Origin of the sequence: Crocosphaera watsonii WH 8501, from assembly GCF_000167195.1 — a bacterium.
Lineage (GTDB): Bacteria > Cyanobacteriota > Cyanobacteriia > Cyanobacteriales > Microcystaceae > Crocosphaera > Crocosphaera watsonii.
The window spans coordinates 1-42,325 of record NZ_AADV02000013.1 but is presented as its reverse complement, the minus strand read 5'-3'; the positions used below and the strand labels follow the sequence as shown (position 1 = coordinate 42,325).

37 protein-coding genes and 4 pseudogenes are annotated in these 42,325 nt (G+C 37.7%); 20 read left to right on the top strand and 21 right to left on the bottom strand.

Annotated elements, in window-relative coordinates:
* Positions 1–593 (top strand): annotated as a pseudogene (locus CWATDRAFT_RS13215) (transposase); the annotation flags it as partial.
* 370 nt (positions 594–963) lie between these two features.
* On the opposite strand, the gene CWATDRAFT_RS33605 reads toward CWATDRAFT_RS13215, so the two are convergent.
* From CWATDRAFT_RS33605 to CWATDRAFT_RS13190, 5 genes are all read right to left on the bottom strand, one after another.
* Positions 964–1,989: an IS701 family transposase gene (locus tag CWATDRAFT_RS33605; RefSeq protein ID WP_071905585.1), complete on the bottom strand. Its 1,026-nt coding sequence runs from the start codon at positions 1,987–1,989 to the stop codon at positions 964–966.
* Positions 1,990–2,107: 118 nt separating this feature from the next.
* On the bottom strand, positions 2,108–2,344 hold the full coding sequence (locus tag CWATDRAFT_RS13205) for a type II toxin-antitoxin system PemK/MazF family toxin (RefSeq protein ID WP_007305472.1): 237 nt from the start codon (positions 2,342–2,344) through the stop codon (positions 2,108–2,110).
* A complete protein-coding gene (locus tag CWATDRAFT_RS13200) occupies positions 2,338–2,580 on the bottom strand; it encodes an AbrB/MazE/SpoVT family DNA-binding domain-containing protein (RefSeq protein ID WP_021831309.1) in 243 nt (80 codons plus the stop codon). The genes CWATDRAFT_RS13205 and CWATDRAFT_RS13200 overlap by 7 nt, the downstream gene beginning before the upstream one ends.
* 195 nt (positions 2,581–2,775) lie before the next feature.
* Positions 2,776–2,967, bottom strand: a complete 192-nt coding sequence (locus CWATDRAFT_RS13195; protein ID WP_412093219.1) for a type II toxin-antitoxin system HicB family antitoxin — start codon at positions 2,965–2,967, stop codon at positions 2,776–2,778.
* Between the two features lie 20 nt (positions 2,968–2,987).
* Positions 2,988–3,242 carry a type II toxin-antitoxin system HicA family toxin gene (locus CWATDRAFT_RS13190; protein WP_007305470.1) on the bottom strand — a complete coding sequence of 85 codons (255 nt, stop codon included), beginning with the start codon at positions 3,240–3,242 and terminating at the stop codon, positions 2,988–2,990.
* A 95-nt stretch (positions 3,243–3,337) separates the two neighbouring features.
* Here CWATDRAFT_RS13190 and CWATDRAFT_RS13185 point away from each other — a divergent pair, with 95 nt between their 5' ends.
* The 3 genes from CWATDRAFT_RS13185 (at position 3,338) to CWATDRAFT_RS13175 (ending at position 4,186) form a co-directional block, all read left to right on the top strand.
* Positions 3,338–3,562, top strand: coding sequence for a hypothetical protein (locus CWATDRAFT_RS13185; RefSeq protein WP_007310723.1), 225 nt, complete (start codon positions 3,338–3,340; stop codon positions 3,560–3,562).
* 86 nt (positions 3,563–3,648) lie between these two features.
* Positions 3,649–3,876: a hypothetical protein gene (locus CWATDRAFT_RS13180; RefSeq protein WP_007310722.1), complete on the top strand. Its 228-nt coding sequence runs from the start codon at positions 3,649–3,651 to the stop codon at positions 3,874–3,876.
* On the top strand, positions 3,854–4,186 hold the full coding sequence (locus CWATDRAFT_RS13175; RefSeq protein WP_007305474.1) for a type II toxin-antitoxin system PemK/MazF family toxin: 333 nt from the start codon (positions 3,854–3,856) through the stop codon (positions 4,184–4,186). The genes CWATDRAFT_RS13180 and CWATDRAFT_RS13175 overlap by 23 nt, the downstream gene beginning before the upstream one ends.
* 175 nt (positions 4,187–4,361) lie before the next feature.
* Here the strand turns inward: CWATDRAFT_RS13175 and CWATDRAFT_RS13170 are convergent, their stop codons facing one another.
* Entirely contained in the window at positions 4,362–5,516 is a 1,155-nt protein-coding gene (locus CWATDRAFT_RS13170) for a glycoside hydrolase family 10 protein (RefSeq protein WP_007305469.1), read from the bottom strand.
* Positions 5,517–5,839: 323 nt separating this feature from the next.
* Between CWATDRAFT_RS13170 and rpsT the strand changes: the two genes are divergently transcribed.
* The 4 genes from rpsT (at position 5,840) to CWATDRAFT_RS13150 (ending at position 14,496) form a co-directional block, all read left to right on the top strand.
* On the top strand, positions 5,840–6,142 hold the full coding sequence (gene rpsT / locus CWATDRAFT_RS13165; protein ID WP_007305475.1) for a 30S ribosomal protein S20: 303 nt from the start codon (positions 5,840–5,842) through the stop codon (positions 6,140–6,142).
* Between the two features lie 172 nt (positions 6,143–6,314).
* The gene (locus CWATDRAFT_RS13160) at positions 6,315–7,100 is read left to right on the top strand and encodes a TatD family hydrolase (protein WP_007305476.1); all 786 of its coding nucleotides are present in this window, start codon (positions 6,315–6,317) and stop codon (positions 7,098–7,100) included.
* 37 nt (positions 7,101–7,137) lie between these two features.
* Complete coding sequence (gene rpoB, locus CWATDRAFT_RS13155) at positions 7,138–10,452, top strand: DNA-directed RNA polymerase subunit beta (protein WP_007305477.1); 3,315 nt, start codon at positions 7,138–7,140, stop codon at positions 10,450–10,452.
* A 123-nt stretch (positions 10,453–10,575) separates the two neighbouring features.
* Entirely contained in the window at positions 10,576–14,496 is a 3,921-nt protein-coding gene (locus CWATDRAFT_RS13150) for a DNA-directed RNA polymerase subunit beta' (protein WP_007305478.1), read from the top strand.
* Between the two features lie 193 nt (positions 14,497–14,689).
* Here the strand turns inward: CWATDRAFT_RS13150 and CWATDRAFT_RS13145 are convergent, their stop codons facing one another.
* On the bottom strand, positions 14,690–15,190 hold the full coding sequence (locus tag CWATDRAFT_RS13145) for a GNAT family N-acetyltransferase (protein WP_007305468.1): 501 nt from the start codon (positions 15,188–15,190) through the stop codon (positions 14,690–14,692).
* A gap of 290 nt (positions 15,191–15,480) precedes the next feature.
* Here CWATDRAFT_RS13145 and CWATDRAFT_RS35840 point away from each other — a divergent pair.
* Positions 15,481–17,009, top strand: a pseudogene (locus CWATDRAFT_RS35840) (IS5-like element ISCwa2 family transposase).
* Positions 17,010–17,145: 136 nt separating this feature from the next.
* Here CWATDRAFT_RS35840 and CWATDRAFT_RS13125 read toward each other — a convergent pair.
* Complete coding sequence (locus CWATDRAFT_RS13125) at positions 17,146–18,630, bottom strand: IS1380-like element ISCwa5 family transposase (RefSeq protein ID WP_007305467.1); 1,485 nt, start codon at positions 18,628–18,630, stop codon at positions 17,146–17,148.
* A 364-nt stretch (positions 18,631–18,994) separates the two neighbouring features.
* Between CWATDRAFT_RS13125 and CWATDRAFT_RS13120 the strand changes: the two genes are divergently transcribed.
* The 5 genes from CWATDRAFT_RS13120 to CWATDRAFT_RS13105 all read left to right on the top strand — a co-directional run bounded on the left by CWATDRAFT_RS13120 (position 18,995) and on the right by CWATDRAFT_RS13105 (position 23,736).
* Positions 18,995–20,191, top strand: coding sequence for an ABC transporter ATP-binding protein (locus tag CWATDRAFT_RS13120; RefSeq protein WP_007305481.1), 1,197 nt, complete (start codon positions 18,995–18,997; stop codon positions 20,189–20,191).
* A 179-nt stretch (positions 20,192–20,370) separates the two neighbouring features.
* Positions 20,371–21,075, top strand: a complete 705-nt coding sequence (locus tag CWATDRAFT_RS13115) for a sulfotransferase domain-containing protein (protein ID WP_007305482.1) — start codon at positions 20,371–20,373, stop codon at positions 21,073–21,075.
* A 99-nt stretch (positions 21,076–21,174) separates the two neighbouring features.
* Positions 21,175–22,086, top strand: a complete 912-nt coding sequence (locus CWATDRAFT_RS13110) for a hypothetical protein (RefSeq protein WP_007305483.1) — start codon at positions 21,175–21,177, stop codon at positions 22,084–22,086.
* A gap of 13 nt (positions 22,087–22,099) precedes the next feature.
* Positions 22,100–22,921, top strand: a complete 822-nt coding sequence (locus CWATDRAFT_RS31740) for a sulfotransferase family protein (protein ID WP_007305484.1) — start codon at positions 22,100–22,102, stop codon at positions 22,919–22,921.
* Positions 22,900–23,736 (top strand): glycosyltransferase family 4 protein, encoded by an 837-nt coding sequence (locus CWATDRAFT_RS13105; RefSeq protein WP_007305485.1) that lies wholly within the window; start codon positions 22,900–22,902, stop codon positions 23,734–23,736. Before CWATDRAFT_RS31740 ends, CWATDRAFT_RS13105 begins: the two co-directional genes overlap by 22 nt.
* A 161-nt stretch (positions 23,737–23,897) precedes the next feature.
* Here CWATDRAFT_RS13105 and CWATDRAFT_RS13100 read toward each other — a convergent pair whose 3' ends face one another.
* On the bottom strand, positions 23,898–24,293 hold the full coding sequence (locus tag CWATDRAFT_RS13100) for a hypothetical protein (RefSeq protein ID WP_007303072.1): 396 nt from the start codon (positions 24,291–24,293) through the stop codon (positions 23,898–23,900).
* Between the two features lie 79 nt (positions 24,294–24,372).
* On the opposite strand from CWATDRAFT_RS13100, the pseudogene CWATDRAFT_RS13095 reads away from it, so the two are divergent.
* Positions 24,373–24,690, top strand: a pseudogene (locus CWATDRAFT_RS13095) (transposase); the annotation flags it as partial.
* A 131-nt stretch (positions 24,691–24,821) separates the two neighbouring features.
* Positions 24,822–26,348 carry an IS5-like element ISCwa2 family transposase gene (locus tag CWATDRAFT_RS13090; RefSeq protein WP_007305487.1) on the top strand — a complete coding sequence of 509 codons (1,527 nt, stop codon included), beginning with the start codon at positions 24,822–24,824 and terminating at the stop codon, positions 26,346–26,348.
* A gap of 122 nt (positions 26,349–26,470) precedes the next feature.
* Here CWATDRAFT_RS13090 and CWATDRAFT_RS13085 read toward each other — a convergent pair whose 3' ends face one another.
* The 5 genes from CWATDRAFT_RS13085 to CWATDRAFT_RS13065 form a co-directional block, all read right to left on the bottom strand.
* Positions 26,471–27,934, bottom strand: coding sequence for a carotenoid oxygenase family protein (locus CWATDRAFT_RS13085; RefSeq protein WP_007305466.1), 1,464 nt, complete (start codon positions 27,932–27,934; stop codon positions 26,471–26,473).
* An 11-nt stretch (positions 27,935–27,945) separates the two neighbouring features.
* Positions 27,946–28,446 carry an alpha/beta hydrolase gene (locus CWATDRAFT_RS13080; RefSeq protein ID WP_007305465.1) on the bottom strand — a complete coding sequence of 167 codons (501 nt, stop codon included), beginning with the start codon at positions 28,444–28,446 and terminating at the stop codon, positions 27,946–27,948.
* Positions 28,447–28,610: 164 nt separating this feature from the next.
* Positions 28,611–29,015, bottom strand: coding sequence for a DUF2141 domain-containing protein (locus CWATDRAFT_RS13075; protein ID WP_007309436.1), 405 nt, complete (start codon positions 29,013–29,015; stop codon positions 28,611–28,613).
* A gap of 248 nt (positions 29,016–29,263) precedes the next feature.
* On the bottom strand, positions 29,264–29,476 hold the full coding sequence (locus tag CWATDRAFT_RS13070; protein WP_007305463.1) for a hypothetical protein: 213 nt from the start codon (positions 29,474–29,476) through the stop codon (positions 29,264–29,266).
* A gap of 15 nt (positions 29,477–29,491) precedes the next feature.
* Positions 29,492–30,862, bottom strand: a complete 1,371-nt coding sequence (locus tag CWATDRAFT_RS13065; protein WP_007305462.1) for an IctB family putative bicarbonate transporter — start codon at positions 30,860–30,862, stop codon at positions 29,492–29,494.
* Between the two features lie 187 nt (positions 30,863–31,049).
* Here CWATDRAFT_RS13065 and lpxA point away from each other — a divergent pair, with 187 nt between their 5' ends.
* Both lpxA and lpxB read left to right on the top strand, forming a co-directional pair.
* Positions 31,050–31,877 (top strand): acyl-ACP--UDP-N-acetylglucosamine O-acyltransferase, encoded by an 828-nt coding sequence (gene lpxA / locus CWATDRAFT_RS13060; RefSeq protein ID WP_007305488.1) that lies wholly within the window; start codon positions 31,050–31,052, stop codon positions 31,875–31,877.
* A gap of 95 nt (positions 31,878–31,972) precedes the next feature.
* Positions 31,973–33,133, top strand: coding sequence for a lipid-A-disaccharide synthase (lpxB, locus tag CWATDRAFT_RS13055; protein WP_007305489.1), 1,161 nt, complete (start codon positions 31,973–31,975; stop codon positions 33,131–33,133).
* A gap of 28 nt (positions 33,134–33,161) precedes the next feature.
* Here the strand turns inward: lpxB and CWATDRAFT_RS13050 are convergent, their stop codons facing one another.
* The 7 genes from CWATDRAFT_RS13050 to pheT all read right to left on the bottom strand — a co-directional run bounded on the left by CWATDRAFT_RS13050 (position 33,162) and on the right by pheT (position 41,252).
* Positions 33,162–34,367, bottom strand: a complete 1,206-nt coding sequence (locus tag CWATDRAFT_RS13050) for a class I SAM-dependent methyltransferase (RefSeq protein WP_007305461.1) — start codon at positions 34,365–34,367, stop codon at positions 33,162–33,164.
* A 425-nt stretch (positions 34,368–34,792) separates the two neighbouring features.
* Positions 34,793–35,437: a Uma2 family endonuclease gene (locus tag CWATDRAFT_RS13045; protein ID WP_007305460.1), complete on the bottom strand. Its 645-nt coding sequence runs from the start codon at positions 35,435–35,437 to the stop codon at positions 34,793–34,795.
* 100 nt (positions 35,438–35,537) lie between these two features.
* Positions 35,538–36,464, bottom strand: a complete 927-nt coding sequence (locus tag CWATDRAFT_RS35835; RefSeq protein WP_268742293.1) for a CHAT domain-containing protein — start codon at positions 36,462–36,464, stop codon at positions 35,538–35,540.
* A 137-nt stretch (positions 36,465–36,601) separates the two neighbouring features.
* A complete protein-coding gene (locus CWATDRAFT_RS13035; RefSeq protein ID WP_042711494.1) occupies positions 36,602–37,192 on the bottom strand; it encodes a hypothetical protein in 591 nt (196 codons plus the stop codon).
* A complete protein-coding gene (locus CWATDRAFT_RS13030; RefSeq protein ID WP_007303151.1) occupies positions 37,189–37,830 on the bottom strand; it encodes a transposase in 642 nt (213 codons plus the stop codon). Before CWATDRAFT_RS13030 ends, CWATDRAFT_RS13035 begins: the two co-directional genes overlap by 4 nt.
* A gap of 64 nt (positions 37,831–37,894) precedes the next feature.
* On the bottom strand, positions 37,895–38,476 hold the full coding sequence (locus CWATDRAFT_RS13025) for a helix-turn-helix domain-containing protein (RefSeq protein WP_007303150.1): 582 nt from the start codon (positions 38,474–38,476) through the stop codon (positions 37,895–37,897).
* 334 nt (positions 38,477–38,810) lie between these two features.
* On the bottom strand, positions 38,811–41,252 hold the full coding sequence (pheT, locus tag CWATDRAFT_RS13020) for a phenylalanine--tRNA ligase subunit beta (protein ID WP_007305457.1): 2,442 nt from the start codon (positions 41,250–41,252) through the stop codon (positions 38,811–38,813).
* 154 nt (positions 41,253–41,406) lie between these two features.
* Here pheT and CWATDRAFT_RS13015 point away from each other — a divergent pair, with 154 nt between their 5' ends.
* Both CWATDRAFT_RS13015 and CWATDRAFT_RS13010 read left to right on the top strand, forming a co-directional pair.
* A complete protein-coding gene (locus tag CWATDRAFT_RS13015; RefSeq protein ID WP_042711493.1) occupies positions 41,407–41,604 on the top strand; it encodes a hypothetical protein in 198 nt (65 codons plus the stop codon).
* A 27-nt stretch (positions 41,605–41,631) separates the two neighbouring features.
* Positions 41,632–42,325, top strand: a pseudogene (locus CWATDRAFT_RS13010) (IS66-like element ISCwa4 family transposase); the annotation flags it as partial.

Here is a 42,325-nt window from a genome sequence, read left to right as displayed (position 1 = left end):
ATTCAGCTCTTGAGAGATTATTTCCGAACAAAAGAATCAAGCCTAAACAAGTAGAAAAAATCGAATTTGAATATGAAAGACACGGAACTTTAAGCTTGATTGCGAACTGGGATGTGGCAAGAGGAAAAGTTGTTAGTCCCTCTATTGGACCGACAAGAACAGAACAAGATTTTTCTGAACATATCCAGAGAACGATTAAGATTGATGAAAAAGCAGAATGGATTTTTATTGTAGATCAACTCAACACTCATAAATCGGAAAGCTTAGTCAAATTAGTAGCAGAAAGCTGTGGAATTACTATTGATTTGGGGAGAAAAGGAAAGGAGGGGATTTTGCAATCTATGGACAGCAGAGCAGATTTTTTATCAGATGAATCTCATCGAATTCGCTTTGTTTATATTCCCAAACATACATCGTGGCTTAATCAAATTGAGTGTTGGTTTTAGATCTTAGTCAGGCGTTTACTCAAAAGAATTACTGTCCGTTCAACTGAAGAACTATCCCAAAAAATTCTCAATTTTATTGATTACTTTAATCAACATTTTGCTAAGCCGTTCGTTTGGAAATTTAAGGGCTTTAAAGATCATAAGTGACTGGTGGATTATTTTTGCTAAGCTGCACTAGGTATAGCATCATCATTGCTGATGAAGGCGGCTGCCCGCAAAGCTAACCTCAAAAAGATTAGCGCAGTGGTTAATTTGGAGTCTCCTTTTTCTGTTTGCAGAAGGTTGAATCTACTTTTTTGTAACAAGTTTACGGATGGCAGAGCCTCCTTGGTTTTTAGTAACTGCTCACCGCAACAAAAAAGTCTTATTGAAAAGCACTACAAACAACATCAGTTGAGTCTAGGAGTTACGCATTGACAAATTAACTTAAATATGAGTAGCTTTAAAGAGAGACAACGATCGCTAATTATTAGAGTCATTAAAATTGACGTAATAATAACAATAACTAATCTATAAATTAGGCTGATAATTTCAAATTTATTTGCTCTAAAATAAAATTCCGATTAACTTCAATAGACAATTCTCTTTGGAGTTGATACCAATTATCAATTAACTCATTAGCTCTCATTAATTCAAGTTTAATAAAAGCCCGTAAAGAACTAAAGAAATGGGTCAATATAGCTTCTGATTTTCTGACTATAAATTTATTGATACCACATAATTGTTTGAGCGCACGATGGTAACATTCAATAATCCAATGAGTTGTTTTCAACAAAGTAAATAGAGTTTTATCTGTTTCTCTTAAGTCTTTATTTTCTTTGTCAAATAAAATATAAAAACGAAGCATCCCGTTTTTGAAATGTTTCTTAAATACTTTAACTTCGCCAAACTCTTTTAAGTAAACAATTGTCCCATTTTCCTCTATTTCTAAGCTTTCAACGGATTGATATTGTCCTTTAACGATTGATACTTGTCGATTTTTAGCTATTCCTATCATGAAACCTAATTCTTGTTTTTTCAAAATTTTAAGGTTCTCTTTAGATGAATACCAACTATCACCAGTTACATAAATTGGCCTCAGTCCCCAAGCTAAAACTTCCGATAGCATCATCCGAAAATAATCATTTTTAGACAGATTATCTTCTTTATCATAAAGTCGATAATTTAGAGGGACTGAAATTCCATTAGGGTCAGTATATAATAAAGTAACTAAATTAATTCCTTTGATAGTTTTATGTTTATTTCCTGACCAGAAATAACCAATAAATTTACTTAATTTAGGATTACTATAAAGTTTTTCAATGACTGTATCATCAATACTTAAGGTTCCCCCACTCAGTTCAATGTGCTGTTTAAATTCATTGAATAAATCAACAGGTTTATAGCTTTCTCTTAATAAAAAACGGTTAACACTATCATGAGATAAATCCTCAAATATCTCGGATAAACGATTACAACCCGAATATTTGGATTCAGCAATTAAATAGTAAGTATAGAGTTCTAAATGACATTTAGCCGTTGATTTCTTCGTTATAGTTCGGATATCTACCTCCAGTTCTTATAATCCTCTCTATTTTATCAGTTTTTTGCTTTTTGTTAACAGCGATCGCTTTCTCTGTTTGGACTATTCACATTGTAAACCATCTGTCAATGCGTAACTCCTACACTAAAATAATCCCATAGGTTTGCAAAGATTCTGGTAAAGCCACTTCAAATGGCCAACCTTTCTGACGGCTAGTAATGGGACAAATCAAAATAAGTTTAGATATGCGATTGTAAGCTAACGGTGAAATAACTAAAGCGGGACGATAACCAGCTTGTTCGCTTCCGGTACGAGGATTTAATTCTAATCGGATAATATCACCTCTTTCCGGTACTCTATCATCAATTTTTACCAACTCTCTTCTCCTATCGCTTCTCCCCAATTAGTTTCTTCATGTTGTTGTTGGGGGGTTGCTTCTTTCAATAAATCCTCAAGACAATATTTGGGTTTAGTTGCAGAAACAATAATAGAATTGTCTTCCATTGATAGGGTAACTTTGATTCCCTCTTGCCATCCTAACTGCTTAATAATCTCTTGAGGAAGTCTAATTCCCAAAGAATTCCCCCATTTTGTGATTTTTTGAATTATCATTCTTTTCTGAGTTTATGTTTATACAATGAATATATCATAAGATAACTGCTGATAACTGTTGCGCTATAGTAACCACTACATAAGTTAACCTTGTAGGGGTCAACGGTCGTTGACCCCTACTTTAGGCAACTGGTATAACCACCTCAAAACTAAGCGCACTAGGGTTATAGTTTCAATAATTTGAGCTTAAATAAATTAGATTTTAATCAATCTTTGATACTGAGGTTGAGGAATTGGATCACCAAATTCTTGTGCAGTTTCAATCCATAATTGAATCGCCTCTTGACTGTTATTTAAAGCAGACATCTGGGTGTTTCCATGAGCAATACAACCTGGTAATTCAGGAACTTCAACAATAAATACCTGATCTTCTTCACTCCAATACATAAACAATTGATATTTATACATTACATTTTATCTCCTAAATTATATTCAATAATAATGTCTCTAATTTGACGAACTTGATAAGCTTTTGCTTTATTCCCATCTTTTTGTAGATTGGGTTTTTCTTTAATACCCTCTCGTCTAAAAATATGATGTCCTCCGCGAACTCTCTCTTCAAACCCTAAACGTTTTAACAACTGACATAATTCCTCAAAAGGAATGTTAGCATCAGCAGTTCCTTGAACAATTTTTTGTAATAACTTTTCATATTTACCCAAAGTTCTTTATCATCCTAATTCTGTAACTATTATATAATAATTTTAGGGAATATGTCATAATAGATTATAAATAATGGCATAAACCTGAAATAAAAATGACCAGTGTTAATTTGTCTATTCCTTTTGAAGCATTAGTTAAAGCTATTAAATCCCTTGATTTAGAACAACAGCAACAACTATTAGAAGTTTTAGAAGAGCAAATTTTTGAAGCAGAAGAAGAATGGGAAAATAGTCCAGAAATTATTGCTGAGGTTGAAGAAGCTAAAAAAGCTTATCAATCAGGAGATTATTTAACCCTTGAAGACTTTATAGCAGGTTAATCTTAGATAAGTTAATGTCTTATACTATAATATAACTACTTATAACTGTGTGATATCATATCATTAAAGTATCATGTACTTGGATTATGAGTAATTTAGAGGTTCATCAAAAAGTCCAATCTTATATTGAGCAATTATCACCAGAAAAACTGTTAGTTGCTGCTGATTTTTTGGCTTATTTGGTAGAAAGAGAAGACACAGAGGCAACTTCTGAGGATGAGCATCAATTTTGGGAAAATAGTAGTCAAATTTCCTTAAATGCTGTTTGGGATAATCTGGAGGATGATATCTATGGCGAATTACTGGAAAAATGACGTGATTCTAGTTCGTTATCCCTTTTCTGATTTATCTAACAGCAAAATTAGACCAGCAATAATTGTTAGTTCTCCTCACACTTCCCAGGATGTTTTGATTACTCCTTTAACCAGTAAAACCCAATTGCTTCTTGAGGGAGAATTTATTTTATCTGATTGGAAAAAAGCAGGTTTAAATGTTGAAACAGCAGTAAAACGGGGAATTTATACAATTTATCAAGGCTTAATCCTTAAAAAAGTGGGAAAATTAGTGGATGCAGATACAACCAAGTTAGAACAGTCTTTGCGTCAGTGGTTAGGGTTGTCATAGTAGCAAGCGATCGCTGTTTATATAACTGCTTATAACTGTTGCGCTACAGTAATAGTAGAAAAACTCTGTTAGGTGATTTCCACACTTGAATATACCTGCTTTTCCAATTATTCCCCCCTTTTTAAGGGGGGTTAGGGGGGATCGTAAGGGATCTCCTTTATCAGAAATCACCTTACTACTTAGAAAATAGTTCATCAAAAATACGACGACGTTTATAAGGGGACTCAGGAGTTAAATAACCCCATAAAGACTCCCAATAGAAAAAAGAAACACCATCAAATCCTTGTTTTCTCACTGTTTCAACTTGCTCTTTAATTTGTTCTATTTTCACAGTATTGTTAAGAGTCCCTGATAAAATGCGAATACTAACAGGAATTTTTTTACGAGCTAATTTAACAGCAGATTGATGTAACTCTCGATTAAAACTATTGAGATCATTGCGATATACTTGTAAAACTAATTCATCGATCAATCCTCGTCTTACCCAAGTCTTCCAATCTTGTAAATAATTTTGATAAGAAAAAGGATGAGAATTAGGAGATAAAGAAACTATAATATCAGGATTAATTGTTTTTATTGTTTTCACTAAATCCGTCATAAATGCAGTCATTTTAGCTGCTCTCCACCTCATCCACTCGCCATTATGGGTATCTTTTGGGGGACTTTTTCCTCTGTGTTCTTGTTGATAAATTTTAACCGTCAAAGGATCATATCCTAATTCTACAGGCATTCCAAAATGATCATCTAATTGAACACCATCTACTGGGTAATTCATGACAACTTCTAACATTAATCCTTTGATTAGTTGCTGCACTTCAGGATGAAGAGGATTTAACCATGCTAACTGACTGACTTGCCTTTCATAAGCAGATTTTCGCCAACGCTGAATTAAATTACCATTATTTTTTTCATTTTTAGCTTCTAACTCATCTTGAAAAAATGTATTAGCTGAACCCTCTTTACTTTCGGTTAACCAATCTGGATGTTTTTGCGCTAAAAGTGAACTTCTAGGAATCATTAATCCATACTCAAACCAAGGAAGAACCTCTAATCCTCTTTGGTGACTTTCCTCTATAATAACCTTTAAAATATCTACATTACCCCTTGTCCAATTTATAAACGGTTCTTGAGGTTTGCCAATCATTTCTTTTGCTAAAGCACTAGGATAAAAAGTATAACCTCGATTCCAAACAACAGGATAAACAGTATTAAAATGATGTTCAGCTAACTGTTTAATGGCACGCTGGCTACTACCAGGAACAAATAAAACAGCACTAGCAACATTAGTTAACCACACCCCTCGTCTCTCTTGAAAAGAAGGAGAAGCCACTTTTCCTGATGAGGGAAACCGGATTTTGTCACTAAAACAACCAATAAGATAATAGTGGTTAAAACAATACAGATTAAACGATTACGCCAAGCAAACAAATTTCTATTCATTATATTAATTTATTGATCTGTTCAATGGATAGACTTTAAAGATAAGATGTAGTCAAAAATTGTTAAATAGAGCAAACAGCTAGGTAAAAGTACAGTATAATGACAAAGATGAGCCTAGATTAGTTGCCAAAGTGGATAGAAACTTGCTATGATGTTAAATCCGATAGCAATCATCATCATTGTAACTAGCAAACCTCTTCTGGATTAAAGACTGTGGCCAATTCAAAGTCTGCACTAAAACGTATTAAAGTAGCCGAACGCAACCGACTCCGTAACAAAAGCTATAAGTCGGCGGTGAGAACCCTGATGAAAAAATACTTCCAAGCAGTAGAGGAGTACGCTGCTTCTTCCACCGAAGAAAAGGAAGAAAAAGAAAAAGTGGTACAGCAAATGATGTCAGCCGCTTACAGTAAGATAGATAAAGCAGTAAAACGTAATGTTTTACACCGTAATAACGGAGCTAGAAAAAAAGCCCGTCTAGCTAAAGCCCTAAAGAAAGTTGCTCCAGCTTCTTAAAATAGGTCAAACCTCCCTAAATAGGTCGTTTTTGAAGCTATTATGAGATGTAAATGTCTCACGTTTGAGCCTCTTAAATTACGAATAAGAGATAATTAAATGGGAAAAAGGAGACAACCATCACCATAAGTTATCAATTATTACTAGAATAAGACCAAATCAGAGGAGACCAATGCAACTGATAGACACCCATGTTCATATTAACTTTGATGTGTTTGAGTCTGATCTCGAAGACATCAAAAATCGTTGGCAAGAAGCAGAAGTTGTTCACCTAGTCCATTCCTGTGTCGAACCCAAGGAGTTTCCAAGCATTAAAGCATTAGCAGATCGCTTTGGGAACCTATCCTTTGCAGTGGGGTTACACCCCTTAGACGCAGATAAATGGACAGGCAACATGGGAAAAGAGATATTAGACTATGCTAAATCTGACCATCGAGTGGTAGCCATAGGAGAAATGGGGCTAGACTTTTACAAAGCTAGTAACCAGAAAAAACAACAAGAAGTTCTAGAAGCACAACTGAAAATTGCTCACCAACTGCAAAAACCAGTTATTATTCATTGTCGAGATGCGGCCCAAAAACTAAAAGATGTTTTAGAATTATTTTGGCAGGAGATCGGTGAAATAAAAGGGGTTATGCACTGTTGGAGTGGAACACCAGAAGAAACAAAATGGTTTTTAGACCTGGGGTTTTACATTAGTTTCAGTGGAGTTGTCACCTTCAAGAAGGCCCAAACCATTCAAGAAAGTGCAAAAATAGTCCCCAGCGATCGCCTCTTAGTCGAAACAGACTGCCCCTTCTTAGCCCCTGTACCCAAACGAGGAAAACGCAACGAACCAGCCAATGTCCGCCATGTCGCTGAATTTTTGGCAGAACTACGGGAAGTACCCCTAGAAAACTTAGCCCAGCAAACAACCCATAACGCTTGTCAACTGTTTAACTTATCCCTTGCACCCTAACCAGGATACCCCATAACAACGGCCAATAGAGCAACCCATGACTACTAATCTGATCTATAACTATAACCTGCTACCAGACCTAATTGAAATTCAACACGCGAGTTTTCGTTGGTTTCTCGAACAAGGACTAATAGAAGAACTCAATAGCTTTTCCCCCATTTCAGACTATACAGGAAAATTAGAACTACACTTTTTAGGAGAAAATTATAAACTAAAAGAGCCAAAATACGACGTTGATGAAGCTAAGCGACGGGATGCCAGCTATTCCGTGCAAATGTACGTTCCTACCCGTTTAATCAACAAAGAGACGGGAGAAATTAAAGAACAAGAAGTGTTTATTGGGGACCTACCCCTAATGACAGATCGGGGAACCTTCATTATCAACGGCGCAGAAAGGGTGATCGTTAATCAGATCGTTCGTTCTCCAGGAGTTTACTACAAAGCAGAAACCGATAAAAACGGCAGAAGAACCTACTCAGCTTCCTTGATACCCAACCGAGGAGCTTGGTTAAAGTTTGAAACCGATAAAAACGGCTTAGTCTGGGTGAGAATCGATAAAACCCGTAAATTATCCGCTCAAGTCCTCCTCAAAGCCATAGGACTCAGCGATAACGAGATTTTAGACTCCCTACGTCACCCAGAATTTTATCAGAGAACCCTAGACAAAGAAGGCAACCCCACAGAAGAAGATGCCCTACTAGAGTTGTACCGCAAACTGAGACCAGGGGAACCCCCCACAGTTAGTGGTGGACAACAACTCCTAGAATCTCGCTTTTTTGATAGTAAACGCTATGACTTAGGAAGAGTCGGAAGATATAAACTCAACAAAAAATTACGTCTGAATGCGCCAGATGTCATGAGAACACTGCGTTCAGAAGACATTTTATCGGCCATCGACTATTTAATTAGTCTAGAATTTGATATAGGTACCGTAGACGACATCGATCACTTAGGGAACCGTCGGGTGAGATCCGTAGGAGAACTACTACAAAACCAAGTCAGAGTAGGGTTAAACCGCCTAGAACGGATTATTAGGGAAAGAATGACCGTCAGCGAGTCTGATAGTCTTACCCCTGCCTCTTTGGTTAACCCCAAACCCTTAGTAGCTGCCATCAAAGAATTTTTTGGGTCATCTCAATTGTCCCAATTTATGGATCAAACCAACCCCCTAGCAGAATTAACCCATAAACGGCGTATTTCCGCCCTGGGACCAGGAGGACTCACCAGAGAAAGAGCAGGGTTCGCTGTACGAGACATCCACCCCTCCCATCATGGGCGTATTTGTCCCGTAGAAACACCAGAAGGACCCAACGCAGGTTTAATCGGATCGTTGGCTACCTATGCACGGGTGAACAACTACGGGTTCATTGAAACCCCTTACTATCGTGTGGAAAATGGTCGGGTGAGACGAGACTTAGACCCGGTTTATCTAACAGCAGACGAAGAAGACGATCTACGGGTTGCCCCAGGAGACATTAGTACCGACGAAGAAGGGAATATATTAGGAAACGCCGTTCCTACCCGTTATCGTCAAGAATTCTTCATTACCGGCCCCGCTCAAGTGGACTATGTTGCCGTTTCCCCTGTACAGATTATTTCTGTAGCAACCTCCATGATCCCCTTCCTGGAACACGACGACGCTAACCGTGCCTTGATGGGGTCAAATATGCAACGGCAAGCAGTACCCCTATTACGTCCCGAACGTCCCCTAGTGGGAACAGGTTTAGAGGCACAAGCAGCCAGAGACTCAGGGATGGTGATCGTTTCCAGAACCGAAGGTATAGTTACTTATGCCGATGCCAACGAAATTCGGGTTAAAGTGACAGGCCCTGAAGGCCACGAAAAAGTTGGCCAAGAAATTCAATATATCCTGCAAAAATATCAACGGTCCAACCAAGATACCTGTTTGAATCAACGGCCTTTGGTGTATGTAGGGGAAGACGTAGTACCCGGTCAAGTATTAGCCGACGGTTCCGCCACAGAAGGGGGAGAACTAGCCTTAGGACAAAACATTTTAGTAGCTTATATGCCCTGGGAAGGCTATAACTACGAAGACGCAATCTTGATCAGTGAAAGATTGGTTTATGACGACGTTTATACCAGTATTCACGTCGAAAAATTTGAAATCGAAGCCCGTCAAACCAAACTCGGTCCCGAAGAAATCACCCGTGAAATACCCAACGTCGGGGAAGACTCCCTGAGAAACCTCGATGAACAAGGCATTATCCGCATTGGTGCCTGGGTAGAAGCAGGAGACATTTTGGTGGGTAAAGTCACCCCCAAAGGAGAATCTGATCAACCCCCAGAAGAAAAGCTCTTACGGGCTATTTTCGGAGAAAAAGCCAGAGACGTACGGGATAACTCCTTGAGAGTTCCCAACGGAGAAAAAGGCCGGGTGGTAGATGTACGGGTGTTTACCCGTGAACAAGGAGATGAGTTACCCCCAGGGGCCAATATGGTAGTAAGGGCTTATGTTGCCCAAAAACGTAAGATCCAAGTCGGGGATAAAATGGCAGGGCGACACGGTAATAAGGGAATTATCTCCCGTATCCTACCCATCGAAGATATGCCCTATTTACCCGATGGACGACCTATGGATATCGTCTTAAACCCCTTGGGTGTACCCTCACGGATGAACGTGGGACAAGTGTTTGAGTGTCTTTTAGGTTGGGCAGGAGAAAACTTAGGGGTACGGTTTAAGATTACTCCCTTTGACGAAATGTACGGGGAAGAGTCATCACGGAAAACCGTTCATGGGTTATTGGAAAAAGCCTCCAATAAACCCCGCAAAGACTGGGTTTATAACGAGGAGCATCCCGGAAAAATAGACGTTTATGACGGACGAACCGGAGAAAAATTTGATCGCCCCGTCACCGTTGGCGAAGCCTATATGTTGAAACTGGTTCACCTCGTAGATGATAAGATCCACGCCCGTTCCACCGGTCCCTACTCCTTGGTAACACAACAACCTCTGGGTGGTAAAGCACAACAAGGGGGACAAAGGTTCGGAGAAATGGAAGTATGGGCCCTAGAAGCTTATGGGGCAGCTTATACCCTACAAGAACTATTAACGGTGAAATCAGACGATATGCAGGGACGGAACGAAGCCTTAAACGCCATTGTTAAAGGGAAACCTATTCCCCGTCCAGGAACCCCCGAGTCCTTTAAGGTGTTAATGCGAGAATTACAATCTTTAGGCTTGGATATCGCCGTCCATAAAGTAGAAACCGCCGACGACGGAACCAGTCGAGATGTGGAAGTTGACCTGATGATCGATAGTCAACGTCGCGCCCCTAACCGTCCCACCTACGAATCTTTGAACAACGAGGAACTCGAAGAAGAAGAAGTGTAAACAGTTAACAGTTAACAGTTAACAATTAACAGTGAATAATTAATAGTTAATAGTGAAAAATAATAGTCATTTATTAACTATTAATTATCGATTACAACCTATCAACTACTCTCATATTTTCTGATGACATTCTATAACCAAATTGTTGACAAAGGCCGTTTAAAGAAATTAGTAGCTTGGGCGTATCGTAACTATGGTGCAGCCCGTAGCTCTCAAGTAGCGGATAACTTAAAAGACTTGGGTTTTCGTTACGCCACAAGAGCCGGTGTTTCTATTAGTATTGATGATTTAACAGTTCCTCCCACAAAACGGGGAATGCTCGACAGCGCAGAAAAAGAAATTAATAGCACAGAGGCTAAATATGCTCGGGGAGAAATTACCGAAGTCGAACGTTTCCAAAAAGTAATCGATACCTGGAATAGTACCTCAGAAGAATTGAAAGATGAGGTAGTCAGGAACTTTAGACAAACAGATCCCTTAAACTCCGTCTATATGATGGCATTTTCTGGGGCGAGGGGTAACATGAGCCAAGTCCGTCAGTTAGTGGGAATGCGGGGCTTAATGGCAGATCCTCAAGGACAGATTATTGACCAACCAATTAAAACCAACTTCCGTGAAGGGTTAACGGTGACAGAATACGTTATCTCTTCCTATGGAGCGCGTAAAGGGTTAGTAGATACAGCACTACGGACAGCAGACTCGGGGTATTTAACCCGACGCTTAGTAGACGTTTCTCAAGATGTGATTGTTCGAGAAATAGACTGTGGAACCCATCGCAGTCTCAAAGTAACCGCCATGAAAGACGGTGAACGGGTGAAAATAGCCCTGGGCGATCGCCTCTTAGGACGGGTTTTGGCAGAAGATGTGGTAGTGGGTGATGAAATCATCGGCTCTCGTAACCAATATATAGACGGAGATTTAGCAGCAAAAATTGGCAAAAGTGTAGAATCCGTCAGAGTGCGATCGCCTTTAACTTGTGAAGCAGCCCGCTCGGTTTGTCGTTATTGTTACGGTTGGAGTTTAGCCACAGGGCGACCCGTAGACTTGGGAGAAGCGGTTGGTATTATTGCAGCACAGTCCATCGGAGAACCAGGAACCCAGTTAACCATGCGGACTTTCCACACAGGAGGGGTGTTCACCGGGGAAGTAGCCGAACAAATTAAAGCCCCAGACGAGGGAACTGTTAAATGGGGCAAAGGTTTAAGTACCCGTAAAGTTAGGACTCGTCACGGGGAAGATGCTTTCCAAGTTGAATTAGCAGGAGACTTAATTTGGACTCCTTCGGGTAGTGGCAAGAAAAAGACCTATTCTGTTACCCCGGGGTCCGTTCTCTTCGCTGCCGATGGGGATAACGTAGAAAAAGAGCAGATGTTAGCCGAAGTAACCGCCGCTAAGTCAACTCGGTCTACAGAACGGGCTACAAAAGACGTATCCACCGATTTAGCCGGGGAGGTTTTCTTTGCCAACTTAATCGCCGAAGAAAGAACCGATCGCCAAGGCAATACTACCCATATCGCCCAAAGAGGAGGACTGGTTTGGGTTTTATCAGGGGAAGTTTATAACTTACCCCCAGGGGCTGAGGCGGTGGTAGAAAACGAAGATACAGTTACAGAAGGCACTATATTAGCAGAGACTCAGTTAGTTTCCGTTAATGGGGGGGTGGTTCGTTATCAACCCGAAAGCCGTGAAATCGATATTATTACCGCCTCCGTATTGTTAGACCAAGCTGAGGTTCGTAAAGAAAGTAGCGCGGGTCATGAACAATATGTGATTGATACTGCTGCGGGTCAACAGTTTTTGTTAAAAGCTACCCCCGACACTAAAGTACAAAACCACGCCATTATCGCCGAGTTAATTGACGATCGCTATCAAACCAGCACCGGAGGAATATTACGCTACGGTGGGCTCGAAGTGGCCAAAGGCAGCCGGAAAACCGGTTACGAAGTGGTGGAAGGGGGAACCTTACTCTGGGTTCCCGAAGAAACCCACGAAGTTAACAAAGATATCTCTTTATTGGTGGTAGAAGATGGGGCTTATGTCGAAGCCGGAACCGAAGTGGTTAAAGATATCTTCTGCCAAAGTTCAGGGGCGATCGAGGTGGTACAGAAAAACGATATTCTCCGAGAAATTATTATTAAACCAGGAGAATTTCATTTAGATGTCGACCCCGAAGAAGTCCCCTTTAAAAACGAGGATTTGATCCCACCTGGGACAGAAGTATTGCCTGGCGTGGTGACAACAGATATGCGTCAGGCCGAATGGATCGAAAGTACCGAAGGGATGGGGTTATTATTGCGTCCCGTGGAAGAATACCCCGTCAGTAACGAACCTACTGTACCCTCCCAAGGCTCCATCAACGAAGAAGAAGTAGAACGACACATCGAACTGCGATCGGTGCAACGCCTGTTCCATAAAGATGGGGAACGGGTGAAATCTGTAGAAGGTATTTCTCTGTTAAGCACCCAATTACTGTTAGAAATTGAGACAGGAAGCGAACAAAGTGCAGCGAATTTGGCTGCAGATATTGAGTTAAAAAACGACGAAGACGAAGATTGTCAACGGCTACAGTTAGTTATCCTCGAGTCTTTAATTTTACGTCGGGATCTCGATACCGATCCCCACGGTGGCATCATTAACACCAGTGTTTTAGTTACAGATGGTGATCAAATTGCTCCAGGGGCAGTGGTGGCTAAAACCGAAATTCAGTGTAAAGAAGAGGGACAAGTTCGAGGCATTAAAAGCGGTGCAGAGGCAGTTCGTCGGGTTTTAGTGGTGCAAGAGGAAGACCTAGAAAATATTACCCTCCAAGATGAACCAAAGGTGGCCAAAGGCGATTTGATTGTTGCTGGTACAGAGTTAGCCCCTGGGGTGAAAGCCACTGAGTCGGGTTTTGTGGTGGCTATTAACCAAGTTGATGATGGTTATGAGCTTAAATTACGGTTAGCTCGTCCTTATCGAGTCTCTGCTGGAGCCATTTTACATATTGCCGATGGTGATCTGGTACAACGGGGTGATAACCTGGTTCTGCTAGTGTACGAACGGGCGAAAACAGGGGACATTATCCAAGGTTTACCAAGAATTGAGGAATTGTTGGAAGCTCGTAAGCCCAAAGAAGCCTGTGTTCTTGCTCGTAAACCAGGGGTTTGTCAGGTAGAGTATCTAGAAGACGAAAGCGTTGATGTCAAAGTCATCGAAGATGACGGCACAGTAAGCGAATATCCTGTTTTGCTCAATCAGAATGCCATTGTTTCTGATAATCAAAAAGTCGATGTGGGGGATCATTTGACCGATGGGCCTGCTAACCCTCACGAATTATTAGAGGTCTTTTTTGACTATTATGTGGACAAGAAAGGGGGTTATGAAGCCGCTTTGGTTGGTTTACAAGCAGCACAAAAATTCTTAGTGGATCAAGTGCAAATGGTTTATCAGTCCCAAGGGATTGATATTTCTGATAAACACATCGAAGTGATTGTCCGTCAGATGACGGCTAAAGTTCGGGTGGATGATGGGGGAGATACCACCATGTTACCCGGAGAATTAGTGGAATTACGGCAAATTGAGCAGGTTAATGAGGCAATGTCCATTACAGGGGGTGCGCCGGCACGATATACCCCCGTATTGTTGGGGATCACCAAAGCTTCCTTGAATACCGATAGCTTTATTAGTGCAGCCTCCTTCCAAGAGACAACCCGTGTCTTAACCGAAGCGGCTATTGAAGGTAAGTCCGACTGGTTACGGGGTTTGAAAGAAAACGTGATCATCGGTCGTTTGATTCCTGCCGGAACGGGTTTTAATGCCCATGAAGAGATGGTTATGGGAACCCTCGATAATGGGGAAGACAGTCTCAATAATCGTTATGGACAAGGAGAGCGAGACAAAAAGAAGAGTAAGAAAAAGTCCAGCAATCGCTTGATTGGGGGTACTCTTGACGAGGTAGACGAAAATATGATTCTCGATGATAATATCGCTCGTGCTTACACTGAGGCAGATACCCCTTGGTCCGATGAATCTAAAGGAAAGAAAGGTAAGAAGGGTAAAAAATAGAAAGCTTCTGAGTGACAATTTTATAGAACTGTAGATTTATCGTTGTTAATCTACAGTTCTTTTCTTTGGTTAATTTTATATAAAACGTGCTTTCTTAGGTGATTTCTGATAAAGGAGATCCCTTACGATCCCCCCTAACCCCCCTTAAAAAGGGGGGAATAATTGGAAAAGCAGGTATATTCAAGTGTGGAAATCACCTTAAAGAATGTCCTTCTGGTAATAAAGGATGCTGGAATTCATCAATAAATCTCATCCCTATTCTTTCCATAACCTGACGAGAACGCAAATTTTGAGGAACGGTAAACGAGACAATTTCTGATAAATTTAGTTCATTAAATCCATAATCTAGAGAGGCTTTTGCTCCTTCTGTTGCGTAACCTGTTCCCCAATAATCATAAGCCAATCGCCAACCAATTTCCACACAAGGTGTAGAAAAAGATTGAAACTTTGGGACAGATAAACCAATTAAACCAATAAATGTTTGATTTTCAATTAATTCCACAGCAAAAAAACTATATCCATCTTTTTTAAACTGTCCTTTTATACGTTCAACAAAATTATCACTTTCTTCTCTCGATAATAGTTTTGGCATAAATTTCATAACTCTTGGATCAGAATTTAGCCTAAAAAATGGTTCTTTATCTTCTTCTTGCCACTGTCTTAATTTTAGTCTTGGTGTAACAATTTCTCTCATCTTTATAAAATTAACAATTAACAACCTGAGTTCGGAGTTCGGAGTTCGGAGTTTTTTCTATGAGATAATTAGGGTTTAAGACTCTTGATTTTGACCAGTGGCCTATAAATTTCCTTATATCGAACTCAGGTTAACAATTAATAATTATTAATTAGGGTTTGCTGAATAAAAGCAAAACCCTATTCTTTAAAAGGTTACACCCATATTCGCGATCGCAAAAAAGATCAGCTTTGTCGGCTACAAACCGCTATAATTGGTAGAAACACCTCCCAGTTGTTGGTCAAGAACAAATGTATCGAAAAGAGGAGCAACCTTTACCGCCCCCAGAAAAATTTGAATTACCTTTCGAGGGCAAATTGTCCCCCAATAATCGTTGGGTAATCATGGCAGAGTTGATACCTTGGGATGATTTTGAGGAAGAATATGCTAAACTTTTTTTCAGCAGAAAAAGGTGCGCCAGCCAAACTATTTAGAATGGCATTAGGGACATTAATTATTAAGGAAAAATTAGGAACAAGTGATAGAGAAACTATAGAACAGATTAAAGAAAATCCCTATCTACAATACTTTATAGGTTTAAATTGTTATCAACAAGAGCCACCACTGGAATCTTCAATGCTAGTTCATTTTAGGAAAAGAATTGATGGAGAATTGATAAACAAAATCAATAAAAAAATAGTAAAAAGAGAAATAGACAAGAGTGATAAAGAAGTAAAAAAAAAAGGATTGTCTCCAAGAAAAAGGAGAAAAAATAAAAAATAAAGGTAAACTAATTTTAGATGCGACTTGTGCGCCAGCAGACATCAAATACCCGACGGATTTAGGCATATTAAATCAAGCCAGAATTGAGACAGAAAGAATAATAAATAATCTTTATAAACCATTAAGAGTAAAATTGAGAAAAAAGCCGAGAACTTCTAGAAAAATTGCTAGAAAGGAATACTTAAAAGTAGCTAAAAAACGAAAAGTATCTTATCAAGAAAGAAGAAAAGCTATTGGGAAACAGTTAAAATACCTTAAGAAAAATTTAGGAAATATAGAAGACTTAATTCAAGCTGGGGCTTCCCTGGAAAATCTGAGTAAAAGACAGAAAAATTGTCTAGAGACTATCAAAAAAGTTTATGAACAACAACAGTCAATGTGGGAGAATAAGACCCAGAGTGTTCCTCAAAGAATTGTAAGTTTAACTCAACCGCATATTCGTCCAATAGTGAGGGGAAAAGCAGGAAAACCAATAGAGTTTGGAGCTAAACTCTCAGTAAGCTGTGTAGATAACTATGTGTTTCTAGAAAAAATAAGTTGGGAAAACTTCAATGAATCTTGTCATTTAAAAGAACAAGTAGAAAAGTATAAAGAAACGTTTGGCTATTATCCCGAATCCGTCCATGTAGATAAAATTTATCGAACTAGGGAAAACAGAAATTGATGTAAGGAAAGAGGGATAAGAATCAGTGGTCCGAAGTTAGGAAGACCTCCGAAAAATGTCAGTGAAGAAGAAAAGAAACAAGCCCACTCCGATGAATGCTTCCGTAATGCTATTGAGGGAAAGTTTGGACAAGCTAAACGAAGATTTAGCCTAAATCTCGTGATGACAAAACTCCCTGAAACCTCCATTACATCTATTGCTATTACATTTTTAGTTGTCAATCTTTCTAAACTTCTGAGGCAGTTTTTGTCGCTTTTTTTGTCCTTATTTACTAATAATAGAACAGGGAAACTCATCAAACCGCCTTTCATTAATTTTGATTATACTTTAAACAATTTTTATGTACTAAAACTTATTGATTTGTCAGAAAATTCTTGGTCAAAAGTGGCATAAATTTTGGAGAAACTTTTTCAGCAAACCCTAATTATATTAACTTTTGATTTTCTCCACGATAAATAAGACTAAATGAAAGTATCACTCAGTCAACAACTTATGATAGATATCTTTTTTAAAAAACAACTTATTCTACTTATCCAGTATTAGGAATAGTTTTAATTCTTTTGTTAGCAATAGACAAAATATCTTGATAAGGACAAGCACTAGCTATAGCGATAATAATTCTTCTACAACTAATCTTTATTCTGGCTCCCAACTTAAGAAGATTTAGACGTATTCTTCCCACAGTTGCTTTAGCCAATGAAGTTTTTTTTAAACAGTGTTGACGAAAAGAATTTATGAGAACATAAGCCCAGGAATGTATCCATAATCTTAGTTGATTACTTTGAAATGTTTGAGTTGAAGTTCTATCAGCTGACAAGTCTAATTGTTGTTCTTTAATCCGATTTTCCATCTCGCCTCTCGGACAGTATTTTTTTGTATAAAGTTTTGAGGGTGGAATTTTTGAAGCGGGCAAAGATGTCACCACATGGCGCATTTTTAACCCATCACTTCCATAACAAACTTTTGTCACTACTCTTCTTTGACAACTCCATGACTTTTCTGTTTTATAACGAATAGAGCGATACCAAGTAGAAATTGGTACTAATTTTTTAACTTCTTCTAAATCTTCTTTTTTCTGAAATAAACTATCCATTAATTCAGTTATTGGAGCTAGTTTTTTTTCATATTCATGTTTGGCTTTTTCAATTACATCATCCGCTCGTAACTTAAGAACGCCATTTGTTCCCATAGCTATAACATAATCAACTAAAGGCTGATTTTCACAAAAATAGAAGATTTCTTCACGGGCATAGGCACTATCACCCCTAACTAGGATATGAGTCTCTGACCATTTTTCTCTAATTAGTCCGATAATTCTTTGTAATTCGTCTAAGGCTCCATCGGCTGGATCTACATTAGATGAACGAAGTTTAGCAACTAATAAATGATGCCCACAGAAAATATATAAAGGAGCATAACATACTCCGTGATAATAACTATTAAAAAATGCCCCTTCTTGATTACCATGTACTTGGTCATCCGTGACATCTATATCTAATATAATACTTAAGGGAGGTTTTTTATAAGACTCTAAAAAAAATTCGACAAAAGATTTTTCAATGGCTTCAAAGTTGGGTTCTATTTTATGATAACGACTCGTTTTTTGGTCGAGAATAGTCTCAGGACAATATTCCAATCTATTAATTGTACTTTTTCCAGCTAACCATCCCTTTTTATCTTCAAGTTCATTAAGCTTTTCTAAAGCGATCTTAAGGGCAGGATCGTGACGTAATTTATCATGGTCATTGACATCTTCATAGCCTAAAATAATTCCATAAAGCCTTTGTGCTAATAACTCATGAACGGAATGATCTACATAAGATTGATGACGATGATCTTGAAAACAGTTACCAAACTTCTCGGTAATTCCCAGTTTTTTATCCAACTTAGCTATCCAGACAATCCCCGCATCTGAAGTGATTAGTCCCCCATCAAAATTAGCGATTATTTCTTTTCCTTTCTGTTTACTAAAGTTGATTACTTGACGAAGGGTTCGGGGATGACTGGGACTCATTAAATCAGTTTAAGGTAAATTGCTTTAATAATTAAATTATAGCATATTTTATTCTAACAATCTAGTACTATTAGAGATTTTATTAATAATTTTTTTGGAAAAATGAGTGATTGATTTATCTTCTCATCTTTGTCTAATTCGGGTTGATTTTAACTTAAAATCTGACAACAGACTGTTGGTTGGGGAAATCTGCGATCGCTCTGTTCAAACCCACTTCCTGTAAGGCTTCTGTGTTTGGCGATCGCAGATTTTGTGAGAAATTCGGGTAATCTATAGCTATGTTGTTTAGAAAAATTCTAAATTTTAAATAAACATCATTCTAAATTTGAATCTGACAATCTATCTATAAGGGGATTTTGCGTATATGGCTGATGAGGTGCTAATTAAAGTTGATAATGTTTCAAAAAAATTTTGTCGTGATCTCAAACGCTCTTTGTGGTATGGGGTTCAAGATATCATGTCAGAAGCCACTGCCCGTAAGTATGATCACGAACTTAGAGAAGACGAATTTTGGTCAGTCAATGATGTTTCTTTTGAGTTGCGTCGAGGGGAGTGTTTAGGGTTAATTGGACCAAATGGGGCTGGAAAAAGTACCCTCTTGAAAATACTCAATGGACTAATTAAACCCGACAGAGGAAGAATTGAACTTCGGGGGAGAATATCCGCACTAATTGAATTAAGTGCTGGATTTAACCCGATTTTAACAGGTAGAGAAAATATATATGGCAGGGGAGCCGTTTTAGGATTCACCAGTGCAGAGATTGACAAAAAACTAGATGCCATTATTGACTTTTCTGAGCTAGAAGAGTTTATTGATACACCAGTAGTCAATTATAGTTCTGGGATGAAAGTTCGTTTGGGGTTTGCTGTAGCATCCCAGATGGAACCCGATGTCCTTTTATTAGATGAAGTCTTAGCTGTTGGAGATGTGGGCTTTCGAGCTAAGTGTTTTAACAGTATCTATAAGATGATGGAAAATGCTGCAGTAGTTTTGGTCTCTCATAGTATGCCCCAAATTAACCGAGTTTGCTCTGATATTTTGGTTATGAATCATGGACAGCCTGTCTTTCAAGGAAAAGATGTACCTAAGGGAGTTGATAAATTTTATTCTTACTTTCAAGGAGAAGAAAAAGGTATTGTAACTGGGAGTGGTCGAGCAATTATTCATGATATAGAATTAGAGAGCAATGGGGAAAAAGGTATTCAGGAAATCAATTATTTAGATGAATTAATACTTCATATTCATGCTACGATAGACCCTGATATTAAGTATCCCAGTGTAGGAGTTACAATTTTAGGTCAAGAGCTACAAAATATTGTACAGTCAAACTCGGCTTATCATGGGGTAGAAATTTGTAATTCAGGAGAAGAAATGGAGATTATTTTGAACTTAGGTAGAATTAACCTAAATCCTGGGAAGTATTCTCTAGCATTAAGTATTCAATCAGAATCTGTCGGAGAGGTACTGGTCAAATGTTACAATTATAAAAGTTTTAGAATCATTGGTAACTTCTTTGGCTACGCATTTGTTCAAATTCCTGGAGATTGGGAAATTAAATAAAAAGTTAGAGGAAAATTAGAGTGAGTTTACTTAAACTTGATAGACTAAAACAAAAGATAACTGGAATATTTGTCAATGATTCTAGTCCAGAAGAATTGCCAAAACGTAGAGCTAAGCATCAATGTTTTAGACATAGTGATATATTTTTAGTGTCCTATCCTAAAAGCGGAAATACTTAGATGCGATTTTTAATCGCTAACTTAACAAAACCAAGTGATTTAGTCTCCTTTGAGAATATAAATAAAATCATTCCTGACTTATACAAAACTTCTACCCAAGAACTTCAAGAGTTACCAGATCCAAGAATTATAAAAAGCCATGAATGTTTTGATACCAGATATAAAAAGGTAATCTATATAGTGAGAAATCTATATAGTGTATCTGTATCCCTTTACCATCACCTAATAAAGTACAAAAGAATTTCTCAAGAGCTTGAGTTCAAAGAGTTCCTTCAAGATTTTTTACAAGGTTTTCGTGAAACGACGATAAGTGAGTGGTATAGGAACTTAGGCAGTTGGTCAGAGAATGTTACAAGCTGGTTAGATAGTGAAGATTATGCTAGCGGGGATTTTTTGCTCATCAGGTACGAGGATTTAATGCTCGATCCGTTGCAAGAAATGTCGAAAGTGAACCGTTTTCTATCAAAAGGTGCCGATGATGTCCAAATTCAAGAAGCGATTCAAAAAAGTAACTTCAAGTCTATGAAAAATATTGAAAATAAACAGAAAAATGTAGGTATGCTAGCAGAAACAAACAGTAATATACCATTTATCAGGTCAGGAAATTTAGATGAATGGGAGCAGTATTTTGATAAAGAAAGTATTAATTTAGTCAACGTTAAATTAGGCAAAGTTATGAAGAGACTAGACTATGAGACATACTAAATGAGCCGAAATATTCCTCCCCTCAATCAGATTAATCAACTTAGTATTAAGTGATGTTTACATAAATAGAATTGCTAAGACATTTTTAATTTAAAGTATATGCTTAAAATTGCGCACATTATTAATCCGGTTGCTGTAAATGAATCATCAGATTTGTTTATTGCTCAACCAGTCACATTTGAAACTATGCTTGCTGCTCAGAGTTATGCTAAGTCACATGACATAGAAGTACAGCTTTTCACCACTCAGTTTCCTGAAGACCGTCACATAATACCTCAAGGGTTTAATATTGCACCGGATCTAGATAAGTCCGTTCTTGATTATGGTGACTTTCAGGTTCAACGCAAACTGCCTCTAATTAAAGATATTATGGATAGGCTGTTTTATGAAGCAAGTGATGCAGACTTTCTGATATACACTAACGTTGATATTGCTGTGATGCCGTATTTTTACACTTCTATTCTTCAAATTATTGAAGAAGGTTATGATGCTTTTGTAGTCAACAGAAGAATTATTTCTAAAAACTATTCCTCGCCAAAAGATATCCCTTTAATGTACAGTCAAGTAGGAGAAAAACATGCTGGACATGATTGTTTTGTCTTCAAGAGAGATGTGTACAAAGACTATCAACTTGGTTCCACTTGTATTGGCGCACCTCTAATTGGCAAAGTATTTTTACTCAACCTAATTTGTAATGCTAAAAAATTCCAAGAATTCACCAATCTTCATCTTACTTTTCACATAGGCAATGATGAGATTTGGAAGTCTTCTTCTTCTTTAGAATATAGTCAACATAACTTACATCAGTTAAGACAAGTATACCAGCATTATCAAGAACAAGATGCAATTGTAGAGCATCCTTTAATTGCTCAGGCAATATATGATAAATTCATTATCAATTCAGAGGAAAAAATTAATGCGCATCTTCACAAAAAAGTGCCTGGAGTACAAAAACAAACTGACCATAGTTTAATCAAAAGAATAAAAAAACAGTTCAAATCATTTTTTTAGAGGATCTAATCGAATGTCTTTGCCTTTGTTTATAATTGGAGTGCCTCGTTCTGGGACAACACTACTAAGAATCATGTTAGATTCTCATCCTAACTTAGCCGTCGGACCAGAATGTCCGTGGACAGCTAGTAGTTACGGCAACATAACTTCTTTTAAAGATTTATATCATTCTTTGGTCGAAGATAAACGTGGCCCAGTTGTTAACTTTAGTGGATTATCAGAGGAAGATATAGCTTCAATTTTAGGAGAAGCATTTGCTAAAATTTTAAATTCTTATGCTCAAGCAAAAGGTAAAAAAAGATGGTTAGAAAAAACCCCTGATCACATCACTGAAGTTCCCTTTCTTGTCAAATTATTTCCAAATAGTAAATACATCCATATAGTTCGCGATGGTCGAGATGTAGCTTGCTCATCCTATAAAGAAAAAGAGACCTGGGGAAAAAATTTAAACCTCTCAAACTCCCGAGGAAAAATTATAAATACCCGTTTGAATGCGCTGAAAAGATGGTGTTTATGGATAAAACAATTTGAAAAATGGCAGCAAGAATATGAACTAAATGTTTGTCAAATTCGTTACGAAGATTTAGTTAAAGAACCTCGTATGGTTTTGGAAAAAGTTCTTTCTTTCATAGATGAACCTTGGTCAGACGATGTTTTGAGTTACGGAAAGAAAAAACACGATATTCCTGACTGGGAAGCAGGTTCCCGCGATGTTTCACAAACATCTCAGATTACAGAAAAAGGAGTGGGACAATGGCAAAGTAAATTTACTAATACTGATAAACGGCAGAAATCAAAACTATTGTCAAAAGTTTGCGATGGCATCCTAGTTTAATTCATATAACTTATGTTGAAAATCAACTAGGAATTTTACAAAATTGGAAAGGCCGTTTAGCTTGTAAAATTATTGGCACATCCCACCAACCCGCAGGATGGTGGCGTTTAGTCCATCGAAATACCCAAAATCTTGCTAATTTAGATGCTTTGATAGTGGTTGGGAGTCGGGAGGTTGAATATTTTGAGAAGTATCTACCTGGAAAAGTTTTTTTTATTCCTCATGGGGTTGATACAGATTTCTTTTGTCCCTCAGAAGAAAAAAATACTGCTAAAGATACGATTAGATGCGTTTTTTCAGGTCAATATTTACGTGATATGGATACATTATCTAAAGTAGTTGATAACGTCTTGAGCATGGACAAAAGCATACCGTTTGATCTAATCTTTCCCAGAAAAAGACGAAATATGAAAGATCCGACATTAATGAGATTAGCACGTCATGAACAAGTTCATTGGTATGCTGATATTTCAGAAAAAAGATTACGAGAAATCTATCGCAATGCTAGATTGCTGATTTTGCCTTTTATTCATTGTACAGCTAATAACTCCTTACTGGAGGCAATTGCCTGTGGTTTACCAGTGGTTTCTAATGATGTCGGTAGTATTAGGGATTATGCAAAAGATGAATTTGCTGATCTGTTGCCTCCTGGAGATGCAGATGGAATGACAGAGGCTATTTTTCGCTTAATCAATAACCCAGAAGAAGCCAGAAAAAGAGGTCAAGCAGCCCGTTTATTCGCTGAAAAACACTTAAATTGGGAAATTATAGCCAATCAGACCATGAGTGTATATAATAAAATTATCGAAAATTAACTATTTAAAAAATTAGGAATTAAATGATTGGACTTTGGATAAAAAACAATTGTTAGCGTAAATTTTACGCTAAACATATCTCCAGAGCTAAAATAGAGAATTAAGGTGATTTTAAAAACTCTCTTTCCATCTTTTTAGGGGATTTTAAATATTAAATAGCTTCATTCAGTTTCGGTTCCAATATAGATATCTAAGTAGCTTTCAGTTAGAGATTGAATGACTCGTTCTAATTCATCAATGAGATTTCTTCTAGTGAGTTTTTCTACAGCATCAATATGAGCAGAACTTCCGGCTCGTCCTAAATATTTATATTTGGTTTTTTTCTCATTATTAGTGGCCATAGGAAAAATTGATTCAGCAGCCTGTAGTTTATAATACCAGTAGATTGTTCCCTTTCCATTAACCTGATAACGAATAATATGACAATTAGCTGGTGCTACTTCCCCTTCCCGTTCAATTTTCTTTATTTTCTGTTTAAGAGAGCGAATTAGACTCTTAATTTGTTTGGCTCTCAGGTGGACATCTTGACTGGTCTTAAGTTCGGAATGTGATGACATTAGCCTTAACTGTAACAAGCAACCTCTTTTGATGTTAGCGTATATATTCCGCTAATTTATAAGGTAATAAATTTTAAAAATGACCAAAAATGAAACGGCTACGTCTGTCGAGGAATTCCTGGTGTGGAGGTCTAACCTCTTCCAAGGACTAAAAGCTAGAAAAGAAACTATTATAGAATTACTCGAGGCCCTCTCCAGTAACCAACAAGCTCACTCAGTCGTTGAATTGTCTCTCAATCCTTTATTTAGAAGAGATTATAACAGTTTATATAGAGGAATTCAAGAGTTTTTACCCACTCAAACTGACCCTAATTATGAACAGAGAATTGAGACTTTATTTTCAGCGGTATCGAGAACAATTCCTCCCACTTCAAAACATTATAACTTATTTGGGGTTTGCTGAATAAAAGCAAAACCCTATTCTTTAAAAGGTTACACCCATATTCGCGATCGCAAAAAAGATCAGCTTTATCGGCTACAAACCGCTATAATTGGTAGAAACACCTCCCAGTTGTTGGTCAAGAACAAATGTATCGAAAAGAGGAGCAACCTTTACCGCCCCCAGAAAAATTTGAATTACCTTTCGAGGGCAAATTGTCCCCCAATAATCGTTGGGTAATCATGGCAGAGTTGATACCTTGGGATGATTTTGAGGAAGAATATGCTAAACTTTTTTCAGCAGAAAAAGGTGCGCCAGCCAAACTATTTAGAATGGCATTAGGGACATTAATTATTAAGGAAAAATTAGGAACAAGTGATAGAGAAACTATAGAACAGATTAGAGAAAATCCCTATCTACAATACTTTATAGGTTTAAATTGTTATCAACAAGAGCCACCACTGGAATCTTCAATGCTAGTTCATTTTAGGAAAAGAATTGATGGAGAATTGATAAACAAAATCAATAAAAAAATAGTAAAAAGAGAAATAGACAAGAGTGATAAAGAAGTAAAAAAAAAGGATTGTCTCCAAGAAAAAGGAGAAAAAATAAAAAATAAAGGTAAACTAATTTTAGATGCGACTTGTGCGCCAGCAGACATCAAATACCCAACGGATTTAGGCATATTAAATCAAGCCAGAATTGAGACAGAAAGAATAATAGATAATCTTTATAAACCATTAAGAGTGAAATTGAGAAAAAAGCCGAGAACTTCTAGAAAAATTGCTAGAAAGGAATACTTAAAAGTAGCTAAAAAACGAAAATTATCTTATCAAGAAAGAAGAAAAGCTATCGGGAAACAGTTAAAATACCTTAAGAAAAATTTAGGAAATATAGAAGACTTAATTCAAGCTGGGGCTTCCCTGGAAAATCTGAGTAAAAGACAGAAAAATTGTCTAGAGACTATCAAAAAAGTTTATGAACAACAACAGTCAATGTGGGAGAATAAGACCCAGAGTGTTCCTCAAAGAATTGTAAGTTTAACTCAACCGCATATTCGTCCAATAGTGAGGGGAAAAGCAGGAAAACCAATAGAGTTTGGAGCTAAACTCTCAGTAAGCTGTGTAGATAACTATGTGTTTCTAGACAAAATAAGTTGGGAAAACTTCAATGAATCTTGTCATTTAAAAGAACAAGTAGAAAAGTATAAAGAAACGTTTGGCTATTATCCCGAATCCGTCCATGTAGATAAAATTTATCGAACTAGGGAAAACAGAAATTGGTGTAAGGAAAGAGGGATAAGAATCAGTGGTCCGAAGTTAGGAAGACCTCCGAAAAATGTCAGTGAAGAAGAAAAGAAACAAGCCCACTCCGATGAATGCTTCCGTAATGCTATTGAGGGAAAGTTTGGACAAGCTAAACGAAGATTTAGCCTAAATCTCGTGATGACAAAACTCCCTGAAACCTCCATTACATCTATTGCTATTACATTTTTAGTTGTCAATCTTTCTAAACTTCTGAGGCAGTTTTTGTCGCTTTTTTTGTCCTTATTTACTAATAATAGAACAGGGGCACTCATCAAACCGCCTTTCATTAATTTTGATTATACTTTCAACAATTTTTATGTACTAAAACTTATTGATTTGTTAGAAAATTCTTGGTCAAAAGTGGCATAAATTTTGGAGAAACTTTTTCAGCAAACCCTAACTATTAATTAAATATCCTTTCAGTTTTCAGGGAAAAGATTTCTCATCTTTTCCCTTTTGTTTTATTTGTGAGCAAATCATTTTATTGACTGCTATAAATTAGCAATCCAATTACCATGAAAACCACCAGGAACACGAACTGGTAAATGAACCGTCGCTATGGGGTCAGATTCAAAGTTTTTTGGATCAATAATTACAAAATCACTGGTATTAGTATTTTCATTATAAACAAAAGTAACTACATAACCATCTAATTCGGATTGACCCTTTGTACTGGGAATAAACGCTGCTTCACCTCCATAACATCCTGGTTTAAATTGATGGATTTTATTAGTTTTCTTCACTAGATCATACTGCACAAGAGAGGGTGATAGATTAGGAATTTTTTTGCGAGACGATAATTCAATATCGTAATAAGATGTATAACCAAACTGGTAATTTTTGCCTAGATAATTTTGATTAATAGCAGGTAATTCCACAAAGCGATCATCTAAATCTTCAAATTCCATTCCATGGGTTTGTAAATTTATAGTTAATCTTCGCAGATTAGATTTATGAGTTAACATAGTTTCCCAGTTATTTTCTGCCTGTATTTTAGGATAAGCTATAAAATCTATAAATATTTGATTATCGGTTTCAAAACTATTCAGAAAATGCCAAGTCCAAAAAGCATCGGTTTTTAGATAAATGGGTTTTTTAGCAAAATTATGTCGATCTACTAAAATAATCGTTGTTCCTTCTTCTTCTTGCCAAACAAAAGGAATACTATTATTTCTAGCATTGGTCATACTAAACACCAATGGACAGTTAACAAAGATAATATAATTTTCAGTGATTGCCATATCATGAATCATAGTTGGTTGCGGAATATCAATGGCCAATTCTCTAATTATATTATGATTCCTATCGGCAACATAATAATGTAAATAAGGGGTATTGAAAAAAGAATAACGATAAAAATGCAATTCTCCCGTGTTAGGATCAATTTTGGGATGGGCGGTCATTGCTTGTTCTAATTCATGGTTAAAATCCCATTCTCCTATGGTTTCTAAATTTTTATTGACTTCATAAGGTAAACCGATCTCGTATAATGCTAATAGTTTATTTCCATGAGAAATAATGTTAGTATTAGCATAATTTTTAAACTTTAATTCTGTTAATTGTTGTCCTTCAAACATTTCATAAGCAAGGCCACTGGTTTGAATCCAACGGTTTTTATAAATCACTTCTCCCTTGTTAAAATAAACCCCGTGCAACATCCCATCTCCCTCAATAGGATAACTATAAGATTCTGGTTTAAACATTGGGTTAGGTCCATTTCTAACATACATTCCCTCTAATTCTTTAGGAATATTACCCGATATTTTAAAATTAGTAATCTCCACTTCTTCAAACACAGGTGCATTAATTCCCTGTAAAAAAATATTATTACTCTTCCAACTTTTATAGGATTTATACTGTTTATAAATAGGAGTCGATTGACTAGGTAGTTGATGGGAAGCGATCGCTGTCATCGCTGCTAGGGATGATTGAATTAAAAACTGTCTTCTTTTCATGATAAATTCCTTTAAAATTGACTATTTTGCATCATTTTTGTAGCAAGTTCTGTATCAATAGACATTCCTTCTGTGGGAAATGCTTTCATAATATCGATCGCTGTCCATCCTTCTTCTGGTTGATTAATCGCTGCTGAAATTAACGCTCCACGAATGGCATAAAATCCGTTATGATTCGGATGGGTACTAAATATTTCTCCCATACTTTTTAATAAGTCTTCCATCAGCGGAGTTTTCAATAATCTAGAAAACTTCACTCCATTTATTTTGTGTCTTTTTCGTAAAGTTTCTCGTAATTCCGTTAAGTTTTTTTCATCAAATTGACTGGCAAAAAATGCAAACTCTTTGGTAATTCTTCCTTCCTCAGCATAAATTTCTAAAGACTCCACAGACAAAGGAAACTTTAACGGACCATAAATAAAATATAGAGTTTCTGCACTTAAAACAGGTCGAGGTATTAAGGGAATCAACGCGAAAGAAATTCCTAAGCAAATACGAGTTAAATAATTCATTATTTGTATAAAAAGTTACTGTTTTTAGTTAACCTTTAGGGTCTCTGTTAACTTGTTGAGTGTAAAGTAATTTTTAGGGTTGACCCCTATTTAATAAGGAAAATTTAATACATAAAAAAACAACCATAAGTTATGGTTGTTTTGAGAGTTTATATGTTAGGAATTTACAGTAGAGAGCGTAATTGGATAGAAATTCGAGTATTTTTACCTACTACTAAAATCGCTGATTCACCGAACTTAGGGGGGCCGGTTGTAATGACTGGGTTACTAGAAAAGCCGAATTTTTCCGTAGGAATTCCTAGAAAATTGCGATTAAGTTCCTCATCTTCATTATCGTCCCAGAAAACGGCCACTGCGTAGGTTTTCGGTTCTAAATTATCAAACGTGACTTCTAATAATTTATCGGTGACTTTAACACATTGGGTGTTAACCGCGTCATCTTTACTATTGGGAAACCCTTTTCCACTGGAAAAGAGACTAAAGCAGACTTGTCCTTTGGTGTTGCTTAAACCCTCAACCTCAACCGTCAGGTTACTGCTTAGAGTAGCATTTGCTGGTTGATGTAACATTAAAACTGTCCCTGTGGACAAGAGTAGATTAGTTAGCAGATAAGAAGATTTCATTACTATTTTTGAAAATGTTAACAATAGAATTGACGAAAAGTATTATTTCAAGATTGGGAGATCCTGGAGTCGTTACGAATCTTTATATTATCTTAAGATAACCCTGAATCGAGGAAATGACAAGTAATTAAAAACAATGTAAATCATCTAAAATAATCTATATTAGAGTAATTTAGGAGTATTTTAGAACTATACTAGGGTTTAAATACATCATCCTCAATTCCTACCCACCATTCTCCCAATTTCATTAATTCTTGGTGTAACTCAGATAATTTTTCTAAATACTCCTCAGATGAGAGATTATGACGATTTTCTGCTAATTTTTTGAGTCTCAACTGTATCAACAACCAGGGTTGTGATATTTTGTCTGTTTCTTCGATATATCGGGCTAATTCTTCGCTGTTCATAATTTAATTAAATGTTCATTGTTCATTGTTAAGCGGTTGGTATTGACTAGCGACTAAAGCAACCATAAACCACCATAAAGTATTAACTTGGGGACGATACCAAACCGTATCAAACAACCCTTGGGCCATTAATCCGGCCATAGCAGCGATCGCAGCTATTAACCACATACCAGCAGGATTATTTTTATCCCGTAACCGTTGAATTTGTTGTACACCTTGATTAACGGTAATAACCAGTAACCAGACAAAAATACTTAAACCAATTAAACCAGTTTCCACTGCTGTTTCTAACAAGACAGAATAAGCACTTAAGGCACTATATTTAGGACTCATATAAAGAGGATAAATCTTATTAAAAGCAGCATTCCCCGGACCAATACCAATCAAAGGGCGATCGCGAATCATATCTAATACCGCCATCCAAACATTAATGCGAAAATTATTACTACTATCTTGTCTCCCCACAAAGATACTCATAACCCTGATTCTTAAAGAGTCAACAGACATAATAGCAGCGAACATTAAACCACCTAAGATGCCAAATACTAAAGGTAATAACCACTTACGCCAAAACGGGGATAAATTGTTTTTAAACCAAACAAAAAATAGTAACAAAAATGCTCCTACCAAAGCAATCATTGCGATCCAACCGCCACGACTTCCTGTAAAATAAAGACAGGCAGTATTAACCAAAGTAATAGTAATCGCTAAAAGTTTAGGTACTAAACCTTGCCAAACAAAAAAAGCAGCAACACCCAAAGCGATCGCAGGTAAGAGATAAGCAGATAATAAATTAGGATTACCCAAATAACTATAAACCCTAGTAGCACCAGCTAATTCTGAGGTAGGATCGTTCCAGGTAGCCAATTGTTCCACCCCAAAAATTTGTTGTCTGATACCATAAGAACCTACTACTAAACCAATACCTAAAACCACCGTAATCAACCAATTGGTTAACCGAGGCGATCGCAAAATTCTGGCACAAAATACAAAGAATACCAAATACAAAGTTAACTTAATCAACCCCGAAAAAGCGGCAGCTTTGACAGGAGATAAGGCCACCGCAACAGCAGAAACTCCCCAATAAAGAAATACAAATAAATGAATAGGACTAAACCCAGTTTTTTCCGTATCAGATAAAGTTAAAATGCCCCAATAACCTGTAATAGCAATTAACCAAACCCCGAGCAAACCGGTAGTAATAAACGGACCAAAAATAAAAATAAGACTAATTAATAAAGCGCCGATCGCCTCACCAAACCGTAATAAAAAGCTAGAAGATCGCCAAGGAGACAATAAACCGACTACACGGTAGAGATAACTGGCGTTGAGCCAGGTTTTCGGTGAAAAGTAAGAGAGGGTAATGAGATCCCAGGTTGAATTCATGAAACCTTACCAAGAAAGATTAGTTGTTAGTTATTGTGGATCAAACTTTGGTCAACCGATAACTAAAGCAGTTACTCCTAAGCAGAACCCAAAATCAAGAATTTACGTCATCATACATTAATTGTCCCCAATTCTCCTTTCCCTGTTCCCTAAAAAAGCTTTATTGTGTACCCTATAACTAAATTCTATGCTGACCTATCCAAAGGGAGATAACCCGTTGACTACGCTAATACATCCTACTGCTGTCATTCATCCGAATGCACAAATTAATCCCACAGTGGAAGTAGGCCCCTATGCTGTCATTGGTGATCAGGTGAAAATAGGCGCACAAACGACCATTGGACCCCATGTGGTGATCGAAGGACCCACAGAAATTGGCAAAAATAACCGTATTTTTCCCAGTGCAGTGATTGGTTTAGAACCCCAGGATCTTAAATATAAAGGGGTTCCCAGTGGTCTAAAAATAGGTGACGGTAATACTATCCGTGAGTTTGTCACCATTAACCGTGCCACAGAAGCCGATGAACTCACCGAAATTGGCAATAATAATCTATTGATGGCTTATGTTCATGTTGCCCATAACTGTGTCCTTGAAGATCATCTCGTCATTGCTAATGCCGTTGCTTTAGCTGGCCATGTTCATATCGAGTCTAGGGCCGTTATTGGCGGTGCTTTGGGGGTTCATCAGTTCGTCCACATTGGCCGTAATGCCATGTTAGGGGGTATGAGTCGTATTGATCGTGATGCCCCTCCCTTTATGATGATCGAAGGCAACCCCTCAAGAGTGCGATCGCTCAATTTATTGGGGTTAAAACGGGCGGGACTCACCACGGAAGATATAGGGTATCTAAAAAAGGCGTTTCGTCTCTTGTACCGTTCTGATCTCACCTTACAACGGGCCCTAGAAGAGTTAGCCAACTTCGATAACAACCAATACAGCCAATATTTACGTCATTTTCTGCAACTGTCCAGTACAGGAGAACAACGACGGGGCCCTATTCCAGGGAATAAATAAAACATCAAAATTTAAGGCTGTTTTTCTTGAAAACAGAGATTAAAAGCTGAATTAATCCATCATCCATCCATAGTTATACGCTTACAGAAGAAGTTATGCAGATTTTTATCAGTACAGGAGAAGTTTCAGGGGACTTACAAGGATCAATGTTGGTGGAGGCACTCTATCGACAAGCAGAGCAACAAAATATTCCTTTAGAAATTTTGGCCTTGGGGGGCGATCGCATGGCGGCGGCCGGGGCGAAGTTATTGGGAAATACCGCTAGTATTGGCTCTATTGGTATTGTTGAGGCTTTACCTTTTATTATTCCTACTTGGTTAATGCAGCGTCGAGTTAAAACTTATTTACGGGATAATCCTCCAGATGTGTTAATTTTGTTGGATTATATGGGTCCCAATGTGGCTTTTGGCAAATATGCCCGTAAATATTTACCCCATGTTCCCATTATTTATTATATTGCCCCTCAATCTTGGGTTTGGGCCCCCAATAATAAAACCATTGAACAATTTGCGGAAATTACTGATATTTTATTGGCTATTTTTCCTGAAGAAGCGAGATTTTTTGAGAAAAAAGGTGTAAATGTTAAATGGGTGGGTCATCCTTTATTGGATAGAATGGCTGAGGCCCCTACTAGAGAAGCTACCCGTCAAGCGTTGGGAATAAAAGAAGATCAGCCTGTGATTGGGTTATTTCCTGCTTCTCGTTACCAAGAGTTAAAGTATCATTTACCGTTAATTTGTAAGGCCGCACAGAAAATACAAGAGAGGGTTCCTGATCTTCATTTTCTCTTGCCTGTTTCTTTACAAGAATATCGTGACACCATCGAAGAAATGGTTAAACAATACGATTTATCTATTACTTTGTTTGATGGACGAGCTATAGAAGTTATGGCCGCTGCTGATTTTGCTATTGCTAAATCGGGAACGGTTAATTTAGAATTGGCTTTATTAGATATTCCTCAATTAGTCCTCTGTTTGGTTAATCCTTTAACTATGTGGATCGCTCGGAATATTCTTAAGTTTTCTATTCCTTTTATGTCTCCTCCTAATTTAGTTGTTATGGACGAAATTGTGCCAGAATTGTTACAAGAAGAAGCAACTATTGACCGCATTGTGGATGAATCGGTAGACTTATTATTAAACCCTAAACGTCGTCAAAAAACCTTCACCGACTATGAAGAAATGCGTACCCTTTTGGGAGAAGTTGGGGTTTGCGATCGCGTGGCTAACGAAATTTTACACTATCAAAAGCAATAGAAAACCCTATGGTCAAAAAATATTCAAATTAATTACTATTTGGAGTTAGAATAATTAACTGTTTTTGTTGCAGCGATCGCACCATTTCTAAGTCGGCAGAAACCTGGTTTAAAATGTCTTTAACCTTTAATTTTCCGTCACAACCTTGCATAAAATTATATTCAGCATCACTTAAACTAACTTGTTGATAATCATAATTCAAGAAACTTTGACTAGGCCAACCGTAGGAACAAGGATGAACTTCAGCAATAGCAGATAATAAGGTTTCATCCTCTGACCAATCTATCTTAACTAAAGGAGGTTTTCCTAAGAAAAATTCGTAATGAGTAATGTTCTCTGGATCGAGTAATTCAGTCAGTCTATATCGTTGGCGATCGCTTAATTTTTCCCCCCTTTTCATCAAGTCTTCTGACTCTCCAATTAACCTTTTTAAGTCCCAATATTGGGGGTTAGAAAAGCCAATAAATTCTAATCCCGATGCTTCGATTAATTCAAACAAAGTATCAATATTATAATCAGTTTCTTGGGGGTGAACATACATATCCGCAAAGGATTCATCCCGATGGTTTTCTAAACACCATTTTTCTTTTTCTCGCTTGACAAGTCGGTTATTTTCTGGTAAAGAATCAAATATTTTTCTACCCACAAAAACCCCATCTTTATAGTCCCCTTTGGTTTCAGTTTGTAGGAGAGAAATAGCTTTTTGCATCAGTTGAATTTCCCATCTTCCTAACTCTGCATAGACAAAAATATGAAATATTCCACCAGGGGCTAATTTTTTGGATAATGCTTTAATTCCTGCCATGGGATCGGGTAAATGGTGCAACACTCCCACACAGTTAATTAAGTCAAATTCACCCTCAATTTGATCGGCATTTTCTAGGGGTAAATGATGGAAAGAAATGGGATGATTATGGTTAGTTGCAACTCCTGATTGTTGAGATCGTTTTTGAGCAATTTCTAGAGCTTTTTCACTAATATCAACCCCCACAATTTCAGCGTGAGGATTTAATAATATCAAGTATTCTGTTCCCACTCCTGTACCACATCCTGCGTCTAAAATACGGATGTTTTCTCTTTCTGGTTTTCTCCCTGTACAAAAGTTATAGGCAGCGATCCAATTCCATCGCCAATTATATCCTGGAGGGGGTTCATCTAATAAAGGTTCCGGGGGAAAAGGATAGGTATTATATAGTTGTTGAACGGCTGCACTTTCAGGAGAAAACTTAGTCATACAATTAGAGAAAAAGCGAGTTAAACTATCAAAACTAATTCATACTTAACTATTATCTCATCAAACGATCCCGACAATCTTATTAAAATCTTAAGATGGTTAGGGCTTTTTTATCAGGCTTTGTACAGTCTTCTAGACTGTGTTACTAAAAGACTTGCTTTTTAGAAAAGTTTGTGTAAAAATTAATAATGAAGATTAATAATAGAAATATAGCCTTATCAAAACAAAAAAACTCTATTTCCCATTATAAAACAGTATATCATAAAAGTTGACCTGGTGGATCATTGCAGCTAACCTATTTATAGCGTTTCTCGGACTCATGAGGTACACTCCAAATTCCTACCTGTTGCCTGTTGCCTGTTGCCTGTTGCCTAAAGCTAAAAAATACTGTACCTCACAAGGATGGGAACTGCTATATGATTGTTTTAATTCGATTGAAATGTTTGAAGTAACCAGCGACTGACTTCTGAGTGATTCTTTTCTCTACTTTTTTGTAAAGCTTGAACTAAAATATCTATTTCTAAGTTAGGTAATATTTGAGATTGGGTAATTCTTTTACTGCCTTTATCTTCTATTTTGAAAGCAATAATATTGATATTTTTTACATCAACTATCCAATACTCTTCTACTCCAAAATCTTCATATAAAAGACGTTTTTCTCCTTTATCATCGGCAAGGGAAGTATTAGCGACTTCAATAACTAGATTGGGGGATGGATAGATAGTTAAGTCAATAACACCAGTGCCATAAGGAATAATATCAGCATTATTTCCAATATAAAAAGATAAGTCAGGTTGTGCTTCTTTGACTCCTATTTTACGATAACTACAAGCATCATGACCATTTAAAGGGATATTTTTTATTGCAGCATAGATGTGAATAGCATAATTAATAATAGAGTGGTCTTTTGAGTGATCATTTCCTAATGGTGTAATTTCAATTCTTGCTTTTTGGTTGTAATAATAAAACTTGGCTTTTTCGTAGGATGAATCATCCCATAATTGTGAAAATTCATCCCAAGCTAGATTAATCCAACTATCGGTTATTATTTTAGTTTCTGTGGTAATCATGGCATGACTGAATAATTTTAAATGAAACGGTGGGTTACGACGGATTTTTATGTTCTCGTTACAACCTAAATTATGGCCGTCTAACCCACCCTACACTAACCTACTGGATGGGATCTGATTCACCGACAAGGATAAAACCGGCCCAGTTGACGGGATCGGGGTTAGTTTTCATGGTGCTTAACATGGCTTGGCGTAAGGCTTGGGCTTTATTTTGTCCTGTTTGTAAGTTTTTATGGAAGTCGATCATTAATTCAGAGGTTGCTGCATCCGGAACCAACCATAAGGACATTACCACACTGGGGACTCCGGCAGCGATGAAGGGGCGAGAAATGCCCACAATACCATCACTGGTGATTTCTCCTAAACCTGTCTCACACGCGCTTAAAACCACTAAATTCGCTTGTAGATCCAAGCCGTAGATTTCTCCATCTCGTAAAAAGCCGTCATTGCTGCTGGAAGAGGCAAACACTAAGCTTGTGGGATCTCCATGAGTGGCAAGGTGGATGATGTCTGCATCTTCTATATTGTTTTTAACCCGCCATTCCGTTGCCCTTTCTCCAATAAGGGGAGTTGTGTCCAATAATTCGGCGATCGCATAAGCTTCTTGTTGGGTTCCTGGTAAGGCAGCAAGACGTTGATTATTGTTACCTCTAGGCATTTCTGGGTTGCCAACAATTAAGGCTGTTTGAGAAGTTTTAGGGGTTTGTTTGGCTTGTTGTTGGGCGGTAAATTTTAATAGTTGGATGGAGGGGGCAACTCTCAGGGTATGATTTTCAATGAGGTATTGATTATTGTTGTTTTTTAGTGCAGCAAAAGGAACTTTAAAGAGTTCCCCGTCTGGAATAATAACGATTTCTTCCTCTGGGTTGCTGGGTAAATGTTTGGCGATGGGATCGATTAATATTTTGTGCAGTTGTTGTAAACAGTCGTCATCTTTATGACAGGTTCCTTCTTTTAAGTTTTCGGTAACTTCTTGGCTATTTCTTCCTCTAACTGTGGCAAAGGTATTATTAGAAAGATCGGCAATGGAACCATCAATATTATAGTTAACGTTGGTAGCAACGGGATTATTTTGGGGGATAAAGATGGTTGTTGCTGTTGCAATAGCTGTTAGGGTTAGTCCTGCGATTAAATAGGGTTTTCGGTTACGGAGGAAATATACTGTTAAACCTGTACCGATGATGAGGATAAGGATAGGAATAATGGGAAGATTAGCACCAGAAACTGATTTTTTTGGTTGAGATTAACGTTAGCAAAGTGAACTTCTCCCGTTGGTTTAACTACCCAGATATATACTTTTGGTTCGTATTCTTTATCTAGGCTAAGACTTTTAGGGGTAGAGTATTTGACTAATGTTGCATTTTGTTCTTTGGCAATAGCTTTTATTTCATCAATATTTATAGATGATTTTTGATCTTTGCTGATAGAATAAGACAGAACACGAGTGCGTCCATATTCGGCAACCTCTAAAGCATCTATGTATTGTTTTTCGTCAAGTCTTAATTCCATTAATCCTTCAGTAAATAATGAATCAACTGTCCCCATTAAGTGTCCTTCCCATAGTCCACTATAATGATTTCCGTCTATATTGAATAAATTTTCTACTGTTTGCTCCCATGATGATAAATCATTCATTTCAGCATATAAAAATTCCTGATACGCCTTCTTTTTTCTACCTTGTTTAAGATATGAAAATCCTAATCCCGATCTAAATGAAGCACTAGTGCAGCTTAGCAAAAATAATCCACCAGTCACTTATGATCTTTAAAGCCCTTAAATTTCCAAACGAACGGCTTAGCAAAATGTTGATTAAAGTAATCAATAAAATTGAGAATTTTTTGGGATAGTTCTTCAGTTGAACGGACAGTAATTCTTTTGAGTAAACGCCTGACTAAGATCGAAAACCAACACTCAATTTGATTAAGCCACGATGTATGTTTGGGAATATAAACAAAGCGAATTCGATGAGATTCATCTGATAAAAAATCTGCTCTGCTGTCCATAGATTGCAAAATCCCCTCCTTTCCTTTTCTCCCCAAATCAATAGTAATTCCACAGCTTTCTGCTACTAATTTGACTAAGCTTTCCGATTTATGAGTGTTGAGTTGATCTACAATAAAAATCCATTCTGCTTTTTCATCAATCTTAATCGTTCTCTGGATATGTTCAGAAAAATCTTGTTCTGTTCTTGTCGGTCCAATAGAGGGACTAACAACTTTTCCTCTTGCCACATCCCAGTTCGCAATCAAGCTTAAAGTTCCGTGTCTTTCATATTCAAATTCGATTTTTTCTACTTGTTTAGGCTTGATTCTTTTGTTCGGAAATAATCTCTCAAGAGCTTGAATCCCTGTCATTTCATCTGTACTAATTAAATGAATTCCTTGTTCTAACAAAGTTTTAGCTTCTTGATGAAGTTCACAGATATATTTGACTTGCTTTTTAAATTTTAAGGGATCATCAATTTTGGCATTTAACCAGTAACGAACGAGATGTGGTTGTAATGTCGCTTCTTTTTAAAAAACGCCCCACACTACGGGGGGAAATCTTTTCGACAATTCCTCTTTTTATGGCTTCATCCGCCAACTCTGAAGGTGTCCAATGGCTCACTGGTCTGTCTGATTTTTCACATTCTTCACAAGCGATCGCTACAATCTGGACTACTTGTTCGACCGTAAAGGATTTTGTTGTTCCAGGTCTTGGGCGATCGCTTAAAATTCCTTTGATCAAGACCATTAATGCTTTCTCCGTTACCTGTTGTTCTTCGGCGGCACTCAGTTTTTCTCTCTCCTCAAACCATCGCGATCGCCACTGACGCACTTGTACTCGGTCTAATTCTAATCTTCGACTAATCGAACTATTGCTCTCTCCTGATGCTGCGGCTAAGATTAGCTTGGCTCGTCTAACAAGGCGATAGGGGTTTGTTGTCCCTCTCACTATTTGTTGGAGTACTGTTTTCTGTAGGTTGGAGAGGTTAATTGGCAATGCTTTTATCATGGACATCAACTTCGAGATTCTTCCGTTAGTTTCATTGAAACACATTGTCGTGGCTGGTCACGAAAGTTTCTGTAAAAATCTGGTGGATTACTTTCGCCAAGCTGCACTAGTGTAAAAGATTTGATCATTATTTTTACTTAAATAAATTTACGAGTAGTTATATTGTAGCTATTTGTTTTAGATTTTCAAGAGAAGTTATACTTTTGAATATATTACTCGGTTAAAAGTCCTTATAATGGGAAAATTATTGCCATATTGAAAGTAATTATTTTCAATTTAGTTAAAACTGTCTCATTTTTAAAACCACCCTAACTTTGTCCTAAGTTAAAGTGGTTTGAGGTAAAGGAAAGATTTTTGAGATTGAAGTTAAACCCCGTTTTTAACTCCGCAAAGTAACAGCAAACTGTTTAACTAATGCTTTGCGAATCTTGTCATGAACCGGTTCAACATCTTCATCGGTTAAAGTGCGATCGCCGGAACGATAGGCTAAACTAAAGGCTAAACTTCTTTGTCCTTCGGGAACATTTTGCCCTTGATAATCGTCAAATAATTCCACCCCTGCTAACAGTTTCCCTCCTGCTTTATTCATGGTTTTGGTTAAGTTAGCAACGGGAACATCAAGAGAAGCAAAAAAGGCTAAATCTCTTTCCACCGCAGGATAACTAGAATAACTTTGGAAATGAGGGGTTAATAAGCTATCTCGGTTAAGAACTTTCGATAAACAACGAAAGTCTAACTCAAAAGCATACACTTCATCCATTAAGTCTTTTTCTTGTCGCAGTTGGGGATGAATTTGCCCAAAAATACCCAATTTTTGCCCTTGTAACCATAAAGCGGCCGTTCTTCCAGGTTGTAATCTTTCATCTTCACTATCTTGTCGATACTCTACCGATACCCCTAAGCGTTGAAAAACCCTTTCTAGGATACCTTTTGCTTCAAACCAGGACATGGGGTTAGCTTTACCGCTTCTCGTCCAACGACCTTGGGGTAATAAGTCGCCCCCCATGATACCAGCTATATTATCCCATTCAGCGATCTCTCCGTCAATCTTGCGGAAAATACGTCCTATTTCAAAGCCATTTAAGGCGCCGTTTCCTTGGGACTGGTTATAGGCAAAAGCGTCGATGATACCGTCTAAAAGATTGGTTCTCAGGGCGGAATATTCAGCAAATAAAGGGTTACTTAAGAATACTTCTGCTTTTTCTGGTTTAACCAAAGAATATTGTACTAATTCTGTTAAACCAACTCCTCGGAATACCTCTCTTACCTTCCGTTGGGTTTGATATTCAATAGAAAGTCCACCAGCTTCCGTTTTATCAGGAAGTTCATCACAGAAGCGATCGTAACCATAGAGACGGGCCACTTCTTCTATCAGGTCAATTTCTCGTTCTAAGTCACGATAACGATAAGAAGGAATAGTTACTGACAAAACTGTATTTTCTCCTGAAACTGGGGTTAAAGTACAACCTAAGTCGCTTAAAATACGTTCTACGTCTTCTCCTGCAATATTGATCCGTTGTCCGTCTTTTTCCACGGGACCTAATACATGATGGATGCGATCTAAACGTAATTCTATAGATTCAGCAGATCGATCCGGACGATGATCACTCATTTTTTGAGTTACCGGGGTTCCTCCTGCCAACTCCGTAATTAAAGCGATCGCCCTTCTACAAGCTAATTCTAACTCAGATTGATTAATTCCCCGTTCATACCTTGCCGATGCTTCGCTGCGTAAACTTTGACTACGAGATGATCGACGGATGGTAACTTGTTCAAATAAAGCTGCTTCTAAAAGGATATTTTGAGTCTCCTCAGCAACTTCTGTTTCTTCCCCTCCCATAACACCAGCAAGGGCCACAGGGGTATCATTAGCAGTAATCAGTAGGTTAACTGGGTTTAACTTTCTTTCTTGGCCATCCAGGGTTTTCAGGGTTTCTGTATCCTTAGCAAAGCGTGCCCTTACAGTTAAATGATCTTTATTTCCTGCAACGGTTTCTAACTTCTGGCGATCGAAAGCATGAAGAGGTTGACCCCATTCCAATAAGACTAAGTTAGTAATATCCACCACATTATTAATGGGACGAACTCCAGCAGCTTCTAAACGTTGCTGTAACCAGTCGGGAGAAGGTGCAATTTTTACTCCTTCTATAATGGTTCCAATGTAGGTAGGACAAGCATTTCCGTCGCTGACTTCTACAGTTAAAGGATAAGTTTGTGGATCGCTTAAAGTAGTTTCAGGAGGTTGGGGAAGGTTTAACTCTCCTCCGGTTAATGCTGCTACTTCCCTGGCCACACCGATCATACTCATAGCATCGGCCCGGTTGGCAGTGGGGGAGATATCTAAAATAACATCATCTAATTCCAAAAATGGTCGAGCATCTGCCCCTAATTGTAGGTTATCTTCCTCAAAAATGTGAATTCCGGCTGATTCCTTGGCCAGTCCCACTTCTGCTAAGGAACAGATCATCCCTTCCGACTTAACTCCTCTGAGTTTGGCCGATTTAATTTTTAGGTCAATTTTCGGTAAATAGGTTCCCAATGTGGCGACAGGAACGTAAATATCTGCTTTAGCGTTGGGGGCCCCACAAACAATGGTAGAGGGGGTTTCTGCGCCAATATCCACTTGACAGACGCTTAATTTATCGGCGTTGGGGTGAGGTTGACGGTCGATAATTTTACCGATCACAACCCCATCGGCCCATTGACGACGATCTTCGATCTCATCTACTTCTAACCCGGCGATAGTCAAAAGATCGGCTAATGCTTCGGGGGTGAGGGTGACGTTAACGAGTTCCCGCAGCCAGTTAACGGAAATTTTCATAGTATTTTTATTTTTGTATGGTGCGATCGGTGGCCAAATTCTAGTTTACCAAAGGTCTGACCCAATATTATTTCATGGATAAGGTTTACATTCTATTTTCTCATCAGTAAGAATAAATAGCTATATTGGAAATGATCAGAAAAAAGCTATTTTTATGACTCTCAATCAGGCAACAGAAACTTTGACTGCTCAACTTAACCTTATTAAAGTAGAATTTAGAGAATTCTGTGTAGACAATTTTGTTCTGAGACAAATCGATGATATTTTTGTTAATGCAGGTTTTACCTTGCCAGAGGAAAACTTTTTAAGTGTAATTGCTCACCGCAATAAAGAATCTGTCTTGACAACATAAAGGTAAAATCGGGGATTTTTATGTATAGTGGGGGTTATGACCACAAATGCTACCATTGATTCAAAGCTAGTTAGAGCTATCGCCGATGAACAGTTGGCGAACAATGTCTTCATGATTGAGTGGCTAGTCAAGGCACAACAACAGTTATCTCTTCAACAAAGACTGATTGACCAGCAACAACAACAAATCTCTACACAACAGCAAGAAATTGAAAAATTGAAAGAAGAGAGAGATAAGCTAAAAAACCGTAACTCAAAAAACAGTTCAGTCCCCCCATCATCAGACCCACTAAAAAAGCCTTCTGACAAAAAGAAACGCAAAAAAGGATTTAAACGCGGACCAAAATATGACCACCCAGGGAAGACCCGTAATGGTTTTGGTCAGCCCGATAAGATAGTCCCTTTAGAACTAGAAAACTGTCCTGTTTGTGGGGGTTCAGTGGAACGAGATGAAGTAGTTCCCGAAAAAGTCCAGCAAGTGGCTGAAGTAGTAGACCAACCCATAGAAATCAGGGAATATCGTCGCGGATTCTATAAATGTCCTAGTTGTGGATGGTCAGATTACAGTCCTGTTCCATTGGGAGTTAAAGAAGGATTCCGTTATGGGGCGCGATTAAGTAGCATCGTGGGCTGGCTTGGCTATGGGGGTAATCTTACATGGCGTAAACAGGAACATTTTATAGAGTATGTCTTTGGCATTCCCATTTCTCAAGGGAGCCTTG

Bases quoted from the DNA above. Each gene is read 5' to 3' on its own strand.
- CWATDRAFT_RS13175 (WP_007305474.1), top strand. From the start codon at position 3,854: ATGGCGAATTACTGGAAAAATGACGTGATTCTAGTTCGTTATCCCTTT.
- CWATDRAFT_RS13110 (WP_007305483.1), top strand. From the start codon at position 21,175: ATGCTTAAAATTGCGCACATTATTAATCCGGTTGCTGTAAATGAATCA.
- lpxB (WP_007305489.1), top strand. From the start codon at position 31,973: ATGCAGATTTTTATCAGTACAGGAGAAGTTTCAGGGGACTTACAAGGA.
- CWATDRAFT_RS31740 (WP_007305484.1), top strand. From the start codon at position 22,100: ATGTCTTTGCCTTTGTTTATAATTGGAGTGCCTCGTTCTGGGACAACA.
- CWATDRAFT_RS13195 (WP_412093219.1), bottom strand. From the start codon at position 2,967: ATGTATTGGAGTGAAGAAGATCAGGTATTTATTGTTGAAGTTCCTGAA.
- CWATDRAFT_RS13085 (WP_007305466.1), bottom strand. From the start codon at position 27,934: ATGAAAAGAAGACAGTTTTTAATTCAATCATCCCTAGCAGCGATGACA.
- CWATDRAFT_RS13145 (WP_007305468.1), bottom strand. From the start codon at position 15,190: ATGAGAGAAATTGTTACACCAAGACTAAAATTAAGACAGTGGCAAGAA.
- CWATDRAFT_RS13120 (WP_007305481.1), top strand. From the start codon at position 18,995: ATGGCTGATGAGGTGCTAATTAAAGTTGATAATGTTTCAAAAAAATTT.
- CWATDRAFT_RS13075 (WP_007309436.1), bottom strand. From the start codon at position 29,015: ATGTTACATCAACCAGCAAATGCTACTCTAAGCAGTAACCTGACGGTT.
- rpoB (WP_007305477.1), top strand. From the start codon at position 7,138: ATGACTACTAATCTGATCTATAACTATAACCTGCTACCAGACCTAATT.
- CWATDRAFT_RS13180 (WP_007310722.1), top strand. From the start codon at position 3,649: ATGAGTAATTTAGAGGTTCATCAAAAAGTCCAATCTTATATTGAGCAA.
- CWATDRAFT_RS13125 (WP_007305467.1), bottom strand. From the start codon at position 18,630: ATGAGTCCCAGTCATCCCCGAACCCTTCGTCAAGTAATCAACTTTAGT.
- CWATDRAFT_RS13115 (WP_007305482.1), top strand. From the start codon at position 20,371: ATGCGATTTTTAATCGCTAACTTAACAAAACCAAGTGATTTAGTCTCC.
- CWATDRAFT_RS13090 (WP_007305487.1), top strand. From the start codon at position 24,822: ATGTATCGAAAAGAGGAGCAACCTTTACCGCCCCCAGAAAAATTTGAA.
- CWATDRAFT_RS13070 (WP_007305463.1), bottom strand. From the start codon at position 29,476: ATGAACAGCGAAGAATTAGCCCGATATATCGAAGAAACAGACAAAATA.
- CWATDRAFT_RS13065 (WP_007305462.1), bottom strand. From the start codon at position 30,862: ATGAATTCAACCTGGGATCTCATTACCCTCTCTTACTTTTCACCGAAA.
- CWATDRAFT_RS13200 (WP_021831309.1), bottom strand. From the start codon at position 2,580: ATGATAATTCAAAAAATCACAAAATGGGGGAATTCTTTGGGAATTAGA.
- CWATDRAFT_RS13160 (WP_007305476.1), top strand. From the start codon at position 6,315: ATGCAACTGATAGACACCCATGTTCATATTAACTTTGATGTGTTTGAG.
- CWATDRAFT_RS13100 (WP_007303072.1), bottom strand. From the start codon at position 24,293: ATGTCATCACATTCCGAACTTAAGACCAGTCAAGATGTCCACCTGAGA.
- CWATDRAFT_RS13050 (WP_007305461.1), bottom strand. From the start codon at position 34,367: ATGACTAAGTTTTCTCCTGAAAGTGCAGCCGTTCAACAACTATATAAT.
- CWATDRAFT_RS13045 (WP_007305460.1), bottom strand. From the start codon at position 35,437: ATGATTACCACAGAAACTAAAATAATAACCGATAGTTGGATTAATCTA.
- CWATDRAFT_RS13080 (WP_007305465.1), bottom strand. From the start codon at position 28,446: ATGAATTATTTAACTCGTATTTGCTTAGGAATTTCTTTCGCGTTGATT.
- lpxA (WP_007305488.1), top strand. From the start codon at position 31,050: ATGCTGACCTATCCAAAGGGAGATAACCCGTTGACTACGCTAATACAT.
- pheT (WP_007305457.1), bottom strand. From the start codon at position 41,252: ATGAAAATTTCCGTTAACTGGCTGCGGGAACTCGTTAACGTCACCCTC.
- CWATDRAFT_RS13150 (WP_007305478.1), top strand. From the start codon at position 10,576: ATGACATTCTATAACCAAATTGTTGACAAAGGCCGTTTAAAGAAATTA.
- CWATDRAFT_RS13185 (WP_007310723.1), top strand. From the start codon at position 3,338: ATGACCAGTGTTAATTTGTCTATTCCTTTTGAAGCATTAGTTAAAGCT.
- CWATDRAFT_RS13025 (WP_007303150.1), bottom strand. From the start codon at position 38,476: ATGTGTTTCAATGAAACTAACGGAAGAATCTCGAAGTTGATGTCCATG.
- CWATDRAFT_RS13015 (WP_042711493.1), top strand. From the start codon at position 41,407: ATGACTCTCAATCAGGCAACAGAAACTTTGACTGCTCAACTTAACCTT.